This is a genomic window from Mesorhizobium sp. URHB0026 (assembly GCF_054059755.1).
On sequence record NZ_JBSSCN010000001.1, the window covers coordinates 4,609,779 to 4,665,898 of the forward strand.

Annotated in this window: 53 protein-coding genes, 1 tRNA gene, 2 pseudogenes and 1 riboswitch (1 of these 57 only partly in view); of the genes and pseudogenes, 24 read left to right on the top strand and 32 right to left on the bottom strand. The window is 62.9% G+C overall.

What is annotated here, in order from left to right:
• Positions 1 to 1,959, bottom strand: partial view of an acetyl/propionyl/methylcrotonyl-CoA carboxylase subunit alpha gene (locus ACVWWD_RS22685; protein ID WP_352549796.1) — the 5' portion only. Its footprint begins 54 nt before the window's first position; 1,959 of the gene's 2,013 nt are visible here — the first part of the coding sequence; it begins with the start codon at positions 1,957 to 1,959; its stop codon lies beyond the left edge, outside the window.
• A gap of 252 nt (positions 1,960 to 2,211) precedes the next feature.
• On the opposite strand from ACVWWD_RS22685, the gene ACVWWD_RS22690 reads away from it, so the two are divergent.
• From ACVWWD_RS22690 to ACVWWD_RS22720, 7 genes are all read left to right on the top strand, one after another.
• On the top strand, positions 2,212 to 3,339 hold the full coding sequence (locus tag ACVWWD_RS22690) for an S-(hydroxymethyl)glutathione dehydrogenase/class III alcohol dehydrogenase (protein ID WP_352549794.1): 1,128 nt from the start codon (positions 2,212 to 2,214) through the stop codon (positions 3,337 to 3,339).
• Between the two features lie 67 nt (positions 3,340 to 3,406).
• Positions 3,407 to 3,976, top strand: coding sequence for an S-(hydroxymethyl)glutathione synthase (gene gfa / locus ACVWWD_RS22695; protein ID WP_352549792.1), 570 nt, complete (start codon positions 3,407 to 3,409; stop codon positions 3,974 to 3,976).
• Positions 3,977 to 4,040: 64 nt separating this feature from the next.
• Positions 4,041 to 4,508 carry a YaiI/YqxD family protein gene (locus ACVWWD_RS22700; RefSeq protein ID WP_015317609.1) on the top strand — a complete coding sequence of 156 codons (468 nt, stop codon included), beginning with the start codon at positions 4,041 to 4,043 and terminating at the stop codon, positions 4,506 to 4,508.
• A gap of 30 nt (positions 4,509 to 4,538) precedes the next feature.
• Positions 4,539 to 5,216: a DUF1345 domain-containing protein gene (locus ACVWWD_RS22705; RefSeq protein WP_457103395.1), complete on the top strand. Its 678-nt coding sequence runs from the start codon at positions 4,539 to 4,541 to the stop codon at positions 5,214 to 5,216.
• Between the two features lie 97 nt (positions 5,217 to 5,313).
• The gene (locus tag ACVWWD_RS22710) at positions 5,314 to 6,195 is read left to right on the top strand and encodes a cytochrome b/b6 domain-containing protein (protein ID WP_023770040.1); all 882 of its coding nucleotides are present in this window, start codon (positions 5,314 to 5,316) and stop codon (positions 6,193 to 6,195) included.
• A gap of 1 nt (position 6,196) precedes the next feature.
• Complete coding sequence (locus ACVWWD_RS22715) at positions 6,197 to 6,988, top strand: molybdopterin-binding protein (RefSeq protein WP_023770039.1); 792 nt, start codon at positions 6,197 to 6,199, stop codon at positions 6,986 to 6,988.
• A gap of 86 nt (positions 6,989 to 7,074) precedes the next feature.
• Entirely contained in the window at positions 7,075 to 7,404 is a 330-nt protein-coding gene (locus tag ACVWWD_RS22720) for a GNAT family N-acetyltransferase (protein ID WP_457103396.1), read from the top strand.
• A gap of 23 nt (positions 7,405 to 7,427) precedes the next feature.
• Here the strand turns inward: ACVWWD_RS22720 and ACVWWD_RS22725 are convergent.
• A pseudogene (locus tag ACVWWD_RS22725) lies at positions 7,428 to 8,423 on the bottom strand (hypothetical protein); the annotation flags it as partial.
• 172 nt (positions 8,424 to 8,595) lie between these two features.
• Positions 8,596 to 8,682: riboswitch (glycine riboswitch) on the top strand.
• A 149-nt stretch (positions 8,683 to 8,831) separates the two neighbouring features.
• Between ACVWWD_RS22725 and gcvT the strand changes: the two are divergent.
• The 3 genes from gcvT to gcvP are packed head-to-tail and all read left to right on the top strand — an operon-like array spanning position 8,832 to position 13,135.
• Positions 8,832 to 9,932, top strand: a complete 1,101-nt coding sequence (gcvT, locus tag ACVWWD_RS22730; protein ID WP_352549787.1) for a glycine cleavage system aminomethyltransferase GcvT — start codon at positions 8,832 to 8,834, stop codon at positions 9,930 to 9,932.
• A 5-nt stretch (positions 9,933 to 9,937) separates the two neighbouring features.
• Positions 9,938 to 10,306, top strand: coding sequence for a glycine cleavage system protein GcvH (gene gcvH, locus ACVWWD_RS22735; protein WP_015317602.1), 369 nt, complete (start codon positions 9,938 to 9,940; stop codon positions 10,304 to 10,306).
• Positions 10,307 to 10,324: 18 nt separating this feature from the next.
• Positions 10,325 to 13,135, top strand: a complete 2,811-nt coding sequence (gene gcvP, locus ACVWWD_RS22740) for an aminomethyl-transferring glycine dehydrogenase (protein WP_352549785.1) — start codon at positions 10,325 to 10,327, stop codon at positions 13,133 to 13,135.
• A gap of 518 nt (positions 13,136 to 13,653) precedes the next feature.
• On the opposite strand, the gene ACVWWD_RS22745 is transcribed toward gcvP, so the two are convergent.
• The 8 genes from ACVWWD_RS22745 to cpaB form a co-directional block, all read right to left on the bottom strand.
• Positions 13,654 to 14,127: a tetratricopeptide repeat protein gene (locus tag ACVWWD_RS22745; protein ID WP_023791460.1), complete on the bottom strand. Its 474-nt coding sequence runs from the start codon at positions 14,125 to 14,127 to the stop codon at positions 13,654 to 13,656.
• A 334-nt stretch (positions 14,128 to 14,461) separates the two neighbouring features.
• The gene (locus tag ACVWWD_RS22750; protein WP_457103397.1) at positions 14,462 to 15,424 is read right to left on the bottom strand and encodes a type II secretion system F family protein; all 963 of its coding nucleotides are present in this window, start codon (positions 15,422 to 15,424) and stop codon (positions 14,462 to 14,464) included.
• Between the two features lies 1 nt (position 15,425).
• Complete coding sequence (locus ACVWWD_RS22755) at positions 15,426 to 16,391, bottom strand: type II secretion system F family protein (protein WP_023770031.1); 966 nt, start codon at positions 16,389 to 16,391, stop codon at positions 15,426 to 15,428.
• 5 nt (positions 16,392 to 16,396) lie between these two features.
• Entirely contained in the window at positions 16,397 to 17,815 is a 1,419-nt protein-coding gene (locus ACVWWD_RS22760) for a CpaF family protein (protein WP_023770030.1), read from the bottom strand.
• Complete coding sequence (locus ACVWWD_RS22765) at positions 17,812 to 19,023, bottom strand: AAA family ATPase (RefSeq protein WP_457103398.1); 1,212 nt, start codon at positions 19,021 to 19,023, stop codon at positions 17,812 to 17,814. Before ACVWWD_RS22765 ends, ACVWWD_RS22760 begins: the two co-directional genes overlap by 4 nt.
• 33 nt (positions 19,024 to 19,056) lie before the next feature.
• Positions 19,057 to 19,326: a hypothetical protein gene (locus ACVWWD_RS22770; RefSeq protein WP_023783225.1), complete on the bottom strand. Its 270-nt coding sequence runs from the start codon at positions 19,324 to 19,326 to the stop codon at positions 19,057 to 19,059.
• 3 nt (positions 19,327 to 19,329) lie between these two features.
• A complete protein-coding gene (locus ACVWWD_RS22775) occupies positions 19,330 to 20,775 on the bottom strand; it encodes a type II and III secretion system protein family protein (RefSeq protein WP_023770026.1) in 1,446 nt (481 codons plus the stop codon).
• A 30-nt stretch (positions 20,776 to 20,805) separates the two neighbouring features.
• Positions 20,806 to 21,732, bottom strand: coding sequence for a Flp pilus assembly protein CpaB (gene cpaB / locus ACVWWD_RS22780; protein WP_245273760.1), 927 nt, complete (start codon positions 21,730 to 21,732; stop codon positions 20,806 to 20,808).
• A 238-nt stretch (positions 21,733 to 21,970) separates the two neighbouring features.
• Here cpaB and parE point away from each other — a divergent pair, with 238 nt between their 5' ends.
• Together parE and ACVWWD_RS22790 are read left to right on the top strand one after the other, a co-directional pair.
• Positions 21,971 to 24,028, top strand: a complete 2,058-nt coding sequence (parE, locus tag ACVWWD_RS22785) for a DNA topoisomerase IV subunit B (protein ID WP_023770024.1) — start codon at positions 21,971 to 21,973, stop codon at positions 24,026 to 24,028.
• A gap of 44 nt (positions 24,029 to 24,072) precedes the next feature.
• On the top strand, positions 24,073 to 26,142 hold the full coding sequence (locus tag ACVWWD_RS22790) for an FUSC family protein (RefSeq protein ID WP_352549777.1): 2,070 nt from the start codon (positions 24,073 to 24,075) through the stop codon (positions 26,140 to 26,142).
• Here ACVWWD_RS22790 and ACVWWD_RS22795 read toward each other — a convergent pair.
• On the bottom strand, positions 26,139 to 27,263 hold the full coding sequence (locus ACVWWD_RS22795) for a DUF2336 domain-containing protein (RefSeq protein WP_023791477.1): 1,125 nt from the start codon (positions 27,261 to 27,263) through the stop codon (positions 26,139 to 26,141). The genes ACVWWD_RS22790 and ACVWWD_RS22795 overlap by 4 nt on opposite strands.
• A 106-nt stretch (positions 27,264 to 27,369) precedes the next feature.
• On the opposite strand from ACVWWD_RS22795, the gene ACVWWD_RS22800 reads away from it, so the two are divergent.
• Together ACVWWD_RS22800 and ACVWWD_RS22805 are read left to right on the top strand one after the other, a co-directional pair.
• A complete protein-coding gene (locus tag ACVWWD_RS22800; protein WP_457103642.1) occupies positions 27,370 to 27,867 on the top strand; it encodes a MaoC family dehydratase in 498 nt (165 codons plus the stop codon).
• Entirely contained in the window at positions 27,867 to 28,748 is an 882-nt protein-coding gene (locus ACVWWD_RS22805; protein WP_457103399.1) for an HpcH/HpaI aldolase/citrate lyase family protein, read from the top strand. Before ACVWWD_RS22800 ends, ACVWWD_RS22805 begins: the two co-directional genes overlap by 1 nt.
• A gap of 3 nt (positions 28,749 to 28,751) precedes the next feature.
• Here the strand turns inward: ACVWWD_RS22805 and ACVWWD_RS22810 are convergent, their stop codons facing one another.
• Positions 28,752 to 29,360 carry a flavin reductase family protein gene (locus ACVWWD_RS22810; RefSeq protein WP_352549772.1) on the bottom strand — a complete coding sequence of 203 codons (609 nt, stop codon included), beginning with the start codon at positions 29,358 to 29,360 and terminating at the stop codon, positions 28,752 to 28,754.
• Positions 29,361 to 29,945, bottom strand: a complete 585-nt coding sequence (locus tag ACVWWD_RS22815) for a nitroreductase family protein (protein ID WP_352549770.1) — start codon at positions 29,943 to 29,945, stop codon at positions 29,361 to 29,363.
• Between the two features lie 154 nt (positions 29,946 to 30,099).
• Here ACVWWD_RS22815 and ACVWWD_RS22820 point away from each other — a divergent pair, with 154 nt between their 5' ends.
• Entirely contained in the window at positions 30,100 to 31,062 is a 963-nt protein-coding gene (locus ACVWWD_RS22820) for a hypothetical protein (protein WP_023783218.1), read from the top strand.
• 3 nt (positions 31,063 to 31,065) lie between these two features.
• On the opposite strand, the gene ACVWWD_RS22825 is transcribed toward ACVWWD_RS22820, so the two are convergent.
• The 4 genes from ACVWWD_RS22825 to yidD form a co-directional block, all read right to left on the bottom strand.
• On the bottom strand, positions 31,066 to 32,004 hold the full coding sequence (locus ACVWWD_RS22825; protein ID WP_023783217.1) for a lysophospholipid acyltransferase family protein: 939 nt from the start codon (positions 32,002 to 32,004) through the stop codon (positions 31,066 to 31,068).
• 85 nt (positions 32,005 to 32,089) lie between these two features.
• Positions 32,090 to 34,066 carry a threonine--tRNA ligase gene (thrS, locus tag ACVWWD_RS22830; protein WP_352549767.1) on the bottom strand — a complete coding sequence of 659 codons (1,977 nt, stop codon included), beginning with the start codon at positions 34,064 to 34,066 and terminating at the stop codon, positions 32,090 to 32,092.
• Between the two features lie 144 nt (positions 34,067 to 34,210).
• Positions 34,211 to 35,029: a class D beta-lactamase gene (blaOXA, locus tag ACVWWD_RS22835; RefSeq protein ID WP_352549764.1), complete on the bottom strand. Its 819-nt coding sequence runs from the start codon at positions 35,027 to 35,029 to the stop codon at positions 34,211 to 34,213.
• Positions 35,030 to 35,166: 137 nt separating this feature from the next.
• Positions 35,167 to 35,541: a membrane protein insertion efficiency factor YidD gene (gene yidD, locus ACVWWD_RS22840; RefSeq protein WP_352549803.1), complete on the bottom strand. Its 375-nt coding sequence runs from the start codon at positions 35,539 to 35,541 to the stop codon at positions 35,167 to 35,169.
• Positions 35,542 to 35,863: 322 nt separating this feature from the next.
• On the opposite strand from yidD, the gene ACVWWD_RS22845 reads away from it, so the two are divergent.
• Positions 35,864 to 36,781, top strand: coding sequence for a LysR substrate-binding domain-containing protein (locus ACVWWD_RS22845; protein WP_352549762.1), 918 nt, complete (start codon positions 35,864 to 35,866; stop codon positions 36,779 to 36,781).
• Between the two features lie 278 nt (positions 36,782 to 37,059).
• On the opposite strand, the gene ACVWWD_RS22850 is transcribed toward ACVWWD_RS22845, so the two are convergent.
• Positions 37,060 to 37,506: an iron-sulfur cluster assembly scaffold protein gene (locus tag ACVWWD_RS22850; RefSeq protein ID WP_023770011.1), complete on the bottom strand. Its 447-nt coding sequence runs from the start codon at positions 37,504 to 37,506 to the stop codon at positions 37,060 to 37,062.
• A gap of 240 nt (positions 37,507 to 37,746) precedes the next feature.
• Between ACVWWD_RS22850 and folE the strand changes: the two genes are divergently transcribed.
• From folE to ACVWWD_RS22870, 4 genes are all read left to right on the top strand, one after another.
• Positions 37,747 to 38,382, top strand: coding sequence for a GTP cyclohydrolase I FolE (gene folE / locus ACVWWD_RS22855; protein WP_023770010.1), 636 nt, complete (start codon positions 37,747 to 37,749; stop codon positions 38,380 to 38,382).
• A gap of 42 nt (positions 38,383 to 38,424) precedes the next feature.
• Positions 38,425 to 38,886 (top strand): phosphoribosyl-AMP cyclohydrolase, encoded by a 462-nt coding sequence (gene hisI, locus ACVWWD_RS22860; RefSeq protein WP_023770009.1) that lies wholly within the window; start codon positions 38,425 to 38,427, stop codon positions 38,884 to 38,886.
• A gap of 80 nt (positions 38,887 to 38,966) precedes the next feature.
• Positions 38,967 to 39,941, top strand: coding sequence for a patatin family protein (locus ACVWWD_RS22865; RefSeq protein WP_411908811.1), 975 nt, complete (start codon positions 38,967 to 38,969; stop codon positions 39,939 to 39,941).
• A gap of 87 nt (positions 39,942 to 40,028) precedes the next feature.
• Positions 40,029 to 40,586 carry a dihydrofolate reductase family protein gene (locus ACVWWD_RS22870; protein ID WP_023770008.1) on the top strand — a complete coding sequence of 186 codons (558 nt, stop codon included), beginning with the start codon at positions 40,029 to 40,031 and terminating at the stop codon, positions 40,584 to 40,586.
• Between the two features lie 41 nt (positions 40,587 to 40,627).
• Here the strand turns inward: ACVWWD_RS22870 and recJ are convergent, their stop codons facing one another.
• The 8 genes and pseudogenes from recJ to ACVWWD_RS22910 form a co-directional block, all read right to left on the bottom strand.
• Positions 40,628 to 42,409 carry a single-stranded-DNA-specific exonuclease RecJ gene (recJ, locus tag ACVWWD_RS22875; RefSeq protein WP_023791511.1) on the bottom strand — a complete coding sequence of 594 codons (1,782 nt, stop codon included), beginning with the start codon at positions 42,407 to 42,409 and terminating at the stop codon, positions 40,628 to 40,630.
• Positions 42,410 to 42,502: 93 nt separating this feature from the next.
• The gene (locus ACVWWD_RS22880) at positions 42,503 to 42,727 is read right to left on the bottom strand and encodes a DUF6434 domain-containing protein (protein WP_457103400.1); all 225 of its coding nucleotides are present in this window, start codon (positions 42,725 to 42,727) and stop codon (positions 42,503 to 42,505) included.
• A 96-nt stretch (positions 42,728 to 42,823) separates the two neighbouring features.
• Positions 42,824 to 43,808 (bottom strand): annotated as a pseudogene (gene glpX, locus ACVWWD_RS22885) (class II fructose-bisphosphatase).
• 203 nt (positions 43,809 to 44,011) lie between these two features.
• Positions 44,012 to 44,179: a Thivi_2564 family membrane protein gene (locus tag ACVWWD_RS22890; protein ID WP_023770004.1), complete on the bottom strand. Its 168-nt coding sequence runs from the start codon at positions 44,177 to 44,179 to the stop codon at positions 44,012 to 44,014.
• 69 nt (positions 44,180 to 44,248) lie between these two features.
• Complete coding sequence (locus tag ACVWWD_RS22895; RefSeq protein WP_352549752.1) at positions 44,249 to 44,605, bottom strand: hypothetical protein; 357 nt, start codon at positions 44,603 to 44,605, stop codon at positions 44,249 to 44,251.
• 129 nt (positions 44,606 to 44,734) lie between these two features.
• Positions 44,735 to 46,048 (bottom strand): homoserine dehydrogenase, encoded by a 1,314-nt coding sequence (locus tag ACVWWD_RS22900; protein WP_023791516.1) that lies wholly within the window; start codon positions 46,046 to 46,048, stop codon positions 44,735 to 44,737.
• A gap of 36 nt (positions 46,049 to 46,084) precedes the next feature.
• Positions 46,085 to 47,302 (bottom strand): LL-diaminopimelate aminotransferase, encoded by a 1,218-nt coding sequence (locus tag ACVWWD_RS22905; RefSeq protein ID WP_023770001.1) that lies wholly within the window; start codon positions 47,300 to 47,302, stop codon positions 46,085 to 46,087.
• Positions 47,303 to 47,346: 44 nt separating this feature from the next.
• Entirely contained in the window at positions 47,347 to 47,616 is a 270-nt protein-coding gene (locus ACVWWD_RS22910) for a hypothetical protein (RefSeq protein WP_457103401.1), read from the bottom strand.
• A 221-nt stretch (positions 47,617 to 47,837) separates the two neighbouring features.
• Between ACVWWD_RS22910 and phaC the strand changes: the two genes are divergently transcribed.
• The 3 genes from phaC to ACVWWD_RS22925 all read left to right on the top strand — a co-directional run bounded on the left by phaC (position 47,838) and on the right by ACVWWD_RS22925 (position 51,448).
• Positions 47,838 to 49,673, top strand: a complete 1,836-nt coding sequence (phaC, locus tag ACVWWD_RS22915) for a class I poly(R)-hydroxyalkanoic acid synthase (protein WP_352549748.1) — start codon at positions 47,838 to 47,840, stop codon at positions 49,671 to 49,673.
• A 215-nt stretch (positions 49,674 to 49,888) separates the two neighbouring features.
• Complete coding sequence (locus tag ACVWWD_RS22920; RefSeq protein WP_352549746.1) at positions 49,889 to 51,130, top strand: YcbK family protein; 1,242 nt, start codon at positions 49,889 to 49,891, stop codon at positions 51,128 to 51,130.
• A 243-nt stretch (positions 51,131 to 51,373) separates the two neighbouring features.
• Positions 51,374 to 51,448, top strand: a tRNA-Glu gene (locus tag ACVWWD_RS22925).
• 7 nt (positions 51,449 to 51,455) lie between these two features.
• On the opposite strand, the gene ACVWWD_RS22930 is transcribed toward ACVWWD_RS22925, so the two are convergent.
• Genes ACVWWD_RS22930 through ACVWWD_RS22940 form a run of 3 tightly spaced genes read right to left on the bottom strand, consistent with a single transcriptional unit; the run spans position 51,456 to position 53,403 of the window.
• Positions 51,456 to 52,562 carry a tyrosine-type recombinase/integrase gene (locus tag ACVWWD_RS22930; RefSeq protein WP_457103402.1) on the bottom strand — a complete coding sequence of 369 codons (1,107 nt, stop codon included), beginning with the start codon at positions 52,560 to 52,562 and terminating at the stop codon, positions 51,456 to 51,458.
• Positions 52,559 to 52,747, bottom strand: a complete 189-nt coding sequence (locus tag ACVWWD_RS22935) for a hypothetical protein (RefSeq protein WP_457103403.1) — start codon at positions 52,745 to 52,747, stop codon at positions 52,559 to 52,561. The genes ACVWWD_RS22930 and ACVWWD_RS22935 overlap by 4 nt, the downstream gene beginning before the upstream one ends.
• Positions 52,744 to 53,403: a hypothetical protein gene (locus ACVWWD_RS22940; protein WP_457103404.1), complete on the bottom strand. Its 660-nt coding sequence runs from the start codon at positions 53,401 to 53,403 to the stop codon at positions 52,744 to 52,746. The genes ACVWWD_RS22935 and ACVWWD_RS22940 overlap by 4 nt, the downstream gene beginning before the upstream one ends.
• Positions 53,404 to 53,484: 81 nt before the next feature.
• Here ACVWWD_RS22940 and ACVWWD_RS22945 point away from each other — a divergent pair, with 81 nt between their 5' ends.
• A complete protein-coding gene (locus ACVWWD_RS22945) occupies positions 53,485 to 54,366 on the top strand; it encodes a hypothetical protein (protein ID WP_457103405.1) in 882 nt (293 codons plus the stop codon).
• A 56-nt stretch (positions 54,367 to 54,422) separates the two neighbouring features.
• Here ACVWWD_RS22945 and ACVWWD_RS22950 read toward each other — a convergent pair whose 3' ends face one another.
• Genes ACVWWD_RS22950 through ACVWWD_RS22960 form a run of 3 tightly spaced genes read right to left on the bottom strand, consistent with a single transcriptional unit; the run spans position 54,423 to position 56,055 of the window.
• Positions 54,423 to 54,983: a hypothetical protein gene (locus tag ACVWWD_RS22950; RefSeq protein WP_457103406.1), complete on the bottom strand. Its 561-nt coding sequence runs from the start codon at positions 54,981 to 54,983 to the stop codon at positions 54,423 to 54,425.
• A 44-nt stretch (positions 54,984 to 55,027) separates the two neighbouring features.
• Positions 55,028 to 55,375 (bottom strand): hypothetical protein, encoded by a 348-nt coding sequence (locus ACVWWD_RS22955; protein ID WP_457103407.1) that lies wholly within the window; start codon positions 55,373 to 55,375, stop codon positions 55,028 to 55,030.
• Positions 55,375 to 56,055: a hypothetical protein gene (locus ACVWWD_RS22960; RefSeq protein WP_457103408.1), complete on the bottom strand. Its 681-nt coding sequence runs from the start codon at positions 56,053 to 56,055 to the stop codon at positions 55,375 to 55,377. Before ACVWWD_RS22960 ends, ACVWWD_RS22955 begins: the two co-directional genes overlap by 1 nt.
• Positions 56,056 to 56,120: the final 65 nt, after the last annotated feature.

The following is a 56,120-nucleotide window of genomic DNA, read 5'->3' on the forward strand; positions in this document are numbered from 1 at the left end:
GTTGAGTTTCGAGACGACGAGGTCGCGCTCGGCGCGCAGAACGTTTTCCATCTTCATCGCCTCGACCACGGCCAGCGTCTCGCCCGCCTTGACCTCCTGGCCTTCGGCGACAGCGATTGACACGACGAGGCCCGGCATCGGGCAAAGCAGCAGCTTCGACGTGTCCGGCGCTATTTTCTCCGGCATCAGCCGTTCCAATTCGGCGGTGCGCGGCAGCATGGCGCGCGCGGTCACCGACATGCCTTTCCAGGCGATGCGGAGGCCATTGGCGACAGGACGAATCTGGGCGGCAACCCTGCGCTTGCCGACCGTGCCGCGCCAGATCAGATCGCCAGGCCGCCAATCGGACGAAATGGTCAGCGCCTTGCCGCCATCTATGGACAGGTCCATTTCCATCGGGATGGAAATCATGCCTTCGAGGATCGACACCGACAAATACTCTTCGCCAATCTTCAACACCCAGTCGCGCTTGAGCGCTCCCGAATGCGGCGCCAGCCGCCCGCCCAGCCGGTCGAGACGATCGCGGCGCAGCAATTCCACCGCGGTCGCGATCGATGCCAGCACGGCTTTTTCCTCGCTGTTCGGCACGACGGGGGCAAAACCGCCGGGATATTCCTCCGCGATGAAGCCGGTCGATATCGCCCCTTCCCGCCAGCGCGGATGCTGCATCAGGGCCGCCAGGAACGGGATGTTGTGCTCGATGCCGTCGACGACAAAGCTGTCCAGCGCTTCCGACATGGCGTCGATGGCCTCGAGCCGCGTCGGCGCCCAGGTGCACAGCTTGGCCAGCATCGGATCGTAGAACATGGAAATTTCGGAGCCTTCGGTGACGCCGGTGTCGTTGCGGATGACCACGTCGCCGAAGCGGCCTTCCTCCGGCGGCCGATAACGTGTCAGCCGGCCGATCGACGGCAGGAAATTGCGATAGGGATCCTCGGCGTAAAGCCGGCTTTCCACGGCCCAGCCGTTCAGTTTGATGTCGCCCTGCTTGAAGGCGAGCTTTTCGCCGGCGGCGACGCGGATCATCTGCTCGACCAGATCGACCCCGGTGACGAGTTCGGTCACCGGATGCTCGACCTGCAATCGTGTATTCATTTCAAGGAAATAGAACTTCTTGTCCTTGTCGACGATGAACTCGACGGTGCCGGCGCTCTGGTAGTCGACAGCCCTGGCCAACGCCACCGACTGCTCGCCCATCGCCTTGCGCGTCTTGGCATCGAGGAAGGGCGATGGCGCCTCTTCCGCCACCTTCTGGTTGCGGCGCTGGATCGAGCATTCGCGTTCCCCAAGATAGAGCGCGTTGCCATGCCCGTCGGCCAGCACCTGTATTTCGATGTGACGCGGATCGACCACGAACTTTTCGATGAAGACACGGTCGTCGCCGAACGAACTCTTGGCTTCCGAGCGCGCGCGGTCGAATCCGTCGCGTACTTCCGACTGGTCCCAGGCGATGCGCATGCCTTTGCCGCCGCCACCGGCCGAGGCCTTGATCATCACGGGATAGCCGATCTCGCCGGCGATCTTTTCGGCATGATCGGCATTCTCGATGACGCCGAGCCAACCCGGAACCGTCGAAACCTCGGCGGCGTTGGCGAATTTTTTCGACTCGATCTTGTCGCCCATCGCCTTGATCGCCTTGGGTTTCGGCCCGATGAAGACGATGCCTTCCGCTTCCAGGGCTTCACAGAACGCGGCTCGCTCGGACAGGAAGCCATAGCCGGGGTGCACGGCCTGAGCGCCCGTCGCCTTGCAGGCCGTGATGATCTTTTCAGGAACGAGGTAGCTCTGCGCGGCCGGCGACGGCCCGATATGCACCGCCTCGTCGGCCATTTCGACATGCACGGCATCGCGATCGGCGTCGGAATAGACAGCAACCGTGGCAATGCCCATCTTGCGCGCCGTCCTGATGACGCGGCAGGCGATCTCGCCACGATTGGCGATCAGGATCTTGGTGAACATGCGGGCAGAATTCCCCTCCGGCGGATGGTTCAGTTCTATGGACTAAGTCGCCAGGTCTCAAGTGCCGCGGTGGACGACATGACGAGCGTTCCTTGCCGGCGCTCTATCGCACTGCCCTGCCGAGCCGGGCTGGTTGTCGAGCGGTGTGCTATCTGCGTCAAGAAAGCCAAGATTTCGTCTCATCTGAGAGTTGATGAGCAGCCCAAAACCTGAAACCTTGGGCTCAAAAATCGCCTTTGGAGGAATTGCCCGATGAAAACCCGCGCCGCTGTCGCTGTCGCCGCCGGAAAGCCGTTGGAGATCATGGAGGTCGACCTCGATGGACCGCGCGATGGCGAGGTGCTGGTCGAGATCATGGCGACCGGCATCTGCCACACCGACGAATTCACACTGTCGGGCGCCGATCCGGAAGGCCTGTTTCCGGCCATTCTCGGCCATGAAGGCGCCGGCGTGGTGGTCGATGTCGGCAAGGGCGTCACCTCGGTCAAGAAGGGCGACCATGTCATCCCGCTCTATACGCCCGAATGCCGTCAGTGCCCGTCGTGTTTGTCGAGGAAGACAAATCTGTGCACGGCCATCCGCGCCACCCAGGGCCAAGGGTTGATGCCGGACGGCTCGTCGCGCTTCTCGATCGGCAAGGACAAGATCTTCCACTACATGGGCTGCTCGACCTTCTCCAACTTCACCGTGCTGCCGGAGATCGCGGTGGCCAAGGTCAACCCCGACGCCCCCTTCGACAAGATCTGCTACATCGGCTGCGGCGTCACCACCGGCATTGGTGCCGTCATCAACACCGCCAAGGTCGAGCAAGGCGCGACATCGGTGGTCTTCGGCCTCGGCGGCATCGGCCTCAACGTCATCCAGGGCCTGAAGCTTGCCGGCGCCGACATGATCATCGGTGTCGATCTGAACAACGACAAGAAGGAGTGGGGCGAGCGATTCGGAATGACGCATTTCGTCAATCCGAAGGAGATCGACGGCGACATCGTGCCCCACCTCGTCAACATGACCAAGCGCGGTGCCGACCAGATCGGCGGCGCCGACTATACATTCGATTGCACCGGCAACACCAAGGTCATGCGCCAGGCGCTGGAAGCCTCGCATCGCGGTTGGGGCAAGTCGGTCGTCATCGGCGTCGCCGGCGCCGGCCAGGAGATCTCGACCAGGCCGTTCCAGCTGGTCACCGGCCGCAGCTGGATGGGCACCGCCTTCGGTGGCGCGCGCGGCCGCACCGACGTGCCGAAGATCGTCGACTGGTATATGGACGGCAAGATCCAGATCGACCCGATGATCACCCACACGCTGAAGCTCGAGGACATCAACAAGGGATTTGACCTCATGCATGAGGGCAAGTCGATCCGCAGTGTCGTGGTTTATTAAAGACAGCCACACGCCGCCGGCCATCCGGCCGGCGACCCCTGTGGTGAAACATGGGAGGAGAGAAAAAATGGCGGAGAAACTGCATCCGAAGATCGACAATGGGCTGCCCAGGGAAAGCGCCAGCTTTGCCGGCGGCACGCTGGTCTGCGCCTGCACCAGCAAGCCGGTCAAGGTGAAGGTCAAGGGCCAGATCGCCCACAACCACGCCTGCGGCTGCACCAAATGCTGGAAGCCAGAAGGTGCTGTATTCTCGGTGGTTGCGGTCGCCGGCACCGGCGATGTCACCGTCACCGAGAATGGCGACAAGCTCAAGGTGGTCGACCCCTCGGCGCTGATCCAGCGTCATGCCTGCACCCAATGCGGGGTCCACATGCACGGGCCGGTCGAGCGCGACCATCCGTTCAAGGGCCTGTCCTTCATCCATCCCGAGCGCTTCGAGGAAGACGGCTGGTCGCCGCCGGGCTTCACCGCCTTCGTGTCCTCGATCATCGAATCGGGTGTCGATCCGAGCCGCATGGACGGCATTCGCGGCAGGCTGAGGACAATCGGGCTGGAGCCCTACGACTGCCTCAATCCGGGCCTGATGGACTACATCGCCACCTGGACGGCGAAGAAGTCCGGCGCCCTGCCGGCCTGATGGCCATGAGATTTCAGGCGGGGGCCGGATATGTTTCCGGCCCCCGCTCGTTTCCGGAGAGACAATGCCCGCACCCGCCATCTACGTCGACGCCGACGCCTGCCCGGTGAAGGCGGAGGTAGAAAAGGTCGCCGAGCGCCATGGCGTCGTCGTCACTTATGTCTCCAATGGCGGTCTGCGCCCCTCCCGCGACCCGATGATCCGCAATGTCGTGGTCTCCAAGAGCGCCGATGCCGCCGACGACTGGATCGTCGAGAACACCAAGCCCAACGACATCGTGGTGACGGCGGACATTCCGCTCGCCGCCCGCACTGTGGCGCTCGGCGCGCATGTGCTGGGACCGACCGGACGTCCTTTCACGCCCGAGACGATCGGCATGGCGGTGGCGATGCGGGACCTCAAGCAGCATCTGCGCGAAACCGGCGAGAGCAAGGGCTACAATGCCAGCTTCGCGCCGCAGGATCGTTCCCGGTTCCTGGGTGAACTCGACCGCATCTTGCGGCGCGCGCTGAAATCCGCCACACCGGGCTAGCAACAAAGCGCCATCCAGGTGGAGACCGCCATGGCCGCCGAAACCCCGATCAAGAAACCGATGCAGCGCCACATGCTGTTCGCGGCGTCGGCATGTATCGGTGCGTTTGCGCTGCTTTTGGCGTTGCTGCTGCACGCCCCACTCGCCTATTCGATCGGCGCCAACATATTTTTTGCCGCTTACGTCCTTCTTGTTGTCAGCCAGATGCCCAAATTCACCGGCAAGTACCTGAGCAAGAATGCACGCGCCACCGATCAGCCGGTGCTGGTGATCTTCGCGGTCACGCTCGTTGTCGTCTGCCTTGCCCTTGTCTCCCTGTTCCTGCTGATCAATCGCAAGGATGGGGATCACCCGATCGAACTCGGCTTCGCACTGCTGTCGATCCCGCTCGGCTGGTTCACCATCCACGCCATGGCAGCGCTCCACTATGCCCATGTCTACTGGATGGACGGCGACGCGGTCGACGCCGGCACCAACAAGAAGATCCCGGTCGGCGGCCTGCTGTTGCCGGGCGACAAACGCCCCGAGGGCTGGGATTTCCTCTATTTCTCGACCGTCATCGGCATGACGGCGCAGACCGCCGACATCAACATCTCGACGACGCATATGCGATGTGTCGTGCTTGTGCACTCGGTCCTGTCGTTCTTCTTCAACACGGTCATCGTCGCCGCCGCCGTCAATCTCGCCGTCAGCCTGGGCGGTCCGTAATAAATCCGTGATCGCATGAAACATCGGTTTGGATCGCGACGTATCAAGAGGACAATGAACTCTTAGGACAAGCCGCAAGGCCGGGAGACCAGACAAGATGGAATCGGTTGCCAGAAGCCAATCCGAAATTGGACCGGGCGCCCCCGCGTCAAAAGAGAAAACATTGATCTACCGGCAGTCGCGCTGGACGCGGCTGACACACTGGCTCTGGGCCATCTCGTTGTTTTTCATGCTGCTGTCCGGCCTGCAGATCTTCAATGCCCGCCCGCAACTCTACATCGGCAAGCAATCCGGCTTCGACTACAACAACACCATTTTCGCCATAGGCGCCGAAAACACCAATGCCGGGCCGCGCGGCTACACCGAAATCTTCGGGCACCGCTTCGACACGACAGGCGTCCTCGGCTGGTCGGGCCCGGCCGGTAACGAGACGGCGCGCGGTTTCCCGTCCTGGGCGACGATCCCGTCCTACTATGACCTCGGTACCGCCCGCGTGATCCATTTCTTCTTCGCCTGGATATTGACGACGACCTTGATCGTCTGGCTCGTCGCCAGCCTGATCAACGGCCACATACGCCGCGATCTGGCGCCTCGCCTGGATGACCTCAGACGCTTGCCACGGGACATCGCCAACCACGCCAGGCTTAAATTCCACCACACGCGCGAATACAACACGCTGCAGAAGATGGCCTATGGCGGCGTGCTGTTCGTGCTCTTGCCGCTGATGATCATCACCGGCCTCGCCATGTCGCCGAGCATGAATTCGGTGCTGCCCTTCCTCAATGAATTGACCGGTGGCCGGCAGACGGCACGCACCATCCATTTCACCGTCATGCTGCTGCTGGTCGCCTTCTTCGTCATTCACATCCTGATGATCCTCGCCGCCGGCCCGATCAACGAACTGCGCTCGATCATCACCGGCTGGTACCGCACCGATCCTCCCGTTCATGACGACAAAACGTCACAGAGGAGTGCCTGAGATGGCGAAATTTGAGATAAGCCGCCGAAAATTCCTCACCGCCGCCAGCCTCGGCGCTTCCGGCATCATGCTGTCTGGCTGCGACGCCTTCGACAGCCAGCTCAGCATCGGCAGCGGCCTACGCAGCTTCCTCGAAAACGCCAATGGCCTGACCCACAAGGCACAACGGTTGCTCGGCGGCGGCAATTCGCTGGCGCCGGAATTCACCGAGGCTGATATCCGTCAGCCAATGCGGCCGAACGGCGTGACCGCGCCGGACGACGACGCTTACAAGGCCCTGCTCACCAACAACTTCGCCGAATGGCGCCTGGAAGTGTCAGGCCTCGTGGAAAAGCCGCTGTCGCTCACCCGCGAGCAGCTCATGAACATGCCGAGCCGCACCCAGATCACCCGCCACGACTGCGTCGAAGGCTGGAGCTGCATCGCCAAATGGACGGGCACGCCGCTGGCGCTGCTGCTCGACCAGGCGGTGGTCAAGCCACAGGCGCGCTATGTCATGTTCCATTGCCTCGACACGATCGACCGCAGCCTGTCAGGCGACATCAAATATTACGGCACGATCGACCTAATCGATGCTCGCCATCCGCAAACGATCCTTGCCTACGGCCTGAACGGCAAGCCGCTGCCGGTCGAGAACGGCGCGCCGCTGCGTGTCCGCGTGGAGCGCCAGCTCGGCTACAAAATGCCGAAATATCTCTACAAGATCGAACTGGTCGACGGCTTCGCCACTATCGGTGGCGGCCGGGGCGGCTATTGGGAAGACAACGGCTATGACTGGTATGGCGGGATTTGATGGTCCTTCGCATACGGGCCGAGCACGATTTGTCCCCCATGGAATTGAGTTCGCTCGAGGAGCGTCTCCACCACGATAACCGACGTATGACGGACCGCGACGATGACCGAGGGCTGGCCTTTGTCATCCGCGATGGTGCGGGACACGCTGTCGGAGTAGCCGCCGGCTATTCCTGGGCGGGCACGTCCGAACTGACCTTGATGTGGATTGCCGAAGCTCACCGAGGTCGCGGCTACGCAAGGCAGTTGCTCGACGCCTTTGTCGCGGAGGCCGCCGATCGCGGCGTCAGGAAAATCTGGGTCTCCAGCCATGACTTCCAGGCACCAGGCCTTATGAAAAGGCTGGCTTCGAGCGCATGGCCGAATTCTCGGGATGGCCCGAAGGCCATTCCAGTATCATTCTTTGCAGAACGATAGCAGCGGACGGCGGGGCTTAGGCAAACCTTGTTGAGCAACGGCTTCAGCGCCGGATGAATTTCCGGCGAGGCATGCTTGATCAGGGTCAGCAGTGCGCGCTCATTTTCGTACAAGGGCCGGTTCACCCCGATATGTCCGACCAGCCACTTTGCCTCACCGGCATCGATCGTCTCGGCACGGCGGGCCAGCGCCTCGGTGGCTCTGTTCTTGGCTTCCCATTCGGTCTCTATGTCGTCAGGAGAGCGGTAGGCCTCGATGATACCGGCAAGACCACCGGAGATCATGCGGCTGAAGAAGCCGCCGATTTCCGGATCGGCGTGATCGAGGAACGTTTCCTGGCGCAGCGCCACCTCGCGGGTGGGCGCCTCATAACCGGCCGAGCACATGACAAAATTGGCGATCGCCTTGACGAACAGGTCGTTCCAGGACGGATCATTATTGGCCTGGGCGGTCCGCTCGTTGATCCTGAACAGCACCTCGGCCTCGGCCTGGGTGATGGCGATGTTGCCGTCGCCACCATGGGCATGGAGGATGCGGCGCAAAAGCTCGACTTCGGCCCTGGCGATCAGTCCGGGCACCAGAGCGCCGCCGAGCATCAGCGCTCCCTTACCGTCGACGACGGCGTGGGCGACCTGCTCCAGCGCGTAGACGCAAAGCCGGCTCGGCGAGGATTTCGCCTCTTCCAGCACATGGACCAGCAATTCGAGTTCGGTCCGGCTGTCGACCATGCCGTCGCGCGAAATCGTGCGGACCAGCCAGTCGGCATTCTCCCCCGAAATGTAGCCCAAGGGCTTTTCCTGATGGACGATGTAGTCGGTGACCGCCTCGACGAAGAACGGCGCCCATTCAGCGCATTTGTCCCGCGCCGTCTGGTCGAGCGCGAACAAGGCCTCGGCTTCGCCCCGGCTCACCACGCCGTCGACGAACACGTCGCGGCGCAGCATCACGACATCCTCTGAAGCAATGCGGTTCTTCGAAGTCAGCCCCGCCACCGGAGCACTCATGATCAACTCGCCCATCTGTCGTCCCCGTCCCCCAACGCGTCACGTCGGTCAGCTTTATCAGGAGTGTCTTGAAAAACAGGCAAACGGCGTGGTTAGCGAAGACTTGTCAGAACAATGTCGCTGGGAGGTGACAAGGTGTCGTCGACGGGCTATGGATGGCGCGTCGAGGGCTCAGGGTTTTGAGTCCTACCTGTTTGCGGGAGAGAGCAGCGAGAGCTGCCGCCGAAGGGGAAATCGCCCGAAATCTCTCAGGCAAAAGAACCGTAGACGGGAAAGACACTCTGGAAAGTCGGGGCTTGCCCCCGCGCCGAAGGTGTAAGCGCCGCTGACAGAGTTCCGGCTGCGCGAGTCTCTCAGGCTTCAGACAGAGGGGCACGGACTGGTCGCCATCAGCGGCCGATTGCGTGCGACTCTGGAGGCGAGATGACGGGCGACGACGACAAACACCTTCCCCTCGAAGATATTCATGCGGCTGCCGGAGCGCGCTTCGGCGCCTTTGCCGGCTGGTCGATGCCGCTGACCTATCCGGCCGGCGTCATGAAAGAGCATCTCCACACCCGCGAGCATGCGGGGTTGTTCGACATCTCGCATATGAAACTGTTCGAGGTCAGCGGGTCGGAAGCGGTTGCGCTGTTGAACCGCGCCTGCCCGCTGGACGCCGACGCGCTCGAAATCTCGCAGTCAAAGCTATCCTTCTTCCTGAATGAAGCAGGCGGCATTCTCGACGATCTGATCGTCACCCGGCTCGGCGACACCAGGTTCATGGTGGTCGCCAATGCCGGCAATGCCGTCGCCGACGAAAAGCATTTGCGCGCCCTGGCGACCGATTTCGAAGCCAAGGTCGAGCCGCTCGACCGCGTCTTCCTGGCGATCCAGGGCCCCGAAGCCTGGGCTGCCCTCTCCCGCGCCGGCATCGAGACCGGCTCACTGCTGTTCATGCATGGTGTCGAGCCGCGAAAAAACTGGTTCATGAGCCGGTCCGGCTACACTGGCGAGGACGGTTTCGAGATCGGCCTGCCGGAGGCCGATGCGCGTGACCTTGTCACCAAGTTGCTGGAAGATGAACGCGTGCTCTGGATCGGCCTTGCCGCGCGCGACAGCCTGCGACTGGAGGCCGGCCTCTGCCTGCATGGCCAGGACATCACGGCGGAGACCGACCCGGCCGCGGCGGCGCTGATGTGGGCGATCCCGAAAGAAATCCGTTCCTCCGGCACCTTCATTGGCGCCGACGCCTTGCGCGCCGCCGTGGAACGTGGTCCGGCGCAAAAGCGCGTCGGGCTGAAACCGGAGGGTCGCCAGCCGGTGCGCGCCGGTGCCGCGCTGTTCGAAGCCGACGGCAATCCTGCCGGCCATGTCACATCGGGCGGCTTCGGCCCTTCCGCCGGCCATCCGGTCGCCATGGGCTATGTCGCCACGCCGCTGGCAAAGCCCGGAACGCGGATTTTCGCCGACGTGCGCGGCACCAAGATCCCAGTCGATGTCAGTTCTCTGCACTTCACCCCTCATCGCTACCGCAAAGGATGAATTCCATGGCAACAACCTATTTCACATCGGATCACGAGTGGCTCAGCGTCGAGGGCGGCATCGCCACTGTTGGCATCACCGACTACGCGCAGGAGCAGCTCGGCGACCTCGTCTTCGTGGAACTGCCGGAAACGGGAAAGAAGCTCGCCAAGGGCGACACCGCCGTCGTGGTCGAATCAGTCAAGGCAGCCTCGGACGTTTATGCGCCGGTCGATGGCGAGATCACCGAAGCCAATGGCACGCTGTCCTCCGACCCCTCGCTGGTCAACTCGGCGGCAACCGGGGCCGGTTGGCTGTGGAAGATGAAGCTCGCCGACGAAAGTCAGCTCGCCAGCCTCATGGATGAGGCAGCCTACAAAGCCCATATCGCCTGACATCAGGAATTTATTGACATGACCGCTGCTCCCTACCCGTTCTCGGCCCGCCACATTGGACCCGGCCTTGCCGACGTCAGAGCCATGCTCGCCGTCATCGGTGTTCCCTCGGTCGAGACGCTGATCAGCCAGGCCGTGCCGAGATCGATCCGGCTCGACCAGCCGCTGGACCTCCCGGCGCCCGCCAGCGAAGCCGAAGCTCTCGCCGAATTGTCGGTGATCATGGCAAGGAATATGGTGCTGAAAAGCTTTATCGGCGCTGGTTACCACGGCGTTCACGTGCCGCCGGTCATCCAGCGCAATCTGTTCGAGAATCCGGCCTGGTACACCGCCTACACGCCCTATCAGGCCGAGATCAGCCAGGGCCGGCTCGAAATGCTGTTCAACTTCCAGACGCTGGTCACCGAACTGACCGGCCTGCCGGTGGCATCAGCCTCACTGCTGGATGAAGCGACAGCGGTCGCCGAAGCGGTCGGCATTGCGCTGCGCCACCACCGCGACAAGCGCACCAAGGTGGCGCTTGCGGGCACGCCGCACCCGCAGACGCTGGACGTCGTGCGCACCCGCGCCGAGCCGCTCGGCATCGAGATCGACGGCGAGACGATCGACGACAACACCGCCGCCCTGCTCGTCTCCTGGCCGGACACCTTTGGCGTCTATGGCGACCACAAGGCGGCGATCGAAAAAGCGCGCGCCACCGGCGCGGTTGTCGTCTTTATCGCCGACCCGCTTGGTCTGACGCTGACCGACGCGCCGGCGAAACTCGGCGCCGACATCGCGGTCGGCCCGATGCAGCGCTTCGGCGTGCCGATGGGCTTTGGCGGCCCGCATGCGGCCTATTGCGCGGTCTCCGACAAGCTGACGCGGCTTATGCCCGGCCGCCTGGTCGGCCAGTCGACCGACAGCAAGGGCCGTCCCGGCTACCGCCTCGCCTTGCAGACGCGCGAGCAGCATATCCGCCGCGACAAGGCGACGTCCAACATCTGCACCGCACAGGCCCTGCTTGCCAATATGGCCACCGCCTACGCCATCTGGCACGGCCCGGTCGGCCTGCAGGCGATCGCCGGGCGCATACACGCGCTGGCCAACCGCCTGGCAAGCGGCCTCGAGGCGGCGGGCGTATCGGTGCTCGGCTCCAGCCGCTTCGACACGGTGACGGTGGAGACCAACGGCAAGGCCGCCCAGATCGCGGTCGCCGCCGAAAAGACCGGCCGGCTGCTGCGTGTGCTCGATGCCGACCATGTCGGCATCAGTTTCGACGAGACCTCGACCGACGCCGATCTCGACGCGATCGCGACCTTGTTCGATGCCAAGGCTGCCGCTTCCGCCGACAGCACAGTGCCCGGCAAGCCGCGTGGCACGGAGTTTTTGACCCAGCCGGTCTTTCACCAGAACAAGTCGGAAACCGAGATGATGCGCTTTCTGCGCCGGTTGGCCGACAAGGACCTGGCGCTCGACCGCGCCATGATCCCGCTGGGCTCCTGCACCATGAAGCTCAACGCCACGGCGGAAATGATGCCGGTGAGCTGGCCGGAAATCGCCAATTTGCATCCCTTCGCGCCCGCAAGCCATTCGGCCGGTTACCGCGCCATGATCGGCGAACTGGAAGGCTGGCTGTCGGAGATCACCGGCTTCGACGCCGTGACCTTGCAGCCCAATGCTGGCAGCCAGGGCGAATATGCCGGGCTGCTCGCCATTCGCGCCTACCACCGCTCGCGCGGCGAGGGCCATCGTACCGTCTGCCTGATCCCGTCTTCCGCGCATGGCACCAATCCGGCGAGTGCCGCGATGGCCGGCATGAGCGTCGTCGTCGTGCGCTGCCTGGAAGACGGCAACATCGACATGGACGATATGCGCGCCAAGGCCAACGAGCATTCCAGGAATCTCGCGGCGCTGATGTTCACCTATCCCTCCACCCATGGCGTCTACGAGGAAGGCGCGCGCCACCTCTGCGCTCTCATCCATGAGCATGGCGGCCAGGTCTATTTCGATGGCGCCAACCTCAACGCGCTGGTCGGCCTCGCCCGGCCAGGCGACATCGGCGCCGACGTCTGCCACATGAACCTGCACAAGACCTTCTGCATCCCGCATGGCGGCGGCGGCCCGGGTGTCGGTCCGATCGGTGTCAGGGCGCATCTGAAGCCCTATCTGCCGGGCCATGTCAGCGAAGGCTCGGCTCATGCCGTGGCCGCCGCTCCCTTCGGCAGCGCTTCCATCCTGCCGATCACCTGGATGTACATCCGCATGATGGGCGCTTCCGGCCTGAAGCAGGCGACCGAGACAGCGATCGTTTCGGCAAACTATGTGGCGACACGGCTCGCCCCGCACTTCCCGCTGCTTTATAAGGGCCGGAGCGACCGCGTCGCCCACGAATGCATCCTCGACACCCGCGTGCTCAAGGAGAGCGCCGGCATCAGTGTCGAGGACATTGCCAAGCGCCTGATCGACTATGGTTTCCACGCGCCGACCATGTCGTTCCCGGTCGCCGGCACGCTGATGGTGGAGCCGACCGAGTCCGAGCCCAAGCGCGAGTTGGATCGCTTCTGCGAGGCCATGATCGCCATTGCCGGCGAAGCGGCGAAAGTGGCCAAAGGCGAATGGCCCTTGGCCGACAATCCGCTGGTCAACGCGCCGCACACGTCTGCCGAGGCGCTGGCCGGTCAATGGACCCACCCGTATTCGCGTCTGGAGGCGGCTTATCCCGCCGGCGATGCCGACACGGCGACGAAGTACTGGCCGCCAGTGTCGCGCATCGACAATGTCGCGGGCGACCGTAATCTGGTCTGCTCCTGCCCGCCGCTGTCGGATTATCTGGGCGCGGCCGAATAGCTACTCGGAACGCAAGGCCGGCCTGACCGGGTTGGCCTTGCCCGTCCTCTTGCAGCCGATGACGCAATTTCGCCCCGCACGCTTGGCGCCATAGAGCGTGCGTCGGCCCTGGCCATCACCTCGTCGAGGGTGCTGCCGTCGGGCGCCAGCGCGATTTGGCAAAGCAGCGGATCGGGCTCCCTGGTATAGCCCCAGAAGAGGATCACATGCGCCACGAGCACGATAATGCCGCACGCCACCGTCAGCACGAAACCCGCCCGCGGCGCCGTGAGCCAGATCGCAACCATGATAGCGGCTGACAGGTACCCGACAGCGCGGCTGCGAGCAGGAGCGAACTGAAATCCAGCATATCGGGCGGGGGCCTCTCGAGCGTCGGCGGTTGCGCCGCATTCTAGGTCAGCGGCAGCCCTCGCACATGGCTTGGGCGATATCTCGACCCAAGCCGCGGATAGGGTTTACAAAGCGTCGATGCCAACTGTGCCGAAATCGCCCTTGGACGGCGCGACCATCAAACGGCATCAGCCCTTGTTCAGCAAGGCGAGGTTGGCGTCGACAACGGTGGGATCGGTCATGCCGGTCTTCGCCTCGAGCAGCAGCGCCCGGGCCTTCTTCTTGTTGCCGCGCAACAGTTGCGAATAGCCCATATTGTTGACGATCTGCGGCTTGCGGCCGGCAACCTTCAGGAGCTGGCCATAGGCGCGGTCGGCGAAGTCGAAGCGGCCAAGTTCGTCATACGAAGCCGCAAGCCCCATCCAGGCCTCGGCACTGTCGGCCTTCAGCTCGACGGCCTTGCGGAAATGCGCTTCGGCAAGACCATAATTGGCATCGCGAAACTGTGCCTTGCCTTCCGCCAGGTCGGATGTGGCGACATCCTTCCCTGCCGGCTGGATTGCAGTGGTCTTGGTCGTGTCGACGTTATTGTTCGTCGTACACCCGCTGATCATTAGGGCGGCTGCCATCATGGCCATCGCCGCAAATTTTATCTGACGCATGCCCTGCCCCGTCGCCCGATTTGCCGGGTCGTTCTTCGGGAAAGAGACTACAGAAGAGCGATTAAGCTTCGGTGCCGAAATGCAGCTAACTTTCAGTTTCCGGAATAGCAATCATTAACCACCGGGCGTGCCATCTCAAATCTCCGCGGACGCGAGCGGCGCCGGGGCTAGGCCCAGCAAGAGGGTGCGCAAGACATTTGCATGGGACCTGTCACTCATTTAAGGCCGTTGCAGGTCCGATTTACCCCTGCCGTACCCAATAACTTTCTTGAAATCGCCTCGACGGACTTTTGCACGGTGAACACCATCACCTCGCCCGCACTCCAAATTACAGCTAATGGGCCGTCAATTTGACGATGATGGGAATGACCGCGATCATCAACACCACCGGCAGGATGCAGACCACGACCGGCACGGACATCTTGGCCGGCAAGGCATGGGCCTTCTCCTCTGCCAACGACATGCGCTTGTGGCGCATCTCGTCCGAAAACACCCTGAGCGCGCCCGACAGGCTGGTGCCGAGTTCCTTCGACTGCTGCAGGAGCGTGGCGAAGGAGCGTACCTCATCCAGGCTGAGGCGATCGGCGAGCGCCTTCAGCGCGTCGTCCAGGCTGCGCCCCGCCCGAAGTTCCAAGCACACGAGCTGCAGGTTCTGGCTGAGCGACGGATAGCTCTTGGCGAGTTCTTTCGAAACGCGCTCGACGCCGGCTTCCATGCTCATGCCGGCATCCGAACAGACGATCATCAAGTCCATGAAATCGGGGAAGCCGTTGCGGTATTCGCGCATCTTCTCGCGCACCTTCTGGGTCAGCACCAGGCCCGGCAAAAAATAGCCGGCGGCCCCCGACAGGATGATGAAGGTCCACCGGCTGGTCATGGTCGCGTCGGGACTGGCCATCCACCGATTGAGCACGAAGACGGCGAACGTCGTGCCGATCATTGCCGTGAACCGGATGAGGAAGAACATGCCGACGGCGCGCGGCTCCATGTAGCCCGCCTGGATGAGCTTCAAGCGCAGGCGAGCGACATTTTCCGGGTCGCTCTTTGCATAGAATTCCTGTGCCCTCTTCATCGCTTGCTCGCGCACGACGCCGCTATTCTTCTTCTGCACCGGTTCGGGTCTGACCACCACCGGACCCTGGTCGACCTTGAGCCGGCGCTTGACGTCGTTGCGGTCGCCCTTCGCCACCACCATCGGCCATGCGACAGCGGCCGCTCCCGCGGCCAGCAGGAGGACGGCCACCGGCATCAGCGCGGTCGGCGCGAGGGAAGCGAGGAATTCAATGACGCTTTGCATGTCAGAACTTGAAATTCGACATTTTGAACATGATCAGATTGCCCAGCATCAGCCAGCTAACCGAGCCGCCGATCATGTACCATGTCTTCGCCACGCCCCAGACGTCGCTGTAGTATCCCGGCATCATGGCCATGATGGCGGTGAACAGCAGCGCCGGTACGGCCGTCAAAATATAGGCCGAGAGGCGGCCTTCCGTCGAAATGGCGCGCACCTTGCGTCGCAGCTTGCCGCGTTCGCGGATCGTCGTCGACAACCCATCGAGGATCTCGCGCAGGTTGCCACCCGAACTGGTCTGGATCGACACGGCGGTGATGAACAGCGGCAGATCCTCGTGGCCGACCCGGTCGAACAGTGCATTCAGCGCCGTGACCAGGTCGGAACCATAAGTGACTTCGTCGGCAATGACGCCGAATTCCGTGCCGATAGGATCGGGCATCTCGCGCGACACCATGGCGATGGCCACCGGCACCGGATGACCGGCCTTGAGGCCGCGCGTGATCAGCTCCAGCGCTTCCGGCAGCTGCATGCCGAAACGCTTCAGCCGGCGCTTGCGCATGAAGCGCATCGCCATGACCGGCAGCAACGGCACCAGCACGACGAACAGGATGAGCCCCATCAGCAGCGGCAGCCCGCGCCAGATCGCGGCCAGGGCAACGGCCGTCGCCACACCGCAGGTGATCGTCAGGAATTTCGAAAGCGGCATTACCATTCCCGACTGCGTGCGCAGGGCACGGAACCGGTCAGGCGAAAACAGCGACGTTCCCGCGTCGAGACCGCGCTCCTTGCGCAGCTGGATCAGCACCTGTTCCTGGCTGATCTTGCTTTCCTGCAGTTTCATGCGCCGGTTGATGGCGGTGCGCTTGTCGCTGCGTCCGGCGTAGAGCAGGTAGACGGCCTCGGCCACCATGATGCCGGTCAGTGCGGCTCCGGCATAGACCACATAGATCGCGCTGAACCCGTCGAACACGCCGGCTACTCCTGCGGCCGGCCGGGTTCGAAATAACGTCCGGGAAAGTCGATGCCCATGGCGCGCAGGTCTTCCAGGAAACGCGGCCGAATGCCGGTCGCCTCGTAGTAGCCAAGGATCTTGCCATCGGCCTCCATGCCGGTGCGCACGAAGCGGAAGATCTCCTGCATCTGGATGACATCGCCCTCCATTCCGGTCACCTCGGCGACGCTCGTCACCTTGCGCTTGCCGTCGGAAAGTCGGGTCAGCTGGACGATGATGTCGATGGCGCTGGCGATCTGGCTGCGGATCGACTGCACCGTCATCGGCATGCCGGTCATGCCCAGCATCTGCTCGAGGCGCGAAATGCAGTCGCGCGGCGTATTGGCGTGGATGGTCGCCATCGAGCCTTCGTGGCCGGTGTTCATGGCCTGCAGCATGTCGAAGGCTTCCTCGCCGCGGCACTCGCCGAGGATGACGCGGTCGGGACGCATGCGCAGCGCGTTCTTGACCAGGTCGCGCTGTTTGAGCTCGCCATGGCCTTCGATGTTGGCGGGACGCGTCTCCATGCGTGCGACATGCGGCTGCTGCAATTGAAGTTCCGCCGCGTCCTCGATGGTGATCAACCGCTCGTCTTCTGGAATGAACGCCGACAGCGCGTTAAGCATCGTCGTCTTGCCGGTGCCGGTGCCGCCCGAAATGATCGTCGTCTTACGGGCGTGGACGGCCGCGGCCAGCACTTCGGCCATGTTCTGCGTGATGGCGCCGAATTCGACCAGCCTGTGCAGGCCAAGCTTGTTCTTGGAGAACTTGCGGATCGACACCAGCGGGCCGTCGACGGCCACCGGGCGGATGGCTGCGTTGAACCGCGAGCCGTCCAGCATGCGAGCGTCGACCATCGGCTGCGATTCATCGACGCGGCGACCGACGGCGGCCACGATCTTGTTGACGATTCTGAGCAGATGCGCCTCGTCCTTGAACGGGATATGGACCTGCTGCAGCTTGCCTTTCTTTTCGACGAAGCAGTTCTGATGGCCGTTGATCAGGATATCATTGATATCGGGATCCTTGAGCAGCGGCTCGAGCGGGCCGAGGCCGACCATCTCGTCGACGATGTCGTCAACCAGCGCGTCGAGTTCGGCGGTGTTGATCGCCATCCGCTCTTGGCGGGTCTTTTCCGAAACGAAATCATGCACTTGCCGGCGCATCTCCTCCTTGGGCAAGCGCTCCAGCGCGACGAGATTGATCTCCTCGAGCAGCAGCCGGTGGATGCGAACGCGGGCATCGAGCACCTTGTTGGCATTCTTTGCCGGCGCCGCCTCCGCCTTCGCAGGCAAAGCCTTTCGGCTGGTCGGGATGACGACTGCGTGATGCGCGACCGGCGTCGATTCAGCCGGGCGCGGACGCGCGTCACGGTTCTGCAGGGTGGAAAAACGGCTGGTCATCCAGCTTTCCTTTTCAAGAGGCCCCTGCCGTAGCCGAACAGCGACTTCGACTTGCTCGCGGTTGCCACCGCCTCTTCCGGAAGGATGATCTTCTTCAGGTCGTTGACGACATTGGCATTGGGATCGATCTCGTGCAGCGGCACGCCGCGGTCGACCGCCTCGCGCACCAGCCGATAGTTGTTGGCGATGCCGCCGACAAAATGCTCGCCGAGGATTTCCTGGACGTCCGCGTGCTTGATGCCGTTGTCGAACATCTTCTGCTCGAAACGGTTGACGATCACGTTCGGCTTCACCTCCTTGCCGGCGGTCTCGTAGACGGCCTGGATCAGACGCTGCGTATGGCGCAGGCACGGCACCGTCATTTCGGCAACGATGTAAAGCTTGTTGGAACCGAGCAGCACCGTTTCCGTCCACGGAAACCAGGTGCGCGGCATGTCGATGACGACATTGTCGAAATAGGCCGAAACCAGGTCCAGCATGCGCACCACGACATCGGTCTTGAACGAGCGCATTTCCGACGGATGCGTCGGCGCCGCCAGCACACACAGCCCGCTGGCGTGCTTGGACAGCATCACATCGAGCAGTTGCCGGTCGAGGCGCTCAGGCTGGTTCTCGATTTCGGTGATGTCGAAACGCGGCTCCAGGTCGAGATATTCAGCGCAGGCACCTTGCTGGAAATTGAGGTCGACCACGCAGGTTGAGGCGCCGCGCGTCACCGAATGATGCAGCTGGAACGCGGTCTGCAGCGCCAGCGTCGTGGTGCCGACGCCGCCGGCGGCCGGCATGAAGGTATAGATCTGCGACTCGCTGTTTTCCTCGCGCCCAGGCCCCTGCAGAGCCCGCACCACCGAACGCACGAGGTCTGCAGTGGTGATCGGCTTGACCAGGAAGTCGGCGACCTTGAGCTGCACCAGGATGCGCACGGCCGCGGCGTTGAACTCTTGGGTGACCACGACCACCGGCGCCTTGCCCTCGAGCCGGCGCATGACCCGCTGCAGTGACTCGATCTCCTCGAGTTTCGCCGCATCCATGTCGACGATGACGACGCCGAACTCGGCTTCCTGGACCTCGCCGCGCAGCTCGGTGACGTTCTTCTCCACCGTTATGAGCTGGATGACCTCGGAAGCGGCAAAGGCCGTCTTCGTGTCCTGCGCGAAGGTCCGGTCTGTCGATACGAGCAGGATTTTCTTGGTGCTGTTGTTTGCCATTCTCGCCGCCTGTGAGGTCGATCGCCGTCTGGATCAGTTGTCGGTGGTCGTTTGCGCAGCCTTGGCACCGGCCGCCTGATCGGGCGCGACGGGGCCGGCACTGCCACGCTTGGCAGGCACGAGAAGTGTCGTGTTCTGGACGCCGTACTTCCACGGGTCGACCATCTGCATGACGGTGTTGGCGGCCTGTGCCTCGCCGGTGCCGGACGTCACCCCTTCGCTGCGCACGTAGTCGTCGCTGGTGCAGCCGCTTGCCAGACCGGCAAGAAGCAGGGCGATGCACCATTTCAGGATCAGACGCATGGCTCAGTCCTTCGGCAGGTCGAGGAAATGACCGACTTTGGTGGCAGGAGCGGCCCGTGCCGCACTGCCATCGGCCAGCGCCAGCGCGCGGCCCGTATCCGACGCCTTCACCTCCTCGGTGTTGTTGAGGAAATAGTCGACATTGCTGGCGGGCTGGGTGCCGTCGGTCGGCTCGGCCAATTTCTTCGACGGATCGACCGGCTTGACCAGGTACGGCGTGACGATGATGACCAGGTCGGTCTCGCGCCGCTGATAGGATTTCGACGAAAACAGCGCTCCAAGCACCGGCATCTTGCCAAGGCCGGGAATGCGAGACGTGGTGATGTCGTTCTGGGACTGCAAAAGCCCGGCGATCATGAAGCTCTGGCCGTTCTTCAGGTCGACCGAGGTCTTGGCGCGGCGCACGATGAAGCCGGGCACGGAAATGTTGCCGATATTGTAGGATGCCGACGCATCGATCGAGGAGACTTCCGGCGCGATGTCGAGGCTGACCAGCCCGTCCTTGAGTACGGTCGGCTTGAAATCCAGGCTAACGCCATATTTCTTGTAGCTCACCGAAATCTTGCCGTTGTCCTCCGAAACCGGGATCGGAAATTCGCCGCCGGCCAGGAAGCTCGCTGTCTCGCCTGAACGCGCGATCAGGTTCGGCTCAGCCAGCCGACGGGCAAGGCCGCGCTCTTCCAGCGCCTTGATGGCAATGTCGATCGAGACGCCGTTCGACAGCAGTCGGCCGATGATCTCGCCGTTCCCCGCCGCTGGCACCGTGCCCGGATCCAGTGAAACGTCGCGACCGCCGAAGCCGTAGGCGAAATTGGCGCTGTATTTCGCGCCCAAGTCCTGCCCTGCCTGGCGGTTGATCTCGACGAACCGGACATTGAGCTGAACCTGCTGCGACGACGAGATATTGACCGAGTTGATCACTTCCTCATTGCCGGAAAAGCGGCTGGCGATCTTGCTTGCCTTATCCGCCGCAACGGCGTCATCCGCCTCACCCGACAGCACGACACGGCCGTTGGCCGAGCCGACCTTGATCTTGGCGTCCGGCACACTGGCACGGATTGTGTTCGCCAATTGGTCGGTGTCGAGCGTCACCTCGATGTCCACGGTGCCGACGAGCTGCTTGTTCTGGTCGAACAGCGCAATGCCGGTGGTGCCGAGATTGTTGCCCAGGACATAGAAGGATTTGTCGGTCAGCGGGTTGACGTTCGCGATTTCCGGATCGCCGATGACGATCTGGTAGAAGGCGGCGCTCGTCATGATCGTCTTGGGCTTGCCCTTGGCAACCTTGATCGACGCATTCTTCGTCGACGAGACATAGACGATGTCGTTGTCCGCCTTTGCCGCTCCGGGCAAGGCGAGCACGCCGCTCGCAGCCAGGGCAAACGCCGTTGCCAGGGCGCGCACGAAGCGCGACCGAGCCGTCATTCGATATAGGGTACGCATCAACATTGTCCCGTCCCGCCCGGTCCCCACCGGTCTTTACTTCTGGTCCCGCGTTGGAACCTGATATTCCTCGGCCTGCGTGCCGCGCGTCACGATGATCGTCTTGAATTTCGGCTTCTCCGGCTCCTTCGCTATGGCATCGAACAAAGAGCCGGCCACGGCCTGTGTCTTGGAAGCGACGGATCCGCCGAAGGAAGAGATGGTGGTGACGCCGTTCTTGCCATCGCCGCCTTCGCTGGCGGAGCGAAGCGACAGCGACAGCGTTCCGACGGTACGGGCAAGCGCCACTTTCTGCGCGCCGTCGCTCGTCACCTCGAGGGTCACGGAATTGGCCACCTGCGGCGTTGTCTGGCGCTCGTCGGCGCCCTGCCCGACGCTGAGCACCTTGGCGTCGGCAACGACGATCTCCGAGGTGATGGTCGAACCGGCAGCCCCTTGCGCGTTCTTGGCGACTTCCTGGATTTCGCCGGCGTCGCGGGTCAGCACGACATCGACCCGGTCGCCCGGCGTGACGAAGCCACCGACGCCGGCGATCTCGTCGGTGCGGATGGTGACCGCCCGCATTCCGGGCGTCAGCATGTTGGACAGCGTCGCGCGGCCGTTCGGTCCCGACAGCTTGGTGAGCAGCACCGGCTCGTTGATCTCGATCGGCGACAGCGCGACCCGGCCGCCTTCGCCAAGCAATCCATCGATGGTGGCAAAGGCGCCCTGCGGAAGGGAATCCTGCGGCCACGGGATTTCGCTGAGCTTGGCGCGGTCGAGTTCCATGCCGTAGCGCAATGGCGCGTTCGCCACCACGATGGTCTTGAACTCGATCCTGGGCGCGGCCGGAGCAGCGATCGAGGCCGTTTTCTCCTGGGCATCGGCCTTGGCCTGGCTCTTGACCCAGAAATCCGCGACAAAGATCGAGATCGCCCCGAAAACGGCGGCGATGCCGATCATCGTTATGGCCTTGCCCCTCACGCCGAAAACCCCTGATGCCGGTCGTTTCTTGTTATGTTGGGCTCACGCTAGGCGGCATTGTTAAAGAATCAGGAATATTGCGCGGCGGCATTTGAGCTATTTCCGCCCGCTTGGTTATCGAATGGTTTTAGGGTAAGAGCAGTTAAATCCCCGAACGTAACAGGAACCTCCGTCGCTTGGCGCTGAAAAGCGTGGCAGTATCGACGGGGTGATTCGCAGCTTGGACTCTATGGCAGGCATGGACGACAACAACGATCTTTTCGGCAATCTGGAGAAACAGCCGCAGCCGGTTCGCACGCCGGCGCGCCCGGCGGATCCGCTGGTGCAGGCGGCCGCCAGGCGCCCAGCCGCAACCAAGGATGGCAGCGAGGGCTACAGCGCCGCCGACATCGAGGTGCTTGAGGGCCTTGAGCCGGTGCGCCGCCGGCCAGGCATGTATATTGGCGGCACCGACGACAAGGCGATGCACCATCTGTTCGCCGAGGTCATCGACAATTCGATGGACGAAGCGGTTGCCGGCCATGCCACCTTCATCGATGTCGAACTCTCCGCCGACGGCCATCTCACAGTCACGGACAATGGCCGCGGCATTCCGGTCGACATGCACCCAAAATTCAAGAAGCCGGCGCTCGAAGTCATCATGACGACGCTGCATTCGGGCGGCAAGTTCGACTCCAAGGTCTACGAGACATCAGGCGGCCTCCACGGCGTTGGCGTCTCCGTCGTCAACGCCCTGTCGGATCATCTCGAGGTCGAGGTCGCGCGGGGCCGCCAGCTCTATCGCCAACGCTTTTCGCGCGGCGTCCCGGTGACCGGACTGGAGCAACTCGGCGAAGTTCACAACCGGCGCGGCACAAAAATCCGCTTCCACCCCGATGAGCAGATATTCGGGAAGGGGGCGGCCTTCGAGCCGGCGCGTCTCTACCGCATGACGCGTTCGAAGGCTTACCTGTTTGGCGGCGTCGAGATCCGCTGGACCTGCGATCCCTCCCTGATCAAGGAAAAGGATCAGACACCGGCCAAGGCGGAATTCCATTTCCCAGGCGGCCTCAAGGATTATCTGAAGGCGTCGCTCGGCGACGACTTCCAGGTGACGCGCGAAATCTTCGCCGGCAAGAGCGACAAGCAAGGCGGCCATGGCTCGCTGGAATGGGCGGTGACCTGGTTCGGTGGCGACGGCTTCATCAATTCCTACTGCAACACCATCCCGACCGGTGAAGGCGGCACCCACGAAGCCGGCTTCCGAAACGTGCTGACGCGCGGCCTGCGCGCCTATGCCGACCTCGTCGGCAACAAGCGCGCCTCGATCGTCACGTCGGAAGACGTCATGATCTCGGCCGCCGGCATGCTGTCGGTGTTCATCCGCGAGCCGGAATTCGTCGGCCAGACCAAGGACAGGCTGGCGACGATCGAAGCGATACGCATCGTCGAGACCGCGATCCGCGACCCGTTCGACCATTGGCTGGCCGATAATCCGCAGGAAGCCTCGAAGCTGCTCGACTGGGTGATCGCGCGCGCCGACGAACGCGTGCGCCGCCGCCAGGAAAAGGAAGTGTCGCGCAAGAGCGCGGTGCGCAAGCTGCGCTTGCCGGGCAAGCTCGCCGACTGCACGCAGAACGCGGCGGCTGGTGCCGAACTCTTCATCGTCGAAGGTGATTCCGCCGGCGGCTCGGCCAAGCAGGCACGCGACCGTGCCAGCCAGGCCGTGTTGCCGCTGCGTGGAAAAATCCTCAATGTCGCCAGCGCCGGCAATGACAAGCTTGCCGCCAACCAACAGATATCGGACCTGATCCAGGCGCTCGGCTGCGGCACGCGGTCAAAATACCGTGACGAGGATTTGCGCTACGACCGCGTCATCATCATGACCGATGCCGACGTCGACGGCGCCCACATCGCTTCGCTGCTGATCACCTTCTTCTACCAGGAGATGCCGGCGCTGGTGCGCGGCGGCCATCTCTACCTGGCGGTGCCGCCGCTTTACTCGATCAGGCAAGGCGGCAAGGTCGCCTATGCCCGCGACGACGCCCACAAGGACGAGCTTCTGCGCACCGAGTTCACAGGCCGCGGCAAGGTCGAGCTTGGCCGCTTCAAGGGCCTGGGCGAAATGATGGCCGCGCAGCTCAAGGAAACCACCATGGACCCAAGGAAGCGTACCTTGCTCAGGGTTGATGTGAACGAAATCGATTCCGCCACCAAGGACAGGGTCGATGAGCTAATGGGCACCAAGCCCGAAGCCCGTTTCCGCTTCATCCAGGAACGCGCCGAATTCGCCGAGACGGAAGTGCTGGATATCTAGCCGCTGGCGCGTTTAGCTTGCATTCCTGACATGGAGACCAGCATGTGACCTGGCCGCGGCTGAAGACCTATTTCGAGACGAGCCTGGCCGGGCTGACGCAACCGACACGCTCTGACTGGATTTTTGCGCTCCGCACCGTTTCGGCCGGCATGATCGCATTGCTGGCCGCTTACGCGCTGAAGCTCGACCATCCGCAATGGGCGATGATGACGGTGTTCATCGTCGCCCGGCCGGTTGCCGGCATGGTGCTGGCGAAAGGCTTCTACCGCCTGCTCGGCACGCTGGCCGGCGGTGTCGCGGCAATCGCCATCACCACGGCGTTCGGTACCGGCCCCTGGATTCTGGTGACGGCGCTTGCCGTCTGGATTGGCATTTGCACCTTCGTCTCGTCGCTGCTGCGCAATCCCGAGGCCTATGGCGCGGCCCTTGCAGGCTACACCGCGATGATTATCGGCCTGCCCGCTTTCGGACAACCGCATCTGGTCGTGGACCTCGCGGTCGCGCGTTGTGCCGAGATCGTGCTCGGCATCGTCTGCGCCGGCCTGACTAGCCGGCTGATCTTGCCAAAACTGGCCGGCGACGCCATCGTCTCGCGGCTGAAACGCTGCATTCTCGACCTCGCCACCTATGCCGGCGGTGCGTTTTCAGGCGGCGACCGGGCAACGCTGATCGGCCTGCACCGGAAGCTTGTCGCCGATACCCAGACGCTTGGCGAGATGCGCGCCTATGCCAGGCTCGAAGCGCCGAGCTTCGCGCCGCGCGCGCATCCGGTGCGGCGCATCATCGGACAACTGCTTTCGGCTCTTTCGGCGGCGCGCGCGCTCTATTCGCATGCCGCTCCGAAAAACGCGGCCCTCATCCCGGTGCGCTCGGAACTGCAGGCCCTTGTCAGCGAACTGGCAGCCAAGCCGGGAGCTCTGGACGATACCTCATCCTGGGTGGCGCGGCTCGACGCGATCTCGATCAGGGCCCGGCAAATGCCCGACGCCTCGACCGACCAGGGTGAGGACAGGGTCGGCACCATTACCCGCCTCACCATCGCGGCCGATTTCGCGGAGGCGCTGAAACAGGTGCTGCGTGGCCTCGACGCCTTGCGCGCGCCGGTTACGCGCCGTCCAGGTCCCGGCACCCAGCAGCCGGCCCTGGTGGTGCATCGCGACTATCCCGGTGCCGCGCGCAACGCCATCCGTGCGGCCGTTGCCACGCTGCTGGTCGCTGCTTTTTGGCTGACGACGAAGTGGTCGGAAGCGGCCGGCACCGTCATCCTCGTTGCCGTGGTGTCGAGCCTGTTTGCCGCTCGCCCCGACCCGGTGCAAGTATCCTGGGGGTTCTTCAAGGGCACGCTGCTCGCTTTGCCTTTTGCCTTTCTCGTCGGCCAGGTTGCGCTCCCCGCTCTGCCCGGCTTCGGCTGGTTCATGCTGTTCGTCGTGCCCATCATGGTGCCAGCGGCACTCGCCATGGCCAATCCGCGCTATGTCGGCGTGGCGACAGCCTTCGCCATCAACTTCCTGGCCTTTCTCAGCCCACATCAGGCGATGACCTACGATCCCGGCCCCTTCTTCGCCGGCTCGGCATCGATCCTGGTCGGCATCCTCTTGGCCATCGGCGTCTTCATCGTCGTGTTGCCGGCCGATCCATGGCTCGCGGCCGACCGCATCGTGCGCGCCATGCGCGAGGATCTGGCGCGGCTTTGCCTGCATGAGCGCGTGCCGAGGCGTTCGGCCTTCGAGAGCCTCGCTTATGACCGGGTCAATCAGTTGATGCCGCTGGTCCAGAATTCCGGCAGGAAGGGTGAGGCGGTGCTGGGAGGCGGCGTCGCTTCCGTCACGGTCGGCTTGGAGATCCTGCGACTGCGCATTGCCAGCCAAAACCATGCCATCCCATCGGAAACGACGCTTTCAATCGCCAATTTCCTGAGGGGACTGGCGCGCGAGCTGCTTTTCCGTACCCCTGGCGATCCGCAAACAGCGACCATTGCCGTCGCCCGGCAGTATGCGGCAGGCATCGCCCAGCGAAACGCCACTGGGGACATGCTGCGGATCGCGGCGTCCCTGCGCATCATCGCCGCGGCGATGGAGGACTTCCCGGACTTCTTCGCGAGGGAAAAGATTTAAGCTGCGGCGATCGCCAGCGCATGGCCGCGTGCATTCTCACGCAGGGCGCCGAGATGGATCGACTTGACCAAGGCGGCAAGATCGCCTTCGGCGGATTGCCCGCCTAATTCCTTGAGCATCAGCCAACTGACTTCCTGCACGCCGGCGACGCGCTTGCCGTTGGCAACCTCGCGCCAGATTTTCAGGGCGCGCAGGATGACGGCATGCGTGGCGGCAGCCATGCCGGCACCGCGGAACAGCGCCTGCAGGGCCACGTCGTGCCCGCCGGCCAGCAGCGCCCTCACCCGTGCTTCGGACTGCTGGCTGAGCGCGACCAGCGCCGAGCCGAAGAAATCGACCTTGCCATGCGCGATTGTGCGGATCAGGAAGCTCGCGGTCAGGTCGCCGCGCAGCCTGAGATGCTCGATCAGGGCCGCGTGCTCTTCTTGGCGCGTGCCCTCGATCAGCGTCACCGAGGCCTTGACGCAAGCATCGCGCATGACCCGGTCGGCACGCGCGGCTCCCATCAACGCCATGACCAGCGGCGATGTCTTCAATGTCTCGCCGAGCTTGACGAGCAGCATATGCCGGCAGTCGGCAGGCAGCCTGATGTCCGAGATCAGCGCCTCGCGCACCAGAGGCAGATGCCCATGGCGTTCCGCCATGCGCCGGAAGCTGAGTGACGCGATGTCGGCGCCGCTATTGGCCAAAAGCACGGCGCAGGCCTCCGCCTCGCCGATCTCGGCGATGGCCGCCGAAAGCGCCATCGAGACTACAGGCCGGTCGGCGATCAGCTTCTGCGTTGCTTTCTGGCTCGCCGCCACGCGGTTGATCAGGTCGGCGTCGGTGAGCAGCGGCGAGCGCGCCAGCACGACCCCGGCGACCTCCGGCTGGTCTGCGGCAAGCGCACTGATGATCTGCAACGGCGCGTGATGGCTCATCGAGAGCGCTTCCGCCATCGCCAGCCGCACTTTCGACGAGGCGTCGTCGAGCAGCAGCGTCAGCGCCGCCTCGGCGGCGCAGCGATCCTCGAACGGCAATTCGCAATTGACATAGGCTCGGGCCAGCGCATGGGCCGCGGCGGCGCGCTCCGACACCCTGGCCGTGTAGATCCATTTCAGAAAATGCGAAACAACAACCATGCCGTCTGCTCACGCCCCTCGCCGGAGGGTTTCCGGCCCCGGGAGTAGGGTAGGCAGAAATGGTTTACGAACGGTTCACCATGTTCATTAACTGGCTTGCGAGGGCCTGAAGCAGCGCCTATCAACCGTCAGACAGCGCAGGAGGCGGAAGATGGCAGGGCTATATCTCGAGGAGTTTGTTGTCGGCCATGTCTTCCATCACACGCTGCGCAAGACCGTCACCGAGAGCGACAACATGCTGTTTTCGGTGATGACGCTCAACCCGCAGCCGCTGCATATCGACTTCGATTTCGCCGCCAAGAGCGAATGGGGCAAGCCGCTGGTCAACTCGCTGTTCACGCTCGGCCTGATGATCGGCATTTCGGTAAACGACATCACTGTCGGCACGACGGTCGCCAATCTCGGCATGAAGGAAACCGTGTTTCCTCACCCGGTCTTTCATGGCGACACCATCCGCGTCGAAACATCTGTCGTCTCGGTGCGCGAATCCAGGTCGAAGCCCGACCGCGGCATCGTCGAATTCGAGCACCGCGCCTACAACCAGCATGGCGATCTGGTCGCTCAATGCATCAGGCAAGCGATGATGCTGAAGAAGGCAGACTGATGCGCTCGCTGCTGTTCGTTCCAGGCGATTCCGAACGGAAGCTGGAGAAGGGATTTGGCGCCGGCGCCGACGTGGTCATCGTCGATCTCGAGGACTCCGTGGCGCCGGGGAACAAGGAGCGGGCGCGCGAGATCGCGGCGCGCTTCATCCTCGAACGCAGGGGGCAAACCAACTCGGCGCTCTATGTCAGGGTCAATGACCTCTCGACCGGGATGACGGACGATGATCTTGCCAAGCTCGTTCCGGCAAGACCGGACGGCATCATGCTGCCTAAATCGAACAGCGGCCAGCATGTGCAGCAGCTCGCGGCCAAGCTCAGGGTCCGGGAGGCTGAAAACGGCCTGCGCGACGGGTCGATAAAAATCCTGCCGATCATCACCGAAACTCCGGCGGGTGTGCTCGCCGCCGCCACCTATGCGGGGACAAGCGCACGGCTCGCCGGTCTCACCTGGGGCGCGGAAGACCTGTCGGCGGCGATAGGCGCACGCTCTGCCCGCGACGAGCACGGCCGCTACACCGATCTCTTCCGTCACGCCCGTCTGACGACCATTCTCGCGGCCGGAGCCGCGGAAGTCGCCGCGATCGACACCGTATTCCCCGGCTTTCGCGACATGGCGGCCCTCGCCGCGGAATGTGCCGAGGCCGAGCGTGACGGCTTCACCGGCAAGATGGCGATCCACCTCGATCAGGTGTCTGTCATCAACGCTGCGTTCACGCCCTCCGCCGAGGCGGTGAGACAGTCGGCGGCTATCGTAACCGCCTTCGAGGCGGCCGGAAATCCGGGCGTCGTCGGCATCGACGGCAAGATGTTCGACCGCCCGCATCTACGGCTGGCCGAACGGCTTCTGGCCCGCGCGAAAGCCGCCGGGATATCCGCCTGACGGCTACTCCTTGCCCCAGCGCGGCCGGCGCATCGCAAAGACCTCGTCGACGCTGGCATAATCCATGTAGCCGAGACGCGCCACATTGCCGGCCTTGGTGATGTCGAACAGGCCGTCTTTCAGGAAAGCATCGTCGATGTGCACGCCGATCACCTCACCGGCGACGACAAAGGCACTCGTTGGCGATCCGTCCAGCGCCTTTGGGTGAAACACTTCCGTAACCCGGCATTCGAGCGCCGCGGGTGCAGCCGCCACGCGCGGCGGCTTGACGAGACGCGAAGGCGCCATGGCGAGATCGGCATAGACGAACTCGTTGACGCCGCGAGGCGCGTCGACGGATGTGTAATTCATCTTCTCCGCAAGATCGCGGCTGACCAGGTTGGCGACGAACTCGCCGGTTTCCTGCGCAAACGAGGCGCTGTCCTTCTCGCCTTCGGAGGAAAACCAAACGATGAAAGGCCGGGTCGAGAAGGCGTTGAAGAACGAATATGGTGCCAGATTGACCTCGCCTGCCTTGTTCAGCGTCGATATCCAGCCGATCGGACGCGGCGCCACGATCGCCTTCGAAGGATCGTGCGGCAGACCATGCCCCTTGGACGGCTCGTAGAACATTCAGCCCGCCCAGGGTCCGGCGTAATCTGTGTAGAGCTTGGCCGGATCGGGCCGTGGCCGCTCCGGCGCCGGACCGGCGTAGGAGCCGATATGGATGAAACCGACGACGCGCTCCTGCGGCGCCAGTCCGAGAATCGCCCTGCCCTCCGGCACGTCGGAATACCAGTTGCTGATCATGTTCGTGCCATAGCCCAGTGCATTGGCCGCGATCACCAGGTTCATCGCCGCCATGCCTCCGGACAGGAACATCTCCCATTGCGGGATTTTTGGGTTCTCCCTCGGAATGGATACGACACCGATCACCAGTGGAGCGCGCGAGAACCGCGCCAGTTCCTGGTTGCGACGGCCTTCCGGCAACAGCCCCTCGCGCTGTTCGGCCAAGGCCGCTAGTTTCTTGCCGATCTCGATGCGGGCTTCGCCGCGATAAAGGATGAAGCGCCAGGGTTCGAGCCGTCCATGGTCGGGCACGCGCGTGGCGGCAGTGATCATCGTGGCGATGTCGGCGTCGCTTGGCGCCGGTTCCCTGAGGTCGGGGATCGGCGCCGAATTTCGGGTCAGCAGGAAGTCGATGATCGGCGACGCCATGGACGCAAGTCTCCTGAAACACTCTGTCTTGAGCTGAAGCGCACCATCGGGAATCGGGTGGCTTGGGCAAAGGCGCGCTAACGCCGGGCTGAAGAGTCCCGGATCGGACTCTTAAGCCTTGAAATTGCCACCGCCATGGGCTTCAACGCAAGGCATGTTTGAGGGGCGACTGCGTCTTTTCCTGGTTCGGCTCTGCGCCGCGCTGTTCCTGCTGCCGGTCTCCATGGCTGTCGCGCAGGAAAAGGACGGCGTCGGCGACCTGAAACTTCCCGGAATTTCGAGCTATGCAACGCCGAAGAGCGAGACCCCGCTGGCGCTTGGCGGCGGTGGCGCCATCACGCTCTCGGCCCAGTTGACCGACAAGGGCACCGACATCACACGTGGACTAGTCTGGCGTGTCTTCAAGCCCGAAGCGGTCAACGGCAAATTGCCGATGGTCGCCTCCTCCCATGGCGGCAGCGCCGTCTTCCAGCTCGAGCCCGGCAGTTACCTGGTCCACGCTTCCTATGGCCGCGCCGGCGCCACCAAGCGCATCACCGTCGGCAAGGAAGCCAAGCGAGAAAGCCTCGTGCTCGATGCCGGCGGCCTGAAGCTCGACGCGGTTCTGTCCGGCGGCGTGCGCATTCCGCCGAAGAAACTGCGCTTTTCGATCTATGAGGGCACCGCCGAGGCCAATGGCGACCGCGCGCTGATCATTCCCGATGTCGAACCCAACAGCGTCGTGCGGCTCAATGCCGGCATCTACCATGTCGTCTCGACCTACGGCGCGGTCAATGCGGTCATCCGATCCGACATCCGCGTCGAGGCCGGCAAGCTGACCGAAGCCACCGTTGAGCATCACGCCGCCGAAATCACCATGAAGCTGGTGCGCGAGGCGGGCGGCGAAGCGATTGCCGACACCTCGTGGTCGCTGCTCAACGAGTCCGGCGATCCGATCAAGGAAACCGTCGGCGCCTTCGCTTCGATGGTGCTGGCCGAAGGCGACTACACCATCATCGCCAAGAACCGCGACCGCATCTACCAGAAGGATTTCACGGTCGTTGGCGGGCAGAACCAGGAGATCGAGGTTCTCGCCACCGAAGCAGCGGCGATGGATCCGGAAGAAGGCGCGGACTAGCTTTCAGGCAGCCAACTTGGTTCGTGCCGGGAGGAACGGAATGCGACGGCGCGGCAGGCTCGGCGCCAGATCGAATACACCGCGATAGAGACGGTCGAGCAACGTTTTGCGGTCGCGCAACGGCTCCAGTTCGTTCCAGCTCAGCACATTGCCGACACGCACGTCGATCGCCCTGCCGGACAGCCGCGCGAATTCACGAATGAGCAGCGAGGTGCGCAAGGTCAACGAGGCCTTGCCGACGAATTTGGCCACACGCCCGTCGCGCTCGGCCATGTTCATCGGCCCACTGACCAGATGGAAAAGCCTGCCGTTCTGGCCGGAGAAATGCATCGGGATGACCGATGCCTTGGCCTCCTGGACGAGACGGGCGGGAAACATCTTCCACGGCAGGTCGCGCGCGCGGCCAAAACCCTTGGGCGCTGTGGCGACGCCGCCGGCCGGAAACACCACGATCGTGACACCTTCCCTGAGCAGCCGCACTGCTTCATGGCGCACGGCCATGTTGTTCTTCACCGCGTCCTTGGTCTCGGAAAAGTCGATCGGCAGCGAATAGGGCTCCATCTCGCGGATCCTGAGCAGGTCCTTGTGGATCATCACGCGGAAGGGCCGGCCGAGTTGCTCAGCCAGCGAGAGCACGGCAATGCCGTCGCCGATTCCGAAGGGGTGGTTGGCGACGATCACCAGCGGCGTATTGGGCAGATCCTTCGGCGGCCATTGGTCCGGGCTTTGCACGCGCACGTCGATGAGGTCCAGCATTCGGCTGAACACACGTTCGCCCGGCGGAACCACCTGGCGGCGCCAGAAATCATAAAGCGCGGCAAAGCGATCGCGGCCCGACAGGCCTTCGACCGAATGGATGAACCAGCGCGCCAGCGCCGGCTGGTGCGGATTGGCATAGGAAAGCTCTGGGAACGGTCGTTCGCGCGATTTCAGCTTGAGCATAGGGGCTCGTTACAACGTTGCCGTGACAGGGATATGAAAATGGCGGTGGATCGCTCCACCGCCATTCGATCGAAAACACTCCGATTCAAGCCGCGCGCTTGCGTCGGCGGTCAGGTGTGATCGCTTCTTCGGTCAGCCGTTCGATTGCTTCGGCAAGGCCGAGCGATTCCTGGTCGCGCGAACCGAGGCGGCGGATGTTGACCGTCTGCTCCTCCGCCTCGCGTTTGCCACAGACCAGAATGACGGGCACCTTGGCCAGGCTGTGCTCGCGGACCTTGTAGTTGATCTTCTCGTTGCGCAGATCGGCTTCCGCCAGCAGGCCGGCGGCCTTCAGTTTCGCCACCACCTCGGTCGCATAGCTGTCGGCGTCTGACGTGATCGTCGCCACCACCACTTGCAGCGGCGCGAACCATAGCGGGAAATGGCCGGAATAATTCTCGATCAGGATGCCGAGAAAACGCTCCATCGAACCGCATATGGCGCGGTGCACCATGACCGGCTGCTTCTTCTCCGAATCCGAGCCTATGTAGAAGGCGCCGAAGCGTTCCGGCAGGTTGAAGTCGACCTGCGTCGTGCCGCATTGCCATTCGCGGCCGATGGCATCCTTCAGCACATATTCGAACTTCGGCCCGTAGAAGGCGCCCTCGCCCGGATTGATCGAGGTCTTGATGCGGTTGCCGGACCTTGTCCGGATCGTCTCCAGCACGCCGCCCATGATCGCCTCGGCATGATCCCAGGCCTCGTCCGTGCCGACGCGCTTTTCGGGCCGTGTCGACAGTTTGACGCTGATTTCGTCGAAACCGAAATCGGCATAGGTCGACAAGATCAGGTCATTGATGCGCAGGCACTCGGAAGCCAGCTGCTCCTCGGTGCAGAAGATATGCGCATCGTCTTGCGTGAAGCCGCGCACGCGCATCAGCCCGTGCAGCGCGCCCGACGGCTCGTAGCGATGCACATTGCCGAACTCCGCCAGCTTTACGGGCAGGTCACGATAGGATTTCAGCCCATGCTTGAAAATCTGCACGTGGCCCGGGCAGTTCATCGGCTTCAGCGCGAAGATGCGGTCATCGTCGGTTTCATCGCCGGCGACTGTCACCTTGAACATGGCGTCGCGGTACCAGCCCCAGTGGCCCGACGTCTCCCAAAGGCTCTTGTCGAGCACCTGCGGGGCGTTGACCTCCTGGTAGCCCTGCTCGTCGAGCCGGCGCCGCATGTAGTTGACCAGGTTCTGGAACATCTTCCAGCCCTTGGCGTGCCAGAAGACCACGCCCGGCCCCTCTTCCTGGAAATGGAAAAGGTCCATTTCGCGGCCGAGCTTGCGGTGATCGCGCTTCTCGGCCTCCTCCAGCATCGTCTGGTAGGCTTCGAGCTGCGCCTGGTCGGCCCAGGCCGTGCCGTAGATGCGCGTCAGCATCGGGTTGTTCGAGTCGCCGCGCCAATAGGCGCCAGCCACCTTCATCAGCTTGAAGGCGTTGCCGATCTGGCCGGTCGAGGCCATGTGAGGACCGCGGCAGAGATCGAACCAGTCGCCCTGCGCATAGATCTTGAGATCCTGGTCCTCGGGAATGGCATCGATCAGTTCGAGCTTGTAGCGCTCGCCCTTGTCGGCGAAGACTTGTCTCGCCTTGTCGCGCGACCAGACCTCCTTGGTGAACGGCTTGTTGCGCGCGATGATCTCGCGCATCTTCTTCTCGATCACCGGGAAATCGTCCGGGGTGAACGGCTCGTTGCGGGCAAAGTCGTAATAGAATCCGTTCTCGATCACCGGCCCGATGGTGACCTGCGTTCCCGGCCATATCTCCTGAACGGCTTCCGCCAGCACATGCGCGGTGTCATGGCGGATCAGTTCCAGCGCGCGCGGATCTTCGCGGGTGATGATCTCGACCTTGCCGGATTTGCCGAGCGGGTCCGAGAGATCGCGCACGGTGCCATCGATTGCATAGGCCACGGCCTTCTTGGCAAGCGACTTGGAGATCGATTCGGCCAGGCCGGCACCGGTCATCGCGGCATCGTAGTCACGCACGGCGCCATCGGGAAATGTCAGGGAAACGGAATTCAGCATGTGTATCTCCTATCCAGTCCCGCAAACGAGCGCGGGTGGTAAATGCAGATCATCAGCGGTTCGGGGCTGCGACCTGCCAGGGTGCCGGATGCGTCCGGCGGCGGCAGTCTTTTATGAGCAGATGCCGCCGCCGTAAAGCCCGGCTCACTTAATCAGCCGTGGCAGGTCCTTCAGGAACGCGGCCCGTGTCGCCAGCCCCTTCGGCATGTCGGTGCGCTTCGTATCGACGACGAGCCGGGCGAACACGATCTGGCGGCCGTCTTTCCCAGCCCAGCCGACAAACCATCCGAGCGAGCGCTTGTCCTTGCCGCCCGCGCCGAGCCTCGTCGTGCCGGTCTTGCCCTGAACGGCCCAGTCGCCAGCCTTGAAGTTCGGCATGATGGCGCGTGTCATTTCATGCGCTCTGGCCGACACCGGCATTGTGCCGGCGAGCAGTTGCCGCAGGAAGGCAACCTGTTCGACTGGCGTGATCTTAAGCGAGGAGTTGACCCAGGAATGGGTGAGCCCGTCATCCTTGCCAGGATTGCCGGTAACGTCACCATTGCCATAGTTGAACTTCGATACGTAGCCGGCAAATTTCTGAGTTCCGAGCCTGCGGGTGATTTCGCGTGAGAACCAGATGATGGAATCACGTTCCCAGATCGTCGGATCGACGGTTTTCTGGTCGCGTTTCACCGCGTTGAACTCGGGCTTGTAGTCCCATGCCGGGGTATGTTCATCGCCAAGGATGCCTGCGTCGTAACCGATCAGCGAAAGCGGCACCTTGAACGTGGAGGCTGGGCTGAAGCGCTGGTCGCATGTACCGTCCTGGTAAAGCGTCTTGCCGGTTACAGCATCGGCGATCAGCGTGCATTGCACATCCGCGAGCGGCTCGGACTGCGCGCGCATCGGAAATCCCAGCAGCCAGGCGAGCAGGAACAGGACACCAGCCATGATAAAGGGAAGACGATCGACATTGCGCATTTTCTGCTCGCTCCAGAAGGGGGTTCGCGAGCGGGCTTAGCGAGGTCTCTTGTCTCGATTTTGTCTCAAATGCGCAGTTGTTGTGCAGGCTTCCGTTAACCCTACCGAAGCGTAAACAGCGCGGCGTGACCAGCCACTTAGCCCTGCGCTTCGCCGCGCTTGCGGCCGATCCGCCAGTACCGCCATGGCATGAACCAGACGTAGTGGGATGGAAGCGCCTGCGGCACGAGATCAACGCCGTGCGTGCCGAACGGACCGCAGCGCAGCACGCGGAACAACCCCATCCAGCCGCCGGCCCAAAGGCCATGGCGGGCGATCGCCTCATGCACGTATTCCGAACAGGTCGGCAGATGACGGCAGGAATTGCCGACAAAGCCGGACAGCGTCAATTGGTAAAGCCGCACGAGCGAGGTGCCGAGCAAGCGCCCAGGCGTCTTGCGCCAGGGGCCGGGCCAGTTGCGGCCGCGCCTCGACGCTCCGGCAGTATGCGCATGCCTGTGCTGGTCGCCCACTGCGATCTCCGCGTTTTCCAGCTGATAGATGTGCGCTTGCACTGGAGAACGCAATCCCGATCGCCGTGCGGTCACGGGCGGGAACGGCGAAATGGCCGCCGGCCGGCTGGCGGCGCCCACTGGCCAGGATGAGACCACTCTTCGTGATGCCTTGTAGCGCATCTTTCGTCGCGCCATTGGAACGTAGCGATCCGTATGACGTCGCCAAGGATCTCCAGCAACTGAATCATGGCGGCATCTCCTTTGACGAGATTAGACTGCCGCTGGCGCTCCCCTTCAAACGAGTATAATTTCCATTTCGGATAATCCTGGGTTATGCGAAATGAAGCGTGGACGCTTGCCCCTTACGGCGTTGAGGAGCTTCGAGGCGGCGGGGCGGCATTTGAGCTTCAGCAAGGCCGCCGAGGAGCTTTTCGTCTCCCAGGCGGCGATCAGCCGGCAGATCCGCGAACTCGAAACCTTCCTGTGCCAACCGCTTTTCGACCGGCACCATCGCCGCGTCGAACTGACGGACGCAGGCCGTCGGCTGCTTGCTCAACTGGTCAGAAGTTTTGACGATATCGACAAACTGCTCTCGGAACTGGTCGCGGTCCCCGCGCAGGCCGTGGTTCGTGTCAGCGTCGAGCCGTCGATTGCAGCCGTCTGGCTGGTGCCCCGGCTCAACCGGTTTCGCCAGTTGCGGCCCGATATCGACGTCTCCCTCGAAGTGGACCCAAGGCTGATCGAGTTCCGCAGCGACCAACCCGAACTTGCCTTACGTTTCAGCTCGAACGCGACGTCATGGCCCCGCAGCGAAGCCGAGCGGCTGGCCTCGACAGTTGATTCACCAGTTCTGTCGCCGGCGCTGCTTTCATCGGGCCCAGCCCTCGAGAAGCCGGCCGATCTTGCTCGCTTCACGCTTTTGCACGAGGAAAATCGCCAGGGTTGGGCGCGCTGGTTCGAAGCGGCGGGCGTACCTGCCACCGCCATGCCCACGCGCGGGCCGATGCTTGCGGACGCCTCACTCTCCAAGCAGGCCGCGCTGCTCGGCCACGGCGTGGCGCTGGGCGATCTCCTGCAGATTGGAGAAGAATTGGAGACCGGGGCACTGGTCAAACCGTTCGACATCGATGTCGCATCCGGGGCCTATTGGCTGGTGGCCAGGAGTTTGCACGGTCTCTCGGAACCGGCAGCGGCCTTCGCCAACTGGCTAAGAAGCGAATTCATCGAAAGCAGGCGAACGCTGAAAGCTCCGGCCTGAGCCGTGCGCTGGACGAACCCGGATACGTTACCTTCTTGTATTTTCCGAAAAGCTTATCGAGGTCGTTGATATCCATGGACGGATCTCCCGCCGCCGGGTCGACTGCTGGTTTGAATGTGACGACGATGTCGCGTCACAAATCATACCGGCGCCCCGGTATGCCAGGTTCGGGAAACGGCGCGCAACGCGTGATCGCCCGAATGGCGGCTTCGGCAACCAGGCTATGGCATGAACGACCGCTCTGGCGGGACCCGCTCGTCGTAAGGTCGAAGCCCACTTCAGGCCGCTTCGCCGGCGCGCTTCTTCTCGATCTGGCCGATGGCGTCGACCACGGCGTCGAAGGTCAGCATGGTCGACGCATGGCGCGCCTTGTAGTCGCGCACCGGCTCCAGATAGCCGAGGTCGGCGAAGCGGCCTTCCGGCGGCGCGCCGTTCTCCTTCAGCATCTTCAGCATGGTCTGGCGCACCGCGCGCAATTCCTCGGCACTGGCGCCGACTACATGTTGCGCCATGATCGAGGACGATGCCTGGCCGAGCGCGCAGGCCTTCACGTCGTGGGCGAAGTCGGTGACCACACCGTCCTCCATCTTGAGGTCGACGGTAACGGTCGACCCGCACAGCTTGGAATGCGCCTTCGCGGTCGCGTCGGGATGATCGAGCCGGCCGATGCGGGCGATATTTCCGGCAAAACCGAGAATTTTCGCGTTGTAGACGTCGTTGATCATTATTTTCCAATCCGTCGCCGCCAAGCGAACAGCGATTGCCGTTGCTGCGTCTTTCATTCGCTCGGCACGACCATATATAATGCTGGCAGTCCGGTATCGACAAGGCGGCGAACGCCACTGTCCTTGCCGGGAAGTTCACGCCGCTTACGGGGCTGGAAACGGGGCGAGTTTCCGACACCGAAAGGTCGTGGTCCGTTCAACTCGTTCCTCCTCTGAGAGGAACTACGGGAGACGCCTTTTATGGATGCCGTCATCAAGAAACTCATGCCCCAGTCCGCCTACATGGAAAAGCCGGTCACCGACCGCCCGAGCGAGGCGGAAGTCGAGGCCGCCGTGCGCACCTTGCTGCGCTGGACCGGCGACAATCCGGATCGCGAGGGTTTGATCGACACGCCCAAGCGCGTGGCCAAGGCCTATCGCGAGATGTTCGGCGGCTACGACATGTGCCCTGCCGAGGAGCTTGGCCGTACTTTCGAGGAGGTCGCCGGCTACGATGACCTGGTCATCGTCAAGGACATCCAGTTCCATTCGCATTGCGAACATCACATGGTGCCGATCATCGGCAAGGCGCATGTCGGCTATCTGCCCGACGGCAAGGTCGTCGGCCTGTCCAAGATCGCGCGCGTCGTCGATATATTTGCCCATCGGCTGCAGACGCAGGAAGCCCTGACCGCCCAGATTGCCGGCGTAATCCAGGACGTCCTCAACCCGCGCGGCGTCGCCGTCATGATCGAGGCCGAGCACATGTGCATGGCCATGCGCGGCATCCGCAAGCAAGGTTCCACCACGCTGACCTCCACCTTCACAGGCGTCTTCAAGGATACGCCTGAAGAGCAGGTTCGCTTTGTCACCATGGTGCGCGGCGGCAGGGCGTAAGCCCCTTGCCGACGTCGCGGTCAACAGGAAGATAGACCGGCAATGTCGGCACTGGAATTTCCGGAAGCTCCCTCGGACAAGAAGGCCCTGGAGGAAGGCGCGGTGTTTTCGCCGCGCTTCGATCCCGCCGGTCTTGTCACCGTCGTCGTGACCGATGCCGCCGACGGCATGCTGCTGATGGTCGCTCACATGAATGCACAGGCGCTGGCTCTGACGCTTGAAACAGGCATTGCCCACTACTGGTCGCGCTCGCGCAACACGCTCTGGAAGAAGGGCGAAACCTCGGGCAATTTCCAACATGTCGTCGAGATGCTCACGGATTGTGACCAGGATGCGGTGTGGCTTCGCGTGAAAGTGTTGGGCCACGACGCAACCTGTCACACCGGCCGGCGTTCATGCTTTTATCGGACGGTGGGGCTGATCGACGGCAAGGGGACGCTTGCCGACGACGGCAGCAGGCCGCTGTTCGATGCGGAAAACACGTATCGAAAGCCATCAATTTGAACCTTCTGCCTGAGACCGACCACATAGATTCATCATTTCGATACAGCCCGTCCGTATACTAGCCTGGGACAAGGGAGATCATGATGCTCGAATGGGCGTCATTGCGTAACAGACCAGATGTCAGGGAGGCCAATGGCCTGTCCTCGGCAGGCGGCGCATCCGAAACAACCTCCCCCAAGAAAACAGGCATCTCGCTCGCGCTCGGTGGCGGTTGCGCCAGAGGCTGGGCTCATATCGGCGTACTGCGCGCGCTCGATGAAGCCGGCATCGAAGTCTCGATGATCGCCGGCACCTCGATCGGCGCCCTGGTCGGAGGCTGTTACCTCGCCGGCAAACTGGATGAGCTGGAAGAGTTCGCCCGCAGCCTCACCAGACGACGCATCTTCGGCCTGCTCGATCTCAACCTGCGCGGCAGCGGCCTCTTCGGCGGCATGAAGCTGGACGCGCGCCTGCGCGAGCACGTGGCCGGCATCCGCTTCGACGATCTGCCCAAGCCATTTGTCTGCGTTGCATCGGAAATCCGTACCGGCCACGAGATCTGGCTGTCGAGCGGTTCGCTGATCACCGCCATGCGCGCGTCCTACGCGCTGCCTGGCGTGTTCGAGCCTGTCGATTGCAACGGCCGCGTGCTGGTCGACGGAGCGCTGGTCAACCCGGTGCCCGTTTCGGTCTGCCGCGCCTACGAGCAGCCGCTCGTCGTGGCGGTCAACCTCCACTACGACCTGTTCGGCCGCGCCGCCGTGATCAAGCACAGCGCCGGCGAGCTGGTTATCGAAAAGGATGCGCCAAGGCCCGGCCAGGTCGACGCTCAACACCAATCGCACCAGACGCGTCTGGGCATCACCGGCGTGATGGTCGAAGCCTTCAACATCATCCAGGACCGTATTTCGCGGGCGAGACTTGCCGGCGATCCGCCCGACATGTCGCTGCAACCCAAGCTCAGCCATATCGGTCTCACCGAATTTCACCGGGCCGATGAGGCGATCCAGCTCGGCTACCAAGCGACGATGGCGCAGATCGGCGAACTGACGCGGCTGCAGACGGTTCTCGCCTAGACCGTTTCCTGTATTTGGCCTCAGGACAAACTGATTGCAAAACGCAATTGGTTATGATGATCTGCGTCGATCGAGGCGGAGGTGCCGATGGCCAGGATTGTCTATTCCATGCTGACGTCGTTGGACGGCTATATCGCCCGATCGAACGATGACAGCGGCTTGCCGGTGCCCGAGGCGGAACTGCACCAGCATTTCAACGACATGATGAGACAGGCCTCCGCCGTGCTCGCCGGACGGCGCATTTACGGAACCATGCGCTTCTGGGACAGCCCTGAACGCGAGACCGGCGCCACCCAGGTCGAGCGGGATTTTGCCCATGCATGGCGCGAAACGCCGAAGATCGTCTTCTCGACCACGCTTCGGCAAGTCGGGCTCAATGCCCGGCTGGTGGATGGCGATGCGCAGGATGCGGTACGATCTCTCAAGGCGCGGACCGACGGCCTCGTCATCCTTGGCGGCGCCGATCTTGCCGCCTCTCTGGCACGAGCCGGCCTCATCGACGAATACCGGCTCTACATGCATCCCGTGGTGCTGGGTGGCGGCAAACCGTATTTTCAATCCGGCCTGTCGCTGGCGCTGACCCCGGTCGGCACCCAAAGTCTCCCCCAGGGCGTGACGCTGTTGCGTTATGCGCCGGCCGGCTGAATTGCCCAGGTTGCTGAATTGCCCAGGTTTCCGGCACGCACCTACGCCCGCGCGGCATCGATGATGCGAAACTGCACCGTACGGTTGCCGTTCCAGTAATTGCCCGACAGCGAGCCGGCGACATGCACCGTCTTGCCGCGGTTCTTGAACAGGAACTCGCCGAGCACTGTATCGACGGCGCGAAAGGCGATCGCCTGGATGCGGCCGCCGCTCTCCGACTGTAAATCGGCGCGAATATGGCTGGTGCCGACCGGCCTGATATCGGCCAGCCGATGGCGTGGCAGCGCGAAAACCGGCGCGACATGCCCGGCCCCGAAGGGGCCCGCCTTTTCCAGGGCATCGAGCAGGCCGAGCGTCGCGCCTTCGGCGGCAAGCGCGCCGTCTATCGCCAGGCTTTCCTCATCCTGCAATCTGAAAACGTCGGCGGCCGCCCGCTCCTCGAAGAAGGCCCTGAGCTCACCCAGTCTTGCCCGCTCGACGGTGATGCCGGCAGCCATGCCATGGCCGCCGCCCTTGACGATGAGCCCGGCATTGGCAGCTTCGCGCACCAGCCGGCCAAGGTCGAAACCCGACACGGAACGACCGGAGCCCGTGCCGGTGCCGTTGGCGTTGAAAGCGATAGCGAATGCCGGCCGCCGTGCGTGATCCTTCAGCCGTGAGGCAAGCAGGCCCACGATGCCGGGGTGCCAACTGTTGCTGGCGGTGACGACGATCGCAGGGCCGCTGCCGCCCGCGAGTTCGGCATCGGCCTCGGCGCGCGCGGCGGCGAGCATCTCCTGCTCCATCAGCTGCCGCTCCTGGTTCAGCCGGTCGAGCGTCTCGGCGATGGTCTGCGCCTCGACCGGATCGTCCGTTGCAAGCAGCCGGCTGCCGAGTGCTGCATCGCCGATGCGCCCGCCCGCATTGATGCGGGGACCGATCAGGTAGGCGAGATGGAAGGTGCTGATCGGCTCGCCAACGCGTGACACCCTTGCCAGCGCGGCCATTCCTTCATTCTTCTGCTGTCGCGCCACCTGCAAACCCTTGACAACGAAGGCGCGATTGACGCCCGTGAGCGGCACCACGTCGCAGACGGTGGCAAGCGCCACGAGATCGAGCAGGGAAAGCAGGTCGGGCGGCGTGACATCGCTCAGGCCACGCAGCACCTTTGCAGTCTGTACCAAGGCGAGGAACACGACACCGGCGGCACAGAGATGGCCCTGTCCGGAAAGGTCGTCGTCGCGGTTTGGATTGACGACGGCAATTGCCGCGGGCAAGACGCCGCCGACCTGGTGGTGGTCGAGCACCACGACATCGGCACCGGCGGCATTGGCCGCGTCGATCGAAATGGCGCTGTTGGTGCCGCAATCGACTGTGACGATCAGCGTCGCGCCGCGAGATACCAGTTCGCGCATGGCATCGGGATTGGGACCGTAGCCCTCGAAAATACGATCCGGGATATAGATTTCCGACGGCACCGAGAAATGCGTGAGAAACCGCTTCAGCAAGGCCGACGAGGCCGCGCCATCGACGTCGTAATCGCCGAAGATCGCAATTTTCTCCCGCGCCATGACGGCGGCGGCGATGCGGATGGCGGCCTTGTCCATGTCGGTCAGCGAGGCCGGGTTCGGCAACAGGTCGCGGATCGTCGGGTCCAGAAACCGCTCCGTCTCCTCGACGGCCACGCCGCGTCCGGCAAGAACGCGCGCGACGATGTCGGGCACGCCATGACCCTGTGCGATGGCAAGCGCGATCATGTCCTGCCGTTCGGTCAGCCGGTGCTCCCAGGAGAGACCGGTTGCCGACTGCCTGACATCGAGGAAAAGGCGCCTTTCGCCCATCATGCGCTTTGCCAACTCATGGTTGGCGGCAGGATAAGCCAAAGGCCGCCAAAGCCAAGTTCGCGGTGACACGCCGTGCGGGAAGAGATCACGAAATTACGCTTTCCGCTTTTGAGCTTGGCGCCGAAGCCATTCGTCTACCGCATCCCCCATCGTCTTCTCCGAACCGTCCTTGAGCCAGGCCATAAACGGTCGGTCGAACCTGAAAGCATTACCGCATTCATGGGTGAAAAAGCGGCGCACGTTCTGGGTGTTGCGGTAGGATTTCGTGATGGCGGTGACGCGCGAGATCGTATCCCCGTGCCAGTCGAACGGCTTCATCGTCAAATCCCTGCGGCCAGCATCATCCGATGCAGCCACAGGGCTAACGGCTGCGATGCCGGTTCGCAAGCACTGAGGCCGACAACAGGATGGAACCTAGAACTTATCCAGATCCTGGTGCCTGGCCTTGATCTCGCGCACGGTCCGCGATGACGATCGCAGCACGATCGTGTGGGTGGTGATGTATGTGCGGCCAAACTTGACGCCGGCCAGCATATTGCCATCGGTGACACCGGTGGCCGCGAACAGCACGTCGCCGCGCGCCATGTCTTCCGCTTGATAGATCCGCTTCGGATTGGAAATGCCCATCTTTGCGGCACGTGCGACCTTTTCCGGCGTATCGAGGATCAGCCTGCCTTGCATCTGGCCGCCGGTGCAGCGCAACGCCGCGGCGGCCAGCACACCTTCCGGCGCGCCGCCGGTGCCGAGATAGATATCGATGCCGGTTTCTTCCGCGTCCGTGGTTGTGGATGACGCCGGCGACGTCGCCGTCGCCGATCAGCCGGATCGCGGCGCCCGTGGCCCGCACGGCATCAATCAGCTTGGCGTGGCGCGGACGGTCGAGAATGCAGGCCGTGATGTCGGTCACAGCAACGCCCTTCGCTCGCGCGAGGCTGGCGACGTTTTCGGCCGGCGAGGCGTCGATATCGATGACCCCTTCTGGATAACCCGGACCGACCGCGATCTTGTCCATGTAGACGTCGGGCGCGAACAGCAGGCTGCCCTTCTCGGCGATCGCGATCACGGCGAGCGCGTTCGGCAGGTTCTTGGCGCAGATCGTCGTGCCTTCGAGCGGATCAAGCGCGATATCGACCGCAGGCCCTTTGCCGGTCCCGACCTCCTCGCCGATATAGAGCATCGGCGCCTCGTCCCGCTCGCCCTCGCCGATCACCACCGTGCCCTTGATGGCGAGGCGGTTGAGCTCCTCGCGCATGGCATCGACGGCGACCTGGTCGGCAGCCTTTTCGTCGCCGCGGCCGCGCAACCTGGCGGCCGCGACCGCGGCCCGTTCGGTGACGCGCACCAGTTCCATGGTGAGTATCCGGTCAAGGCCGGCGACGATGTTCTGGGCCACATTCATTCGGCAAATCCTCGTTTGATGCCGCCTCCCGCCAGAGGCGTGCTTGTTTTGTCAAACGACCATGACAACGGCAAGACCTGCCTGGGTGGTTAATCGAAAGCATAGCAATAACAATCGATTGAACCGAATCTTTGAAAACAATGCCGGCCCGGTTTGAGATGAACCGGGCCGGCACCGAACAGAAATTGCCGTGCTTCGCGGCCCTAGAAAACCGCGAGGTATTTGAGCAGCGAAATAATGCCGATGATGATGACAATGACCTGCACGATCTGCCTCATCCTGGCATCAAGCGGCAGCCGCTGCACCAGGTAGAGAACGAGAATGATGACGAGAAATGTAATCAGGATGCCGATCAGCACGGACAAACCCATGGTGCCCTCCTTGAATGATTGCCTGAAACGGAGAAACGAGACGGCAAGGCCGGCTCGGCACAAGCACGATCAGTACCAGCGACGCGACGTGTCGTTCATCGACTGGCCGACGGCAATCCCGGCCAGAAAGCCGAGTAGGCCGATCACGCCAAGCACGGCTGTGGTCGCGCCCGGATTTTCACGCGCGACTTCCGAAACGGATTGAGCCCGGCTGCGCAACTGCCGCGCTGTCCGCGAGGCGCGGGAAGCGGCTGTATCGTAGAAATCCGATGCTTGCTCACTGGCATCATCGAGCATCTCCGCGCTGCGCTGCGAAATGCTCTTGTTGATCTTGGTGATCTCCTTGCGCAGGTCGGCGATCTGCTTTTCCAGTGTCTTCTGGATGTCGCCGATGTCAGGGGTGTCGGATTTGTTGGTATCGGCCATGAAGCGGCTCCCTTGGTTGCTGACCAAGAGAACGGTACCGACGCCAATTCGTTCCGGGCGGCAGTGGGATGCCCTCACCCAACCAAGACACGCCGCCGGGGGTTTTGCCCACGGCAACGAGGCTGCCTGCTACCCTGCCCGCTCGATGCGGATGACCTGTGGCTTGTCGGTCAGATGGCCGTCCTTGGTGATGCCGTCGACAGCTTTGCGCACGGCGGCCTCGGTGGTCTCGTGGGTGACGAGAATTACCGTCTTCTGCGCCGCCGCCTCGCCGCTGACCGCATGCTGGACGATCGATTCCAGCGAAATATCGTTGTCGGCCATGCGCTTGGCGATCGCCGCGAACACGCCGATTCGGTCATGTACGGTCAGCCGGATGAAGTAGCCGCCGGCATGGCTGCGCATCTGCGCCTTCTTATACGGTCTCAGTTCCTTCGCCGGACGGCCGAAGACGGGACCATGCTGGAAGCCGGGCCGGCTCTTGGCGATGTCGGCGATATCGCCGATGACCGCCGAGGCGGTGGCATTGCCGCCGGCGCCGGGGCCCGAGAGCAGCAACTCGCCCAGAATATCGGTCTCGATCGCCACTGCGTTGGTGACACCATGAACCTGAGCGATGACCGAAGCAGTCGGCACCATGGTCGGATGCACACGCTGCTCGATGCCGCTTTCGGTGCGCTGGGCGACGCCGAGCAGCTTGATCCGGTAGCCGAGATCGCCGGCGGCACGGATGTCGGCCTGGGTAATGTTGGAAATGCCTTCCATGTAGATGTCGTTGGCGGCGATCTTGGTGCCGAAGGCAAGGCTAGTCAGGATCGACAGCTTGTGCGCGGTGTCATGGCCCTCGATGTCGAAGGTTGGGTCGGCTTCGGCATAGCCCAGCCGCTGCGCGTCCTTCAGCACGACGTCGAAGGAGACGCCCTCGGCCTCCATGCGGGTCAGGATATAGTTGCAGGTCCCGTTGAGGATGCCGAAGACGCGGGTGACGGAATTGCCGGCCATCGCCTCGCGCATCGTCTTGATGACCGGGATGCCACCTGCCACCGCGGCCTCGTAGTTGAGCAGCACGCCCTTCTTCTCGGCGATTTCGGCAAGCGCCACGCCATGCTTGGCAAGCAGTGCCTTGTTGGCGGTGACGACATGGCGGCCGGCTTCGAGCGCGGCCTTCACCGAGGCGCGCGCCGGCCCCTCATCGCCGCCGACCAGCTCGACGAACACGTCGATCTCGGCGGTCTGCGCCATTTTGACCGGATCGTCGAACCAATTCGCGGAGCTCAAATCGATGCCACGGTCGCGTTTCCGGTCGCGTGCCGAAATCGCCGACACGATAATGTCGCGCCCGCATTGGCGGGTCAGTTCCGCCGCCTTGTCGCGCAACACGCGCGCCACCGATGCACCGACCGTGCCAAGTCCGGCAATTCCAACACGCAGTGCTTCAGCCATGGAAGGCGACGCCCCTCAAATCAGATCGCATTTGTATTACCGGTGGGCGGACAGCGGCACCACATTGTTGGGCTGCTTGGCGCTGGCCGAGAGGAAGCGCTTGATGTTGCGCGCCGCCTGGCGGATCCGGTGTTCGTTCTCGACCAGCGCTACGCGCACGAAATCGTCGCCATGCTCGCCGAAGCCGACACCGGGCGCCACCGCCACATCGGCGTGCTCGATGAGCAGCTTGGAGAATTCGAGCGAGCCCAGATGACGGAACGGCTCCGGGATCGGCGCCCAGGCGAACATCGAGGCCGCGGGGGCCGGTATGGTCCATCCCGCGCGGCCGAACGCTTCGACCATCACGTCGCGGCGTTTGTGATAGATGTCACGCACCTCGGCGATATCGGCGCCGTCGCCATTGAGCGCGTGCGCCGCCGCCACCTGGATCGGCGTGAAGGCACCGTAGTCGAGATAGGATTTGACCCGTGTCAGCGCCGAGATCAGCCGTTCGTTTCCGACGGCGAAGCCCATGCGCCAGCCGGGCATTGAGAAGGTCTTCGACATTGAGGTGAACTCGACGCAGACGTCGATGGCGCCCGGCACCTGCAGCACGGAAGGCGGCGGATTGCCGTCGAAGTAGATTTCGGAATAGGCAAGGTCGGACAGGATAATGATGTCGTTCTTCTTTGCGAAGGCCACAACGTCCTTGTAGAAATCGAGCGAGGCGACCAGCGCCGTCGGGTTCGATGGATAGTTGAGGATCAGGGCCAGCGGCTTCGGGATCGAATGGCGGACGCCGCGCTCGAGCGCCGGAATGAAGCCGTCATCGGGCTCGACTTGCAGCGAGCGGATGACTCCGCCCGACATGATGAAGCCGAAGGCATGGATCGGATAGGTCGGGTTGGGGCACAGGATCACGTCACCGGGCGCGGTGATCGCCTGCGCCATGTTGGCGAAGCCTTCCTTCGAGCCTAGCGTGGCCACCACCTGGGTGTCGGGGTTGAGCTTCACGCCGAAGCGGCGGGCATAGTAGTTTGCCTGGGCGCGGCGCAAACCGGGAATGCCGCGCGACGAGGAATAGCGGTGCGTGCGCGGATCGCGCACGACCTCGCACAATTTGTCGACGATGGCCTTGGGCGTCGGCAGGTCCGGATTGCCCATGCCGAGGTCGACGATGTCGGCGCCCCGCGAACGGGCGCTCGCCTTGAGCCGGTTGACCTGCTCGAACACGTAAGGCGGAAGCCGGCGGACCTTGTGAAATTCTTCCATGGCAGTTCCAGACAGCGAGGGAGCGTTGGGCGCGCGCTATATACTCATTTGCAGGTAGGGTCGAGGGCGGGGTCGCATTTGCCTTCGATCTGCTTCAGGGTCTGCGGACCATGCTTCTTGGCGAGATCGGTCAGCGCCGCCTGGTTGGTGACGGCCGCGCCACCGCCCTTGGCGCCTTGCCTGTTCGCATCGGCCTTCAACTGGGCGAGCTTGGCATTCTTCTCGGCCTCGGTGAATTGTTTAGCCGCCACCTGCGGCGGAATGTTCAGGTTCGGAAAGGTGCCGGTGTCCTTCGGGCCCGCGTCGGTGGCCATCGGCACCGGACCGCCGGTATTCGTGCTTGAGCATCCGGCAACGGCCAGGAGCGTGAGGGCCGCGCTGATGCGGCAAAAGTGGCCGGCACAGAAAAAAACAGTCTCGCCAAACTTAATCGTCATATTGTTTCCTTGGCAGCCGGGGTAGAGCGAGATTGGACCCTGTCGGATGTCCCATGTTAATATGTCAAGAAAACGCTTCCGGAGGAACCCCGCGAACCATGTCCAAAACACCCGATTCGGGCAAAGCGGAAGATGGCGGACCTTCGACGGTCGAGCAATATCTGGTGAAAGACCCGGAACGCTTCGCGCTGAACATGGCTCGGATGATCGAGCAGGCTGGGAAGGCGGCTTCCGCATGGGCCGAACCGCGCGAAAAAGGTGAGGTGCGCGACCAAGTCGCCGAGCCTGTCGTCGACATGGTCAAGACCTTCTCCAAGCTCAGCGAATACTGGCTCGCCGATCCGCAGCGGGCGCTTGAAGCGCAGACGCGGCTGTTCGCCGGCTACATGACGGTTTGGGCGAGTGCCATCCAGCGCGTCAGCCCCAATGCCGAGCGCGCCGACGATGCCGTCAAGCCGGAGCGCGGCGACAAGCGGTTCCAGGACCCGGAATGGGGCCGCAACGCCTTCTTCGACTTCTTGAAACAGGCCTATCTCGTCACCTCGCGCTGGGCGTCCGAACTGGTCGACCATGCCGAAGGCCTGGACGAGCATACCCGCCACAAGGCGAGTTTCTACGTCAAGCAGGTATCCAACGCCATCTCGCCGTCCAATTTCATCCTGACCAATCCCGAACTGTTTCGCGAAACCGTCGCCTCCAACGGCGAAAACCTGGTGCGCGGAATGAAGATGCTGGCCGAGGACATCGCCGCCGGCAAGGGCGACCTCAAACTGCGTCAGGCCGACTATTCACCCTTCGAGATCGGCAGGAACATCGCCACCACGCCCGGCAAGGTGGTCGGTCGCAGCGACGTCGCCGAGATCATCCAATATGATGCGGCGACCGAGACGGTGCTGAAGCGCCCGCTGCTGATCTGCCCGCCTTGGATCAATAAGTTCTACATACTCGACCTCAACCCGCAGAAATCCTTCATCCGCTGGGCGATCGAGCAAGGCCACACCGTTTTCGTCATCTCCTGGATCAATCCGGACGAACGCCACGGCGCGAAGAACTGGGAAGCCTATATCAGGGAAGGCCTGCAATACGGCCTCGACACGATCGAGAAGGCCACCGGCGAGCGCGACGTCAATGCAATAGGCTACTGCGTCGGCGGCACGCTGCTGGCGGCGGCTTTGGCGCTGATGGCTGGGGAAGGCGACGACCGCATCAAGTCGGCGACCTTCTTCACCACGCAGGTCGACTTCACCCATGCCGGCGATCTGAAAGTGTTCGTCGACGAGGAACAGGTCGCGGCGGTGGAAAAGTCGATGAACGAAAAGGGCTATCTCGACGGCACAAAGATGGCGACCGCCTTCAACATGCTGCGATCGGGCGACCTGATTTGGCCCTATGTTGTCAACAACTATATGCGCGGCAAGGACCCCCTGCCCTTCGACCTGCTCTACTGGAACGCCGATTCGACCCGCATGGCGGCGGCCAACCACTCCTTCTACCTGCGCAACTGCTATCTCGAGAACAACCTCTCGCGCGGCACGATGGAACTGGCGGGCCACACGGTCTCGCTCGGCGATGTCACCATTCCGGTCTACAATCTCGCCTCCCGGGAAGATCACATCGCGCCGGCTCTGTCCGTCTTCATTGGCTCGCAATATTTCGGCGGCCCGGTCGAGTACGTGATGGCGGGATCGGGGCATATCGCGGGCGTCGTCAATCCACCCGCATCCAACAAATATCAGTACTGGACCGGCGGTCCGCCGAAGGGCGACTTCGACCAGTGGATAGCCTCCGCCACCGACCATCCGGGATCCTGGTGGCCGCACTGGCAAGGCTGGATAGAGACCAAGGACAACATCCGTGTGCCTGCCCGCAAACCCGGCAAGCATATGAAAACCTTGGGCGATGCTCCCGGTACCTATGTCAAGGTCCGTGTGTAACGGACTGTAATGTCTGGTGAGTTGACGCCCCCGCAAAAGCGGGCGAAATGGTGTCGTCAACCATCAAGCAGCCGCAATTCGGCAATCGCTGCAAAAATACCTAATGGCTTGCTGATTTGACACAGGTCTCGTTTCCGGATCGGAGACAAAGGTCACCATGACGCGGACATACCAGTCGGCGCCACGGATATACCGATCGGACATCGAGGGGGAATTTGACTTTGAAATCAGCAGGATGGAGCCTCGCAAAGGGAGAACGCCGCGCCATTGTGGCAGCGCTCTGCTCCATGCTTCTGGCCTCCTGCACATCGGCTGGTGACCCGACACTGTCGGTTGGAATGCCCGGCTACAATGCTTCCGCATCGGACCTTCACGCCGCCTCCGCGGGCAAGCCTCTCACCGCCGATTCGTCGTCACAGGTGGCGACAGAGCAGACGACCGTGATGAGCGAAAGCGATACGGCACTTCCCGAAACGGTTGCTTACGTACCGATGGCCAAGCCGGGGCCCACTTTCCCGCTCACCATACCGGCCGGCGCGGAGACGATCGCGGGACAGACGCCGCAGTCCTTGCAGCAGCCAATAGAGACGGCGCAGCGGACCGACGCGGTCGCCCAGAAGATCGCCGCCGCCGATGCCGCCGCGACGGCGCCAACCGCGGCACCGGTGATGAACAACCCGGTGTACGTGACCGCCGGCGAGGCACCGCAAGCTGACACGCCCAAGAAAAAAGGCTTCCTGGCCTCCATGTTTGGCGCCACCCCGGCTTCGGCGACACCTGCTCCGCTGGTCAACACTCGATCGGGCGAACAGCCCGCCGTGCAGCCCAAGCCCGCTGCTGCCGCGGCAAAACCGATCATCACTTTGGCCTCTGCTGATTCCACGCAGAAGCCACTGCAACTGGCTTCACTCGGCGGCGATACCGGTCACATCACCGGCAGCGACGCCTTGCCCGGCGTGCGCCAGACAGCCCTGTTCGAGATAAAGCGCAAATCCGGCCTCGACGATGAAAGCGACGTCGACCTCAACGAGGACGAAGGCTCCGGCGGCTCATATCAGGTTGCGTCCGCCGCCGGCATGGCTCGGCTCGCGCCCAACGGGCTTCTGAAGCAGAATGAGAGCGTCGACGTCGCCTGCCTGAAGCCGTCCCTTGTACGCGTGCTGAAGACGATCGAAGGCCATTATGGCCGCAAGATGATGGTGACCTCGGGCTATCGCGATCCGGCCCGCAATCGTCGCGCCAATGGCGCCAAGAACTCGCTGCACATGTATTGCGCCGCCGCCGACATCCAGGTGCCCGGCGTCTCCAAATGGGAGCTTGCGAGCTACATCAGGACCATGCCCGGCCGCGGCGGCGTCGGCACCTACTGCCACACCGAATCGGTTCACGTCGACGTCGGCCCCGAGCGCGACTGGAACTGGCGCTGCCGCCGGCGCAGCGGCGGTGACGACGGCTAGCAGCGATTTGGCGGGCTGGAGGCTGTCGGCGGAGTCGCCGACTTCGTCATCCGCCGGCAGAGCAGGAGCGAAGCTCCGTCGCGAACACCCGAGGATGCCGGAGCGACTGACGTCACCGCAAATCGCAAGCTCTTCCGCCCTCGCGAAAACGCCGATTTGGCAGGCTGGAAAAAAGTTGTCCAAGGCGGCACCTAACGGGTTGCCGGTTGCGCGCAACGCCAGTATAAGCCGCTTCGTCTGAGCGCGCCCATCGTCTAGCGGTTAGGACACCGCCCTTTCACGGCGGTAACAGGGGTTCGATTCCCCTTGGGCGTACCACCTTCATTTAATTACCCTTTTGGTTCAATGCCTTGCGGCGATGAATGTCCAACCTTTCAATCCGGTTGGACAAACCCTGTTCACTTTTCGCCCTCGCAACCTTCTCCATGCCGGTGTCGCCGAGGAGCTTGCGGTTGAACTTTTTGACGTAGGTTCTCGCCTCATCTGGCGTGCGATGGCCGAGAAACGCCATGATCTCCAATTCGGTCGCGCCCGCGTTGGCGAGGCGCGTTGCGCCAGCTTTGCGCAGGCCATGTGACGCGCAGTGCGGCAAGCCGGCATCCACACACTGGTCATGAAACCAGTTGCCGAAAGTCGTCGCCTTGTAGGGCCGATCGCCTGTGTGCGTGAGGAAGAGCATACGGTCAGCCGGCACAGGCAGAAGCACCTCGATCAGTTCGTCGAGGATAGGGAGATCGACCTCACCGGTTGTCTTCCGCCGACGGTAGCTGATGCGACCATCGCGAACGTTCTGCCTCCCAAGAGCGGCGACGTCCTGGCGCGAGGCGCCGGTGTTGAGGATGAGCCGCAGCGCCAGCACCGCTTTGCTGCTTATGCCGTGATGCTGCTCGAAATGAAGGATCTCGTCTTCGGTCCAGGTATGGAATCCGTCCGGGTTTTCCTTGTAACGCTCGGCGCCCATCGTCGGATCATCTTGGCGAAGTCTCTTGCGAATGCCGAAGCGGGAGAGGCGTCGCAGAAGCTTCAACAGCCGGTTGGCTGCAGCCGGCGAGTCGGCCTTCTTGGCGATGATGCCTTCGACATGTTCCGGCCGAAGGGTGGACAGCCGCCGCGTCCCGTATTCCCGGCTGAAGCGGTCAAACTCGTTGCCCAGGTTCTTCTGCGAGATCGCCGCCAGCTTCTTCCATTTAGGCGTGCGCTTGTAGTGCTCGATCAGCCAGTCGAAAGTGCCGTGGTCGTGGTGACGGATTGACGTATCGGCGGGATCGCCTTTGGCAGCCTGTAGGTAGGCGGTGCGAAACTCCTCAGAGCCGTAATCGCCCGGGATGTAGGCGCTCGCCCTGCCCTTCATGCGGAAGCGCCAGCGGGCTTTCCCGTGGCGGTCGTAGACGCGGGTGACACCCGGGAAAGGATTTTGCGCGCGCCGCTTCATAGCACGTCGTCCCATTCATTGCGGTTTTCAGGATCTGCGGCCTGGCCCTTGCGCAGCGGCAGGATAACGATCCTGCCTGTCGACGGGTCGATCTCGGCGCGTCCAACCTCCAGGCCGGCTGCGAGCCATGCTTTGAGGGCGCGGGAGAGATCGGCTTGCCGGAAGGGCGCGGAACGATTGCTCATGCATCGGTCCCAGCCAGAGCGGACCTCAGTGCGTCAAAAAATGGCCCTGAAATCGTTCTCCTCACTTCATAGGCTCCTCCGGGCCCAACCTTCTTCACTGCCGGATCCTCATAAAGGAGTTCCTTAGTTCGTGATGCCGTCAGGTATTTCTGTTGGCCCGGAATTTCGGTGTTTCTGATGTTGAAGATGAGGACGCCAAACTGCATCGGACTCAATATTGCCAGATGATAGCTCAACAGATCGAACGGCCGCGGCACCTCTGGCCTGACCGTCAGAAGATGCGACACCTGATCGAAGATCGTTTCCTTCGATTCGAGATTGCGAAAAATCATATTGATTCCCTCGCTGTCCCCTTCCACCGCTCCGGTCGGATCGTGCTCGGGTAACCCGTGAAGTCGCTCGGCCGTCAGGATCATCTTCTTCGAACGTTCGACGATGGCAGGCGAAGTTGTGACTTCGCGTTTCTCGCCCGCTCCGAGGATGGCGATCACCAGCGCCGCTGCGTCGGCTGAGGACATTTCTGACCCGCCATAACGGCCCGGCTTACCGGTTTGAATGTGACCTGCCTTCTGAAGCGCCCTTGCCATCTCATTGACAGTAGCGGTCGGAAGCTCGGTCATGTCCGAGACGAGCGAAACAAGATCGACGAGCTTCATTGACGGGCAGCCTATTTCGGATCGTTCCTATTATAAGTTCCGCACACGATTAATCAAGGCCCATGATGAAGGCGCGCGACCGTGAGGCCGTACTATAGTAAGGCGATCCAGCGCAAAGCCTTGTTTTGCAAGGGTTTTAGGTTCTGGCAAAAGGGGAAGCAATTCCCGATTTCTCCCCCGTTACGGCCGCCAAAGAGCTGTTTTAGGCCAAATTTCCACTTGGTGGAAGTTTGCCGGCGTGACGCGAAATCGTCGGAAAGCCGTCAACGCCTTGTGTGGCAAGCCTTGCGGCCTGTGTCGAAAGTGCCAATATATGGACACATGGGCACAACAGAGCGAATTGCCGAACTTGAAGCGGACCTGGCAGGCCGCGACGATAAGATCAAGCAGATGACGACCGACCTGGCCGAAGCGCGGGATCTGGTCGATCGGATGCGCGAGCACGTCGACGATGTATCGTCCTCGATTGAAACCTGGGTGACTGCCTTCGACCTATCCTTGGGTGAAGACGGCGTCTGGAAAATCGACCGATCTCAATCCGACGTTTGGGAGAAGCACCTTCAGCTACACGAGGAGCATCTGGCGCTGATACGAAAATGGAACAAATTCGTTCCCGAATACAACGCGGCGATCTTGGCCCGGGACATCGGCCGGCCGCTTGCCGCCAGCGAGGCACAGCGCGCGGACGTCCTGAAGCGCCACAAGGCCGGCGAGAGCCTACGAGCCATTTCCAAGGCCACGGCGCTCGGCCTGCGCACGGTCCGAACCATCATAGACAAGCACCAGGGCACAGACAGGGCCAGCAAGCGCGCCAACGAGCTTCGCCGGGTGGAATTCAACCGGCAGCGTGCAGCGGCCTTCCGTGTCCGCAAGCGTGGCATGGAAGCCATGCCGAAACAGATAGGCGAACTTCAGAAGGCCGGCGCTGCGCTGGTCAAGCGGGCCAAGGGACTGGGCAAATGAAAAGCCCGCCACCGTGAGGCAGCGGGCCAATCAATCCTGCAAACTTGCAGCTTCTGTCAGCGGCCGAAGCTGGGGAACGGCCCGACGATCGCGATCACCTTCAGCGATGGCTCGGGACGGTTGAGCTTGCGAACCATCTCCCGGCCTTGTTCATGGCCTTCACCTGTAAAGCCTAAGCCGCCGTAGTCGCCGCAGGTGTCGATGTCATTCCAGCCTTCAACCCCTACGCCAGTCTGCCCTGTGGCGTTGCCCCATCCGAGGAAAGGCTCAGCGTCGCCCTGGTCGTCGTGGGGCTCGTCCAGTATGTCGCCGCCGTACTCGTTCTCCTCCTCGACGTCCTCGCACCAGTGGCCGCCCTTGGCCCAATTAGTGCTCGCTGAAGCGTCATGCTCGTCGCCGCTGTCCTCGAAGTCGGCGAAGTCCCCTTCGCGGTCGTCGGTGGTGCCGGCCTGATACGAGCCGAGCGCGTTCGAGCCCAGCGACGGCTCGTCGTCAGCGCCGTCCTCGAGGTCAACGTCGGCTTCCATGAGGTCCAATGCCGTTATGAGGCTCATGGCGCGGTCCAGCAGGTCGTTCAGCCGCTTCTCGACCGACTGGCGCCAACGGCGCGGGTTCATGCCCTCAGGGCATCCCAGGGGCTGTAGAATGGGCGTATGAGCACTCATGACACGCCTCCCGCCATCGCCTTAATATCGGCGACGAGGCTTTTGAGGATCTGGACCTCGCTGGCCTCGTCATCCGTGTTCCAACGCCGCCTCACCTTCACCTTCGCGAGCAGACCCTCCAGGCTTTTCGCCCGGGTCTTCATGACACGATCGAAGGCACGGGCCACCGCCGCGGCCTTCTTTGCCTCCTTCTTTTCGGCCTTACGAACGCGGGCTCCGAGACGGTCGAGCGCCTCCTCGATTTCCGCTGTTCTTGCGGTAGCATGTCGCCGGCGATCGTCCGCGGCTTTGAATGCGGCCGCATGGCGCAGCAGGTTGGCATCGGGCTTTGCGGTCTTGCCCATCAGGCCGCTCCCCCCGCAGCAAGCCGCCTGATATCGGCGGCGAGCGAGCTACAAGCTTCGTTGCCCTCGATGAAAAGATGCCGATCCATCCTTTCGGCCGCCCGGATCTTGACCATCATCCCTTCAACGGTGCGCGCCGGGGTTGCGAAAATCCGATCGCCGACCCTCCACACCACGTCTGCGCACGCTTCGAAGGCATCTTCCGCAGCGTCCAACCGGTGCTCGCGCTTTATCTCCTGAACTCTGGCCCAATACGCTTCATGCAAGGCCTGGCTCGTGGCGTGCTGCTCATCACATGCCTTGTACCATGCGCGAACCTCGGGCCGATTACCTGCCTGCCTGTCGTTGAAGGACATGTCGGCCAGGATATCGAGTATGTCGTCCGGCGTGCTCGGTCGGTTCCACTCAGGAGGCCTTGGTGGATAAAGCTTCTTGCACTTTCTGTTGATCTTGCCGGCGGCTTTCGAAGCCTGCTGCATCGCGGCAGCGGCGGCCTCCATTTCTCGATCGAGCAAGAACAAGGCGGCGTCGGGATGCGCGGCCGGTGTCGTGGGCGCCAAGGTGGCCGGCAGCGTTCCGGCCGCTGCAACGGCTCCTATGGCGGCGGGAACAGAGGCGATGGCGCCAAGCAGGGCGCGGCGGGAAAATCTCCCGATGAATGTTTGCTTGGCAGCGGGCATAGCTTCGCCGGCCGCCGGAACTGGTGTGTTCATGGTGGTTGGGTCCTTGTATTGGAACTGTTTTC

Coding starts and splice junctions, on each gene's coding strand:
- ACVWWD_RS22820 (WP_023783218.1), top strand. CDS start 30,100: ATGTTTGAGGGGCGACTGCGTCTTTTCCTGGTTCGGCTCTGCGCCGCG.
- ACVWWD_RS22845 (WP_352549762.1), top strand. CDS start 35,864: ATGAAGCGTGGACGCTTGCCCCTTACGGCGTTGAGGAGCTTCGAGGCG.
- ACVWWD_RS22810 (WP_352549772.1), bottom strand. CDS start 29,360: ATGTTCTACGAGCCGTCCAAGGGGCATGGTCTGCCGCACGATCCTTCG.
- ACVWWD_RS22910 (WP_457103401.1), bottom strand. CDS start 47,616: ATGGCCACCGACGCGGGCCCGAAGGACACCGGCACCTTTCCGAACCTG.
- folE (WP_023770010.1), top strand. CDS start 37,747: ATGGATGCCGTCATCAAGAAACTCATGCCCCAGTCCGCCTACATGGAA.
- gcvT (WP_352549787.1), top strand. CDS start 8,832: ATGACGGGCGACGACGACAAACACCTTCCCCTCGAAGATATTCATGCG.
- ACVWWD_RS22795 (WP_023791477.1), bottom strand. CDS start 27,263: ATGGTTGTTGTTTCGCATTTTCTGAAATGGATCTACACGGCCAGGGTG.
- ACVWWD_RS22900 (WP_023791516.1), bottom strand. CDS start 46,048: ATGGCTGAAGCACTGCGTGTTGGAATTGCCGGACTTGGCACGGTCGGT.
- parE (WP_023770024.1), top strand. CDS start 21,971: ATGGACGACAACAACGATCTTTTCGGCAATCTGGAGAAACAGCCGCAG.
- ACVWWD_RS22950 (WP_457103406.1), bottom strand. CDS start 54,983: ATGAACCCGCGCCGTTGGCGCCAGTCGGTCGAGAAGCGGCTGAACGAC.
- ACVWWD_RS22745 (WP_023791460.1), bottom strand. CDS start 14,127: ATGCGTCAGATAAAATTTGCGGCGATGGCCATGATGGCAGCCGCCCTA.
- ACVWWD_RS22850 (WP_023770011.1), bottom strand. CDS start 37,506: ATGATCAACGACGTCTACAACGCGAAAATTCTCGGTTTTGCCGGAAAT.
- ACVWWD_RS22760 (WP_023770030.1), bottom strand. CDS start 17,815: ATGACCAGCCGTTTTTCCACCCTGCAGAACCGTGACGCGCGTCCGCGC.
- ACVWWD_RS22865 (WP_411908811.1), top strand. CDS start 38,967: ATGATGCTCGAATGGGCGTCATTGCGTAACAGACCAGATGTCAGGGAG.
- ACVWWD_RS22895 (WP_352549752.1), bottom strand. CDS start 44,605: ATGGCCGATACCAACAAATCCGACACCCCTGACATCGGCGACATCCAG.
- ACVWWD_RS22690 (WP_352549794.1), top strand. CDS start 2,212: ATGAAAACCCGCGCCGCTGTCGCTGTCGCCGCCGGAAAGCCGTTGGAG.
- ACVWWD_RS22720 (WP_457103396.1), top strand. CDS start 7,075: ATGACGGACCGCGACGATGACCGAGGGCTGGCCTTTGTCATCCGCGAT.
- ACVWWD_RS22940 (WP_457103404.1), bottom strand. CDS start 53,403: ATGAAGCTCGTCGATCTTGTTTCGCTCGTCTCGGACATGACCGAGCTT.
- hisI (WP_023770009.1), top strand. CDS start 38,425: ATGTCGGCACTGGAATTTCCGGAAGCTCCCTCGGACAAGAAGGCCCTG.
- thrS (WP_352549767.1), bottom strand. CDS start 34,066: ATGCTGAATTCCGTTTCCCTGACATTTCCCGATGGCGCCGTGCGTGAC.
- ACVWWD_RS22815 (WP_352549770.1), bottom strand. CDS start 29,945: ATGGCGTCGCCGATCATCGACTTCCTGCTGACCCGAAATTCGGCGCCG.
- ACVWWD_RS22765 (WP_457103398.1), bottom strand. CDS start 19,023: ATGGCAAACAACAGCACCAAGAAAATCCTGCTCGTATCGACAGACCGG.
- ACVWWD_RS22890 (WP_023770004.1), bottom strand. CDS start 44,179: ATGGGTTTGTCCGTGCTGATCGGCATCCTGATTACATTTCTCGTCATC.
- ACVWWD_RS22805 (WP_457103399.1), top strand. CDS start 27,867: ATGCGCTCGCTGCTGTTCGTTCCAGGCGATTCCGAACGGAAGCTGGAG.
- phaC (WP_352549748.1), top strand. CDS start 47,838: ATGTCCAAAACACCCGATTCGGGCAAAGCGGAAGATGGCGGACCTTCG.
- ACVWWD_RS22700 (WP_015317609.1), top strand. CDS start 4,041: ATGCCCGCACCCGCCATCTACGTCGACGCCGACGCCTGCCCGGTGAAG.
- gfa (WP_352549792.1), top strand. CDS start 3,407: ATGGCGGAGAAACTGCATCCGAAGATCGACAATGGGCTGCCCAGGGAA.
- ACVWWD_RS22955 (WP_457103407.1), bottom strand. CDS start 55,375: ATGGGCAAGACCGCAAAGCCCGATGCCAACCTGCTGCGCCATGCGGCC.
- ACVWWD_RS22775 (WP_023770026.1), bottom strand. CDS start 20,775: ATGTTGATGCGTACCCTATATCGAATGACGGCTCGGTCGCGCTTCGTG.
- ACVWWD_RS22750 (WP_457103397.1), bottom strand. CDS start 15,424: ATGCAAAGCGTCATTGAATTCCTCGCTTCCCTCGCGCCGACCGCGCTG.
- ACVWWD_RS22960 (WP_457103408.1), bottom strand. CDS start 56,055: ATGCCCGCTGCCAAGCAAACATTCATCGGGAGATTTTCCCGCCGCGCC.
- gcvP (WP_352549785.1), top strand. CDS start 10,325: ATGACCGCTGCTCCCTACCCGTTCTCGGCCCGCCACATTGGACCCGGC.
- ACVWWD_RS22825 (WP_023783217.1), bottom strand. CDS start 32,004: ATGCTCAAGCTGAAATCGCGCGAACGACCGTTCCCAGAGCTTTCCTAT.
- gcvH (WP_015317602.1), top strand. CDS start 9,938: ATGGCAACAACCTATTTCACATCGGATCACGAGTGGCTCAGCGTCGAG.
- blaOXA (WP_352549764.1), bottom strand. CDS start 35,029: ATGCGCAATGTCGATCGTCTTCCCTTTATCATGGCTGGTGTCCTGTTC.
- ACVWWD_RS22770 (WP_023783225.1), bottom strand. CDS start 19,326: ATGCGTCTGATCCTGAAATGGTGCATCGCCCTGCTTCTTGCCGGTCTG.
- ACVWWD_RS22905 (WP_023770001.1), bottom strand. CDS start 47,302: ATGGAAGAATTTCACAAGGTCCGCCGGCTTCCGCCTTACGTGTTCGAG.
- ACVWWD_RS22930 (WP_457103402.1), bottom strand. CDS start 52,562: ATGAAGCGGCGCGCGCAAAATCCTTTCCCGGGTGTCACCCGCGTCTAC.
- ACVWWD_RS22870 (WP_023770008.1), top strand. CDS start 40,029: ATGGCCAGGATTGTCTATTCCATGCTGACGTCGTTGGACGGCTATATC.
- recJ (WP_023791511.1), bottom strand. CDS start 42,409: ATGATGGGCGAAAGGCGCCTTTTCCTCGATGTCAGGCAGTCGGCAACC.
- ACVWWD_RS22705 (WP_457103395.1), top strand. CDS start 4,539: ATGGCCGCCGAAACCCCGATCAAGAAACCGATGCAGCGCCACATGCTG.
- ACVWWD_RS22935 (WP_457103403.1), bottom strand. CDS start 52,747: ATGAGCAATCGTTCCGCGCCCTTCCGGCAAGCCGATCTCTCCCGCGCC.
- ACVWWD_RS22880 (WP_457103400.1), bottom strand. CDS start 42,727: ATGAAGCCGTTCGACTGGCACGGGGATACGATCTCGCGCGTCACCGCC.
- ACVWWD_RS22710 (WP_023770040.1), top strand. CDS start 5,314: ATGGAATCGGTTGCCAGAAGCCAATCCGAAATTGGACCGGGCGCCCCC.
- ACVWWD_RS22715 (WP_023770039.1), top strand. CDS start 6,197: ATGGCGAAATTTGAGATAAGCCGCCGAAAATTCCTCACCGCCGCCAGC.